The sequence below is a fragment of the Deinococcus apachensis DSM 19763 genome (assembly GCF_000381345.1).
Classification (GTDB): domain Bacteria; phylum Deinococcota; class Deinococci; order Deinococcales; family Deinococcaceae; genus Deinococcus; species Deinococcus apachensis.
On sequence record NZ_KB906401.1, the window covers coordinates 221075 to 276550 of the forward strand.

General features: G+C 68.7%; 55 protein-coding genes and 1 tRNA gene (2 of these 56 only partly in view). 11 read left to right on the plus strand and 45 right to left on the minus strand.

Translation table 11 applies throughout. The annotated features are described in order from the left end of the window. Window positions 1-511, plus strand: the final stretch of a protein-coding gene (locus F784_RS24510) for a GGDEF domain-containing protein (RefSeq protein WP_019586485.1). Its footprint begins 563 nt before the window's first position; the window shows 511 of its 1074 coding nt (coding positions 564-1074); its start codon lies beyond the left edge, outside the window; the stop codon is at window positions 509-511. A 3-nt stretch (window positions 512-514) separates the two neighbouring features. Here the strand turns inward: F784_RS24510 and F784_RS0109435 are convergent, their stop codons facing one another. From F784_RS0109435 to F784_RS0109465, 7 genes are all read right to left on the minus strand, one after another. Beyond that, a complete protein-coding gene (locus F784_RS0109435) occupies window positions 515-1207 on the minus strand; it encodes a hypothetical protein (RefSeq protein ID WP_019586486.1) in 693 nt (230 codons plus the stop codon). Between the two features lie 52 nt (window positions 1208-1259). After that, entirely contained in the window at window positions 1260-2192 is a 933-nt protein-coding gene (locus F784_RS0109440; RefSeq protein ID WP_019586487.1) for a magnesium transporter CorA family protein, read from the minus strand. Window positions 2193-2450: 258 nt separating this feature from the next. Then, on the minus strand, window positions 2451-2687 hold the full coding sequence (locus F784_RS0109445; RefSeq protein WP_019586488.1) for a ferredoxin: 237 nt from the start codon (window positions 2685-2687) through the stop codon (window positions 2451-2453). A gap of 103 nt (window positions 2688-2790) precedes the next feature. Next, window positions 2791-3585, minus strand: coding sequence for an NTP transferase domain-containing protein (locus tag F784_RS0109450; RefSeq protein WP_019586489.1), 795 nt, complete (start codon window positions 3583-3585; stop codon window positions 2791-2793). Then, a complete protein-coding gene (locus tag F784_RS0109455; RefSeq protein WP_019586490.1) occupies window positions 3582-4985 on the minus strand; it encodes a sensor histidine kinase in 1404 nt (467 codons plus the stop codon). Before F784_RS0109455 ends, F784_RS0109450 begins: the two co-directional genes overlap by 4 nt. 54 nt (window positions 4986-5039) lie before the next feature. Then, window positions 5040-5702 carry a response regulator transcription factor gene (locus tag F784_RS0109460; protein WP_019586491.1) on the minus strand — a complete coding sequence of 221 codons (663 nt, stop codon included), beginning with the start codon at window positions 5700-5702 and terminating at the stop codon, window positions 5040-5042. Window positions 5703-5736: 34 nt separating this feature from the next. Then, window positions 5737-6099 (minus strand): YkvA family protein, encoded by a 363-nt coding sequence (locus F784_RS0109465; RefSeq protein WP_019586492.1) that lies wholly within the window; start codon window positions 6097-6099, stop codon window positions 5737-5739. 358 nt (window positions 6100-6457) lie between these two features. On the opposite strand from F784_RS0109465, the gene rplU reads away from it, so the two are divergent. The 3 genes from rplU (at window position 6458) to obgE (ending at window position 8593) form a co-directional block, all read left to right on the plus strand. Continuing rightward, on the plus strand, window positions 6458-6757 hold the full coding sequence (gene rplU, locus F784_RS0109470) for a 50S ribosomal protein L21 (RefSeq protein WP_019586493.1): 300 nt from the start codon (window positions 6458-6460) through the stop codon (window positions 6755-6757). Window positions 6758-6772: 15 nt separating this feature from the next. Beyond that, the gene (gene rpmA / locus F784_RS0109475; protein ID WP_019586494.1) at window positions 6773-7057 is read left to right on the plus strand and encodes a 50S ribosomal protein L27; all 285 of its coding nucleotides are present in this window, start codon (window positions 6773-6775) and stop codon (window positions 7055-7057) included. 234 nt (window positions 7058-7291) lie between these two features. Then, window positions 7292-8593 (plus strand): GTPase ObgE, encoded by a 1302-nt coding sequence (gene obgE / locus F784_RS0109480; protein ID WP_019586495.1) that lies wholly within the window; start codon window positions 7292-7294, stop codon window positions 8591-8593. A gap of 67 nt (window positions 8594-8660) precedes the next feature. On the opposite strand, the gene F784_RS0109485 is transcribed toward obgE, so the two are convergent. Then, window positions 8661-9473 (minus strand): peptidylprolyl isomerase, encoded by an 813-nt coding sequence (locus F784_RS0109485; protein ID WP_019586496.1) that lies wholly within the window; start codon window positions 9471-9473, stop codon window positions 8661-8663. An 83-nt stretch (window positions 9474-9556) separates the two neighbouring features. Here F784_RS0109485 and cmk point away from each other — a divergent pair, with 83 nt between their 5' ends. Then, the gene (gene cmk, locus F784_RS0109490) at window positions 9557-10186 is read left to right on the plus strand and encodes a (d)CMP kinase (protein ID WP_019586497.1); all 630 of its coding nucleotides are present in this window, start codon (window positions 9557-9559) and stop codon (window positions 10184-10186) included. A gap of 89 nt (window positions 10187-10275) precedes the next feature. Here the strand turns inward: cmk and F784_RS0109495 are convergent, their stop codons facing one another. The 9 genes from F784_RS0109495 to F784_RS0109535 form a co-directional block, all read right to left on the minus strand. After that, entirely contained in the window at window positions 10276-12420 is a 2145-nt protein-coding gene (locus F784_RS0109495) for a S8 family serine peptidase (protein ID WP_019586498.1), read from the minus strand. A gap of 15 nt (window positions 12421-12435) precedes the next feature. Continuing rightward, window positions 12436-14253, minus strand: coding sequence for a DRA0282 family DNA-binding protein (locus F784_RS0109500; protein ID WP_245557806.1), 1818 nt, complete (start codon window positions 14251-14253; stop codon window positions 12436-12438). Between the two features lie 271 nt (window positions 14254-14524). Then, window positions 14525-16678, minus strand: coding sequence for a S8 family serine peptidase (locus F784_RS0109505; protein ID WP_019586500.1), 2154 nt, complete (start codon window positions 16676-16678; stop codon window positions 14525-14527). Then, on the minus strand, window positions 16678-18147 hold the full coding sequence (locus F784_RS0109510; protein ID WP_019586501.1) for a carboxypeptidase-like regulatory domain-containing protein: 1470 nt from the start codon (window positions 18145-18147) through the stop codon (window positions 16678-16680). The genes F784_RS0109505 and F784_RS0109510 overlap by 1 nt, the downstream gene beginning before the upstream one ends. A gap of 683 nt (window positions 18148-18830) precedes the next feature. Continuing rightward, entirely contained in the window at window positions 18831-19427 is a 597-nt protein-coding gene (locus F784_RS22770; RefSeq protein ID WP_019586502.1) for a hypothetical protein, read from the minus strand. Between the two features lie 141 nt (window positions 19428-19568). Further along, window positions 19569-21677 (minus strand): hypothetical protein, encoded by a 2109-nt coding sequence (locus F784_RS0109520; protein ID WP_019586503.1) that lies wholly within the window; start codon window positions 21675-21677, stop codon window positions 19569-19571. A gap of 297 nt (window positions 21678-21974) precedes the next feature. Then, complete coding sequence (locus F784_RS0109525) at window positions 21975-23213, minus strand: M16 family metallopeptidase (RefSeq protein WP_019586504.1); 1239 nt, start codon at window positions 23211-23213, stop codon at window positions 21975-21977. After that, on the minus strand, window positions 23210-24469 hold the full coding sequence (locus tag F784_RS0109530) for a M16 family metallopeptidase (protein WP_051086956.1): 1260 nt from the start codon (window positions 24467-24469) through the stop codon (window positions 23210-23212). Before F784_RS0109530 ends, F784_RS0109525 begins: the two co-directional genes overlap by 4 nt. A 43-nt stretch (window positions 24470-24512) precedes the next feature. Next, complete coding sequence (locus F784_RS0109535) at window positions 24513-25430, minus strand: pseudouridine synthase (RefSeq protein WP_019586506.1); 918 nt, start codon at window positions 25428-25430, stop codon at window positions 24513-24515. Between the two features lie 63 nt (window positions 25431-25493). Here F784_RS0109535 and F784_RS0109540 point away from each other — a divergent pair, with 63 nt between their 5' ends. Next, complete coding sequence (locus tag F784_RS0109540) at window positions 25494-26036, plus strand: M23 family metallopeptidase (RefSeq protein ID WP_019586507.1); 543 nt, start codon at window positions 25494-25496, stop codon at window positions 26034-26036. Window positions 26037-26096: 60 nt separating this feature from the next. Here the strand turns inward: F784_RS0109540 and F784_RS0109545 are convergent, their stop codons facing one another. Together F784_RS0109545 and F784_RS0109550 are read right to left on the minus strand one after the other, a co-directional pair. Beyond that, window positions 26097-26780, minus strand: coding sequence for a nucleoside deaminase (locus F784_RS0109545; RefSeq protein WP_019586508.1), 684 nt, complete (start codon window positions 26778-26780; stop codon window positions 26097-26099). Beyond that, a complete protein-coding gene (locus F784_RS0109550; protein ID WP_019586509.1) occupies window positions 26777-27382 on the minus strand; it encodes a GGDEF domain-containing protein in 606 nt (201 codons plus the stop codon). Before F784_RS0109550 ends, F784_RS0109545 begins: the two co-directional genes overlap by 4 nt. A 273-nt stretch (window positions 27383-27655) precedes the next feature. On the opposite strand from F784_RS0109550, the gene groES reads away from it, so the two are divergent. Both groES and groL read left to right on the plus strand, forming a co-directional pair. Next, the gene (gene groES, locus F784_RS0109555) at window positions 27656-27943 is read left to right on the plus strand and encodes a co-chaperone GroES (protein ID WP_019586510.1); all 288 of its coding nucleotides are present in this window, start codon (window positions 27656-27658) and stop codon (window positions 27941-27943) included. A 120-nt stretch (window positions 27944-28063) separates the two neighbouring features. Beyond that, entirely contained in the window at window positions 28064-29704 is a 1641-nt protein-coding gene (gene groL / locus F784_RS0109560) for a chaperonin GroEL (protein WP_019586511.1), read from the plus strand. A 138-nt stretch (window positions 29705-29842) separates the two neighbouring features. Here groL and F784_RS0109565 read toward each other — a convergent pair whose 3' ends face one another. Together F784_RS0109565 and F784_RS22775 are read right to left on the minus strand one after the other, a co-directional pair. Then, the gene (locus F784_RS0109565) at window positions 29843-30397 is read right to left on the minus strand and encodes a dihydrofolate reductase family protein (protein WP_019586512.1); all 555 of its coding nucleotides are present in this window, start codon (window positions 30395-30397) and stop codon (window positions 29843-29845) included. 112 nt (window positions 30398-30509) lie between these two features. Beyond that, a complete protein-coding gene (locus F784_RS22775; protein ID WP_019586513.1) occupies window positions 30510-31238 on the minus strand; it encodes a helix-turn-helix transcriptional regulator in 729 nt (242 codons plus the stop codon). A gap of 131 nt (window positions 31239-31369) precedes the next feature. On the opposite strand from F784_RS22775, the gene F784_RS0109575 reads away from it, so the two are divergent. Further along, window positions 31370-31897 (plus strand): P-loop nucleotide/nucleoside kinase family protein, encoded by a 528-nt coding sequence (locus F784_RS0109575; protein WP_019586514.1) that lies wholly within the window; start codon window positions 31370-31372, stop codon window positions 31895-31897. A gap of 53 nt (window positions 31898-31950) precedes the next feature. On the opposite strand, the gene F784_RS0109580 is transcribed toward F784_RS0109575, so the two are convergent. The 4 genes from F784_RS0109580 to trmH all read right to left on the minus strand — a co-directional run bounded on the left by F784_RS0109580 (window position 31951) and on the right by trmH (window position 35824). Then, window positions 31951-33195: a 2,3-bisphosphoglycerate-independent phosphoglycerate mutase gene (locus tag F784_RS0109580; RefSeq protein WP_019586515.1), complete on the minus strand. Its 1245-nt coding sequence runs from the start codon at window positions 33193-33195 to the stop codon at window positions 31951-31953. Between the two features lie 96 nt (window positions 33196-33291). Continuing rightward, window positions 33292-34110, minus strand: coding sequence for a TerC family protein (locus F784_RS0109585; protein ID WP_019586516.1), 819 nt, complete (start codon window positions 34108-34110; stop codon window positions 33292-33294). Between the two features lie 123 nt (window positions 34111-34233). Next, window positions 34234-35025, minus strand: coding sequence for a TerC family protein (locus F784_RS0109590; RefSeq protein ID WP_019586517.1), 792 nt, complete (start codon window positions 35023-35025; stop codon window positions 34234-34236). 148 nt (window positions 35026-35173) lie between these two features. Continuing rightward, on the minus strand, window positions 35174-35824 hold the full coding sequence (gene trmH / locus F784_RS0109595) for a tRNA (guanosine(18)-2'-O)-methyltransferase TrmH (protein ID WP_019586518.1): 651 nt from the start codon (window positions 35822-35824) through the stop codon (window positions 35174-35176). Window positions 35825-35923: 99 nt separating this feature from the next. On the opposite strand from trmH, the gene F784_RS0109600 reads away from it, so the two are divergent. Continuing rightward, a complete protein-coding gene (locus tag F784_RS0109600) occupies window positions 35924-36790 on the plus strand; it encodes a peptidoglycan-binding domain-containing protein (RefSeq protein ID WP_019586519.1) in 867 nt (288 codons plus the stop codon). A gap of 180 nt (window positions 36791-36970) precedes the next feature. Here the strand turns inward: F784_RS0109600 and F784_RS0109605 are convergent, their stop codons facing one another. From F784_RS0109605 to F784_RS0109695, 19 genes are all read right to left on the minus strand, one after another. Further along, window positions 36971-37180 carry a hypothetical protein gene (locus F784_RS0109605; protein WP_019586520.1) on the minus strand — a complete coding sequence of 70 codons (210 nt, stop codon included), beginning with the start codon at window positions 37178-37180 and terminating at the stop codon, window positions 36971-36973. A 96-nt stretch (window positions 37181-37276) separates the two neighbouring features. Continuing rightward, window positions 37277-37353, minus strand: a tRNA-Arg gene (locus F784_RS0109610). A gap of 42 nt (window positions 37354-37395) precedes the next feature. Continuing rightward, window positions 37396-38013, minus strand: a complete 618-nt coding sequence (locus F784_RS0109615; RefSeq protein ID WP_019586521.1) for a hypothetical protein — start codon at window positions 38011-38013, stop codon at window positions 37396-37398. Then, window positions 38010-38717: a hypothetical protein gene (locus tag F784_RS0109620; RefSeq protein WP_019586522.1), complete on the minus strand. Its 708-nt coding sequence runs from the start codon at window positions 38715-38717 to the stop codon at window positions 38010-38012. The genes F784_RS0109615 and F784_RS0109620 overlap by 4 nt, the downstream gene beginning before the upstream one ends. Before the next feature lie 112 nt (window positions 38718-38829). Continuing rightward, window positions 38830-40233, minus strand: coding sequence for a dihydrolipoyl dehydrogenase (gene lpdA, locus F784_RS0109625; protein ID WP_026332388.1), 1404 nt, complete (start codon window positions 40231-40233; stop codon window positions 38830-38832). Window positions 40234-40331: 98 nt separating this feature from the next. After that, the gene (hemW, locus tag F784_RS0109630; RefSeq protein WP_019586524.1) at window positions 40332-41450 is read right to left on the minus strand and encodes a radical SAM family heme chaperone HemW; all 1119 of its coding nucleotides are present in this window, start codon (window positions 41448-41450) and stop codon (window positions 40332-40334) included. 63 nt (window positions 41451-41513) lie between these two features. Then, complete coding sequence (locus tag F784_RS0109635) at window positions 41514-42002, minus strand: hypothetical protein (RefSeq protein ID WP_019586525.1); 489 nt, start codon at window positions 42000-42002, stop codon at window positions 41514-41516. A gap of 263 nt (window positions 42003-42265) precedes the next feature. Then, window positions 42266-44335, minus strand: coding sequence for a DHA2 family efflux MFS transporter permease subunit (locus tag F784_RS0109640; protein ID WP_019586526.1), 2070 nt, complete (start codon window positions 44333-44335; stop codon window positions 42266-42268). Further along, on the minus strand, window positions 44332-44790 hold the full coding sequence (locus F784_RS0109645; RefSeq protein ID WP_040382810.1) for a MarR family winged helix-turn-helix transcriptional regulator: 459 nt from the start codon (window positions 44788-44790) through the stop codon (window positions 44332-44334). The genes F784_RS0109640 and F784_RS0109645 overlap by 4 nt, the downstream gene beginning before the upstream one ends. Window positions 44791-44888: 98 nt before the next feature. Then, window positions 44889-45686, minus strand: coding sequence for an AIM24 family protein (locus F784_RS0109650; protein ID WP_019586528.1), 798 nt, complete (start codon window positions 45684-45686; stop codon window positions 44889-44891). Between the two features lie 15 nt (window positions 45687-45701). Further along, window positions 45702-46877, minus strand: a complete 1176-nt coding sequence (locus F784_RS0109655) for a DUF418 domain-containing protein (RefSeq protein ID WP_040382814.1) — start codon at window positions 46875-46877, stop codon at window positions 45702-45704. Window positions 46878-46977: 100 nt separating this feature from the next. Next, window positions 46978-47298, minus strand: a complete 321-nt coding sequence (locus F784_RS0109660; protein WP_019586530.1) for a transcriptional regulator — start codon at window positions 47296-47298, stop codon at window positions 46978-46980. Further along, entirely contained in the window at window positions 47295-47678 is a 384-nt protein-coding gene (locus F784_RS0109665; RefSeq protein WP_019586531.1) for a hypothetical protein, read from the minus strand. Before F784_RS0109665 ends, F784_RS0109660 begins: the two co-directional genes overlap by 4 nt. A 195-nt stretch (window positions 47679-47873) precedes the next feature. After that, the gene (locus F784_RS0109670) at window positions 47874-49034 is read right to left on the minus strand and encodes a cytochrome P450 (RefSeq protein ID WP_040382816.1); all 1161 of its coding nucleotides are present in this window, start codon (window positions 49032-49034) and stop codon (window positions 47874-47876) included. Next, window positions 49016-50476 carry a phytoene desaturase family protein gene (locus F784_RS0109675; RefSeq protein WP_019586533.1) on the minus strand — a complete coding sequence of 487 codons (1461 nt, stop codon included), beginning with the start codon at window positions 50474-50476 and terminating at the stop codon, window positions 49016-49018. Before F784_RS0109675 ends, F784_RS0109670 begins: the two co-directional genes overlap by 19 nt. 5 nt (window positions 50477-50481) lie before the next feature. Further along, a complete protein-coding gene (locus F784_RS0109680) occupies window positions 50482-51570 on the minus strand; it encodes a glycosyltransferase family 2 protein (RefSeq protein WP_019586534.1) in 1089 nt (362 codons plus the stop codon). Continuing rightward, complete coding sequence (locus F784_RS0109685) at window positions 51567-52226, minus strand: lysophospholipid acyltransferase family protein (protein WP_019586535.1); 660 nt, start codon at window positions 52224-52226, stop codon at window positions 51567-51569. Before F784_RS0109685 ends, F784_RS0109680 begins: the two co-directional genes overlap by 4 nt. Then, window positions 52223-53227 (minus strand): carotenoid biosynthesis protein, encoded by a 1005-nt coding sequence (locus F784_RS0109690; RefSeq protein WP_019586536.1) that lies wholly within the window; start codon window positions 53225-53227, stop codon window positions 52223-52225. Before F784_RS0109690 ends, F784_RS0109685 begins: the two co-directional genes overlap by 4 nt. 111 nt (window positions 53228-53338) lie before the next feature. Then, on the minus strand, window positions 53339-54874 hold the full coding sequence (locus F784_RS0109695) for a phytoene desaturase family protein (RefSeq protein WP_019586537.1): 1536 nt from the start codon (window positions 54872-54874) through the stop codon (window positions 53339-53341). Between the two features lie 76 nt (window positions 54875-54950). Here F784_RS0109695 and F784_RS0109700 point away from each other — a divergent pair, with 76 nt between their 5' ends. Further along, on the plus strand, window positions 54951-55139 hold the full coding sequence (locus tag F784_RS0109700) for a hypothetical protein (protein ID WP_019586538.1): 189 nt from the start codon (window positions 54951-54953) through the stop codon (window positions 55137-55139). A 10-nt stretch (window positions 55140-55149) separates the two neighbouring features. Here F784_RS0109700 and F784_RS0109705 read toward each other — a convergent pair whose 3' ends face one another. Then, window positions 55150-55476, minus strand: the 3' portion of a protein-coding gene (locus tag F784_RS0109705) for a GNAT family N-acetyltransferase (protein ID WP_019586539.1). 258 nt of this gene lie beyond the right edge of the window; 327 of the gene's 585 nt are visible here — the last part of the coding sequence; its start codon lies beyond the right edge, outside the window; the stop codon is at window positions 55150-55152.

Consider the following 55476-nt stretch of genomic DNA (forward strand, 5'->3'; position numbering starts at 1 on the left):
CCTGACCGACCCCCTGACCGGCCTCGCCAACCGCCGCGCCTTCGGGCGGGACGCGCCGCTGGCCCTGGAGACGGCCCGCCGCGAGGGGCGCGACCTGACCCTGGTGATGCTCGACGTGCATGATTTCAAGAGCGTCAACGACACCTTCGGGCACCCGGTGGGCGACGCGGTCCTGTTCACCCTGGGGCAGGTGTTCCGGGAGGCCCTGCCCGTGCCGGGAACCGTCTTCCGCCTGAGCGGCGACGAGTTCGCCCTCCTCGTCTGGGAGGCCGAGGACCGGCTGGGTGACCTGGCGCGGCGGATCGAGGAGGGATTGCGCCGCGCCCCGTGGCCGCCCGGACTCGGGCCGGTCTGCCTTCAGGGGGGCGCGGCGCAGGCCCAGCCCGGGGCGACCCTTCACGACTGGCTCTCGTTGGCCGACTCGCGCATGTACGGCGTCAAACGGCAGCGGACACGCGGTCTGCGGTTGGGCTGGGGCCTGGACTTCGGCCGGGAGGATGTCCCGGCCTGAGGCTCAGGTATCGCCCAGCGGCAGGTCCGCCCACACCCGCCACCGCTCCTCGCCCTCCCGCTTCTCGAAGAGGGTGACCGCGCGGTACGTCTGGGCGTGGTGCGGGGCCGTCGTTTCCTCCAACCGCTCGCGCAAGCCCGCCGGGTCATCTCCGCCGTAGGGCTGCACGAGCGTGAAATGCGGCTGCCAGGAGTCCAGGCCGCGCGGTGTGTGGAGGAGCCGCATCCTGGCCCCCTCGAAGGGCCGCGCGTACTTGCCCTGCGCCACCTGCTCGTCGAAGGGCGAGGCGGTCACGAAGCGCGAGAGCCGGGCGAGCAGCAGCGTGTGCAGCACGAGCAGCGGGGCATTGGCGTCGAAGCGGTGAACGTAGGTCTCGCCGTCGTCCCAGACCTCCATTCGGCCCCCCGTCAGGGTGAGGGCCGAGCCCGGCGTGAGGCAGGCGACGCAGGCCCGCGCCTCCGCCTCGATGTCAGGCCACCACGCGGGGTCGGTGGAAAAGCCCTCCACGACCGTCAGGTGCAGGCCATATGGCCCCGCGTCGGTTTGATCCCTGCGGCGCAGGAAGTCCGGCAGAGGAAGCTCACGCCCCGCCCGCACGTCGAAGCCCAGGAGTTCGCTTCCCAGGCGGTAGTACGCATCGTCCCCCTGCGGGCAGAGGTAGACGGCGAAGCGGGTGCCTGCGAGGGGATCAGTCATGGAAGAACCGTGCCTCCACCATCCGGGTTGAAAGCTGACCGCTGAGGGCTCCTCAGAACACCCGCCAGCGGTAGAATAGGAAGGCGAGCGTCGCGGCCAGCATGACGGCGATGCCCAGCACCAGCCATAGCGCCTCGGGGCTGTGCTGGAACGGCAGCGGCACGTTCATGCCGAAGATGCTCGTGACGAGCGTGGGGATCGCCACCAGAATCGTCGTGACCGTCAGCACCTTCACGACCTGGTTGACGTTGTTGCTGATAACGGAGGCGAAGGCGCCCGCCATGCTCGTCAGGATGTTGCTGGCGATATTCGCCATCTCGATGGCCTGGAGGTTCTCGATCAGCACGTCGTCGAGCAGGTCGGAATCCTCCTCGTACATCTCGAAGATGCGGTCGCGTTTGACGCGCTCCATCATCGCCTCGTTCGCCTTGAGGCCGGTGATGAAGTACACCAGGCTCTTTTCGAGCTTCAGGAGGTCCATCAGCTCCCGGTTGCGGGTGGCCGTCTCCATGCGGTCCTCGATACGGTCGACCTGCTTGTTGATCTGCCGCACGTCGATCAGGAACCGCTGGGCGTTTCGCAGGAACAGTTGCAGGGTCAGGCGGTTTTTCTTGACGGTGGAGACCCGGCGCACCAGGCCGTTCACCACGTCGTTCACGACCGGATTCTCGGTCGTGCACACGGTCACCAGGCAGTGGTCGGTGTGCAGGATGCCCAGCGGCACGGTGTCGTAGGGGATGTCGCTGTCCTCGCCCAGGCGGTAGCTCGTCTGCATGATGATCAGGAGCTGGCCGTCCTCGCGCTCGAAGCGGGAACGCTCGTCGGGGTCGAGGGGGTAACTCAGGTAATCTAGGGGGAGGCCGGTCTCGCGGCTCACCCGGGCGAGTTCCTCAGCGGTGGGGGCAGTCGCGTTGATCCAGCAGCCGTCGATGTAGCCGTCGAGGACCTGGAGTTTGCCGCCGATGCTGCGGTAGTAGGTCAGCATGGCCGCCCCGCCTGGTGTTCAGTCTTGTGCATGGTGCGTCCTCCGGGAGTGGGATGGCGTGCAGCCGGAAGGGGCAGCCAAACTGGGCGGGTCGTGCTCGGTCTGGGGTTCGGGATTCACGTCATCACCTCCTCTCCGGGCCGCGCGGGACGGCGGGCACCATCGGCCATGCTAGCGGGGGGAACGCAGCGGGGGCAAGGGGATCCTTGCCAAAGAAAAACGTCCCGGCACTGGACCGGGACGGGAGCGCGAGGGCCTTTACAGCCCGAAGAAGGCCTTGTTCTTGACGATGAACTCCTCTTCCCCGGCAGGCACGTCCTCTTCCGGGAAGATGGCGCTCACCGGGCAGGCGGGCACGCAGGCGCCGCAGTCGATGCACTCGTCGGGGTGGATCAGGTACTGGTCGCCACCGTCGTAGATGCACTCCACGGGGCACACTTCGGTGCAGGCCTGGTCCTTCACACCGATGCAGGGGCTGGTGATGATGTGCGGCATGGGGCACAGTATGCCCGCGCCCCCGGAGCGTGACAAGGCCGACCGCCTCACAAAGTGGACAAACTTTTGCCCGCCCAGGAGCGGTAAAAACCAAGTGGGCAGGTCAGGATTGGGGAGAGGAGATGCGCCCCAGGTGCGTCTCGGCAAGCCGCAGGTCGTCCTCCTTGTCCACGTCCGTGCCGATGGCGGCGTGGGGGGTGATCAGGGCGCGGGCCGGGACACCCAGGATGACGCTGACCCGCTCCTCCAGCTCCCGCACGGTGAGGCGGCGGGTCAGCAGTTTGAGCAGGACGCCCGGCCCGATCAGGCCCGCGAGTTTCAGCGGCGCCTTACGTGCGGCGAGCACCTCGCGCAGGCGGGGCAGGAACTGGCCGATCAGGCGCGGGTCGAGCAGGAACACGTTGCCGCCCGTGAAGGTGTCGTCGCGGAGCTGGGCATAGGTCCGCTTCACGCCGGGAAAAGCCCGCTCACAGTCACTTCGGCGCACGACGGGATAGACCAGTCCGGCCCCCGCCGGGGCGGTGTTCAGCACCTCCGCGAGTTGCGCCGCCGTCACGAGGGGAATGTCGGCAGTGACGACCAGAACGCGCTCGCCCGGGGCCAGGCCGGAGGCGGCCAGGGCCTCCACGCCCGCCTCCAGGTTGCTGAGCAGGGTGCCGTGATCGGTAACGCGCTCATCGATCAGGGCGTCCATGGCAGGGACGGTCGGGCCGACGTAGGCGACCCGGGCCACCCTCCCACTCTCCCGCAGGGCCCACAGGACGTGCATCGCCATAGGCTCGCCCGCCACCGGGATCAGCGCCTTGACCGGGACGCCGTGCGCCGCCGCGAAGGGGTCGCCGGGGTCACCGCCGCCCAGCACGACGGCGCTCCACTGCCCGGCGTTGCCTTGAGTCATACGGCAGAGCCTAGCACCCGCTCCGCGCGGCTGGCCTCACCTGATGGGGGCCGTTCGGGGAGATGCAGCGTGGCGGTAAACCCCCCACCCGCCGGGCTCTCCAGCATGAGGCGGCCCCCATGCAGCTCCGCCGCCCGCCGCACGAGCGCGAGGCCCAGGCCATGCCCGCCTACACCAGCGCGGCTGGCATCTGGCCGGTAAAAAGCTTCACCCAGCCGCGCGAGCACGCCCGGCGGGACCCCCGGGCCGTCGTCGCGGACCTCGACTGCTGCCCCACCCGAGCTGTCACTCCCGACCGTGACGGTGACCGTCGCGCCCGGCGCGTGCAGCACCGCGTTCGCCGTGAGGTTCCACACCGCCTGGCCCAGCAGCACGCGGTCCCCCCACACCGTGACGGGTGCCGGGGCGATCAGGTCCACATCCGCCTCGGGGCGCAGCTCGCGGGCCCGGTCCACTGCGTCCGCCGCAAGGTCGCGCAGGGGCACTTCCACCCGCGTCAGGGCCGCCGGGTCGCGGGCGAGGAGCAGCAGGTGGTTGGCGAGGTCCGAGAGCCGGGTGATGTCGATCCCGATCTCGCGCAGCTCCAGCCGGTAGCGCTCGACGTCGCGGTCGCGGGCGAGGGTGGCGTCCACCCGGGCGGTCAGGGCCGCGAGGGGGCTGCGCAGGTCGTGGGCGGCGGCCCGCACGAAGTCCTGCTCGCGCTCGCGGGCGTCGGCAAGCCGGGCGAAGGTGTCCTGAAGGGTCAGCCCCAGCCGGGAGAGTTCGTCGCCCTCCCCCGCCCCGGGGACGGGACGGCGCAGATTCCCCCCCGCCCCGATCTCCCGCGCCGCCCCCTCCAGCGCCCGCACCGGGGCGAGGAGGCGCCCAGCGACCGTCCAGCCCAGCAGCAGGGACAGCCCCATCGCGGTGGGCAGCAGCCACGCGAGCGCCTGCCCGAAGGCCCGCCGTGTCTGCGAGAGGACCGGCGCGTTCGACACCACGGTGAGCAGCGTGCCGCCTCGCAGGGGCCGCACGACCAACAAGCGGTCACCCAGCGCGTACACGTTCGGCGGCAGGTTCGCCCCCACCCCCGCCGGAAAACGCGGCGTCTGCGCGCTGCCCCCCGGCCCTGAGAGCCGCAGTTCCAGGTTGCGGGTCTGGTCATCGGCATCGGCGAGGCGTTCCAGGTCCCGGCCTGAGAGCGGCACAAAGGGCTCCGCCGCCCGGTCCACCGCCCCCTCGATCCGCTCCTGCACGGCGCTCGCCGCGCTCTGCACCCCCGCCACCTGCGCCGCCCGCAGATACCGGTTCACGACCACGAACAGCCCTCCCACCACGAGCGCGACCGCCAGCGCCGTCGCCAGCGCGGCCCAGAGGGTCAGCCGGGCGCGCAGGGTCAGGCGGGGCAACGTCAGGCCCACGTGCTGACCCCGCCGGACTCGGCCCCAATCCACCCACCACGGGCCATTACCCACTCACCCTTCCACCCGGTAGCCCCGCCCCCGCTCGCTGCTGACCGCCTCGGGCGCCAGCTTGCGGCGCAGGTAGCGCACGTACACGTCCACGATCCGAGCCTCGCCGCCGAAGTCGGGCCCCCACACGCGGTCGAGCAGTTCCTCGCGGGTGAACCAGCGGTCGGGAGAGCGGGCCAGGGCTTCGAGCAGGGCGTACTCGCGGGCCGTCACGGCGACCTCCCCCCCCTCCCAGGTGACCGTCCGGGCCACCGTGTCGAGGACGCCTCGCCCCCCTGCGAAGGAGACACGCGGCGTCCCCTGCCCCCGCTCCCGGCGCGTCAGGGCCCGCAGCGTCGCCAGCAGTTCCGGCACCGCGAAGGGCTTGACGAGGTAGGCGTCGCCCCCCAGGTCGAGGCCCTCCACCCGGTCACTCAGCTCGCCCCGGGCGGTGAGGAACAGGATGCCCGCGTCCACCCCCGCCCCGCGCAGCTCCCGCGCCACCGAAAAACCGTCCAGGCCGGGCAGCATCACGTCGAGCACGATCAGGGGGTACTCGCCCAGCAGGGCTTCTTCCAGCCCCTCCGGCCCGGTCTGGCGCCAGGTCGCCGCGAACCCGGCCTCGCGCAGGGCACCCAGGGTGGGCTGCGCGATCCGGGGGTCGTCCTCGACGAACAGCAGCCGCATGGGCCCCAGTCTAGAGGGTGCGGTTAGGGGGCGGTTAACCCGAGAGGGCCCGGAGGAGGCCCCACACCAGCAGACCGGCGCCGACGAGCGCCAGCAGACCCAGTCCCGGGAGCAGCCAGGGCAGACGCCGCTGGAGGAGCGTGCTCCTGACCCGCGCGTCGGCCAACACGGGGGCGGGCAGTCCCCTCGCGGCCAGCGCCAGGATCGTCGGCACCACCAGCAGATCATCCCCCCACCCCGCCAGAGGCACCACGTCCGGCAGCAGGTCCACCGGGCTCAGCGCGTAGGCGAGCGCGAGCAGGGCGGCCAGCCGCGCCCTCGTGGGCGTTCGCCGGTCCCCCACCGCGAAGAGCAGCGCCAGCGCGTCCCGCCAGAAGAGCCGTAAGCGAGCGATCACGCTGGGGAATACGTCCTGCTGGGAAAAAAGGTTCCGGGATGCTAGACTTCCGGGCGGCTATGGGCAGAGCGCCCGGCCCCGGAGGTCATCAGACAGGCGGCTCATCCCCGGGTGAGCAGGCGTGTACCGCGAGGACACGCGAGGAAAAGGAACGGCACATCACCGACAAAACGCCCCGACGCGTGGGGTGGGTGATGCTTTCTGCTCGTTCCGGTGCCCAGGTCCGGTTCGGGCACGTTCGTGTTTGGCCTAACCCCTGGCCCTGTGCTACCCTCTTTCACTGGTGACTCGCCCCCGGGGCGAGCTTGGCCTCTGCCCGGGCAGCGTTTCCAGGCAGGATGGCAGGAGGATTGAAGAGATGTTTGCGATCATTCAGAGCGGCGGCAAGCAGTACCGCGTGCAGGAAGGCGACGTTGTGCGCGTCGAGAGCCTCCCCGGCGAGGCGGGCGACCAGCTTCAACTCAAGCCCCTGCTGGTGGGCGGCGGGCACACGTTGCTGGGCGACGAGGCCGCGCGCTTCACGGTGACGGCCGAGGTCGTCGAGCACGGCCGGGGCCCGAAGATCTACATTCGCAAGTACAAGAGCGGCATCCAGTACCGCCGCCGCAACGGGCACCGTCAGCAGTACACGGCCATCCGCATCACGAGCATTGCCTGAGAGAGGTGAGTTGACATGGCACACAAGAAAGGCGTGGGTTCGTCCAAGAACGGACGCGACAGCAATCCTAAGTACCTGGGCGTGAAGAAGTTCGGCGGCGAGAAGGTCGTCGCGGGCAACATCCTGGTGCGCCAGCGCGGCACGAAGTTCAAGGCGGGCCCGAATGTGGGCATGGGCCGCGACCACACCCTGTTCGCCCTGGTGGACGGCAAGGTCGTCTTCACCAACCGCGGCGAGCGCGGGCGCTTCATCAGCGTCGAGACGGTGGCGGCGGCCACCACCGAAGTCGCCGCCGACTGAGCGAGGCTCTCAGGCACGCCCTGCCCGGAAGCGAGGCGGGGCGTGCTTTTTTAGGCCGGGTCAAGGTCAGCACGAGTCCCCTTTCCGGGCGAACTCGGCCAAGCAAAAGAAGAAGGTGTCATGCTGAGCGCGGCGGAGTATCCCCGAAAGGCGGGACCCTTCACTTCGTTCAGGGTGACCGGCGCCTCTCTCACCGGCTCGTGGGGGAAGCCTGGGCCAAAAGGAAGTGCATTTATGGCGTTTCGTGACGTGCTGGACATCGAGGTCGCCGCGGGCAACGGCGGCGACGGCAGCATGAGTTTCCACCGGGCCAAATACATGGAAAAGGGCGGCCCGGACGGCGGCCACGGCGGGCGTGGCGGCAGCATCGTCCTGCGAGCCATTCAGGGGGTCGAGAGCCTGGAGCGGCTGGTCGGCAAGCGCAAGTTCAAGGCCGAGAACGGGGCCTACGGTGAGGGTCGGCTGCGCCAGGGGTCCGACGGCGAGGACCTCTACATCGACGTGCCGGTGGGCACGACGGCCTTCGACCGCGACACCGGAAAGGTGATTGCCGACCTCACCCGTGTGGGGCAGGAGAAGGTCATCGCCCGGGGCGGCCTCGGTGGGCGCGGCAACTCCACCTTCGTGAGCAGCACCCGACAGGCCCCGCGCTTCGCGGAACTGGGCACCCCCGGCGAGAAGAGGCGCGTGCGGCTGGAGCTGCGCCTGATCGCGGACGTGGGCCTGGTCGGTTACCCCAACGCGGGCAAGAGCAGCCTGCTCGCGGCCCTGTCGCGCGCCAACCCCGCCATCGCCGACTACCCCTTCACGACCCTCTCCCCCATCCTGGGCGTGGTGGAGAGCGCGGACGGCGAGGAGCGGTTCACGATGGCCGACATCCCCGGCATCATCGAGGGCGCCTCCGAGGGCAAGGGGCTGGGGCTGGAGTTCCTGCGGCACATCAGCCGGACGCGGCTCCTGGTGTACGTGCTCGACGTGACCCGCGACCCGGTGGAGGAGCTGCGCCAGCTTCAGGCCGAGCTGCGCGCGTACGACCCCACCCTGCTGGAGAACGTCGCCGCCGTCGCGCTGAACAAGATTGAGCTGGTGGAGGAGGACCTCCTGGCGATGGTCGAGGATGAACTCGCCGAGTTCGGCCTGCCCGTCCTGCCCGTGAGCGCGAAGGAGGGCACCGGCCTGGACGAGCTGCGGAGCGCCCTCTTCCAGCTTCTGCCCGACCGCGAGCTGTGGGCGCAGACCCACGCACTGGAGGAGGAGACGGAGGAGGTGCGCGAGGAAGCTCTCACGATCACCTTCCGCGAGGACGCGCCCGAGAAGCCCGGCGGCGAGCCCGAGCGCGTCTGGGAGGTCCACGGCGGCGGCTTCGAGGCACGCATCAACCGCTTCTCGCGCCACATCGAGGACGCGGCGGAATATCTCTCGGGCCTGTTCAAGCGGCAGGGGCTGTACAACGCCCTGGCGAGGGTCGGGGCGCGCGAGGGCGACACGGTCGAGATCGGCAACTTCCGCTTCGAGTATTTCGCGGAAGAGGAGTAGCCCAGCCGGGCGAGGGAGGAGGCGCCGGGGGGACGTGCCCTTCCCGGCGCCTCGCTCGTTTGCCCCCTCAGCCCTTCGTCAGAATCCGCACGGTCAGGATCTTGTCGGGCGTCACACCCTCAATCGGGGTCTCCTGGCCGCTGCTGGTGTCGGCGGTGCGCGTCAGCTTGCCCATCACGTCGTCCCCGCTCACAACCTTGCCGAAGATGGTGTGCTTGCCGTTCAGGAAGTCGGTGGGCGCGAAGGTGATAAAGAACTGGGAGCCGTTCGTCGCCGGGCCGCTGTTCGCCATCGCCAGGACGCCGGAGCTGTTGAAGGTCAGGTTGGTGCGGAACTCGTCGGCGAACTGGTAGCCGGGACCGCCCGTGCCCCATTCGGCCTTCTTCGCGTCTTCCACGCTCTTGGGGTCGCCCGTCTGCGCCATGAAGTCCTGGATGACGCGGTGGAAGCGGATGCCGTCGAAGAAGTGGTTGCGGGCGAGGAACACGAAGTTGTTGACCGTAACGGGGGTTTCCTGCTCGTACAGGTCGGCGAGGATCTGGCCCTTGTCAGTGTCGATCAGCGCGTAGTAGTCCTTGCCGTCCTGCAGGCTCAGCGTGGGCTCGGACTTGAACTCGCGCACCGGCTTGTCGGTCAGGAAGGGCACCTGGGTGTAGCCCGAGGGGATGGGGCCGGGGGTGGTGACCGTCGCGGTCTTGGCCGCGTCCGTTCCACTGCTGTCCGTCTTGCTGGCATCGGCCTGGGTGTCCGTCTTGGTCGTGTCGGTCGCCGCCTGGTCAGTGCTGGTCTGCGCGTTGGCGTCGGCCTTTTTCTGGCAGGCGGTCAGGGTGAGGAGGGCGGTGAGCAGCGCGGTCAGGAGGAGGGGGGCGGGCTTGGTCACGGGGGTAGTCTAGCGGGACCGGGTGAGGGTCACCTCCGCCGAAAGAGGGGCATCTCTCCCGGCCCATCTCCTACACTGGGCGGGTGATCGTGACGATAGACGGCGTGGCCGCCAGCGGAAAATCAAGCGTCGCGTCGGGCGTCGCGCGGGCGCTCGGCGTGCCCTACGTGAGCAGCGGGCTGCTGTACCGCGCCGCGACCCTGCTCGCCTTGGAAGCCGGGCTGAACCCGGAGGACGCCCCGGCCCTCCTCGCCCAGCTGGAGGCGAACCCGCTGCGGCTCGAACCCCTGGCCGAGGGGAACCGGGTGTGGCTGGAGGAACGGGACCTGACGGACGACCTCCATTCCTCCCGGGTGGACGCGGGGGTGAGCGCCGTTGCCCGGCTTTCCCAGGTGCGCGAGTGGGTGAACGCCCAGCTTCGCGCCCTCCCCGACCCCTTCGTGGCCGAGGGGCGGGACATGGGCACGAATGTCTTCCCCCACGCGGACGCGAAGTTCTACCTGACGGCGAGTCCCCGTGTCCGCGCCCAGCGCCGGGCCCGTGAACGGGCCGAGGACGTACCCGCCATCGAGGCCGCCCTGGTCGAGCGCGACCGCCGCGACGCCGGGCAGAGCGCCCCCGCCCCGGATGCCCGGGTGATCGACACGAGCGTCCTCTCACTGGAGGGCGTGATCGGGGCGGTGCTGGCAGGGTTACCGGCGCGAACGGCGTAGGGGTCCAGTCCTTTCGCCTTCTCCCGGTCTGGTGATGCCCAAAAAAACCGCCCCACCCGGATGGGCGGAGCGGCGGGAGGAAACTCGGCTCAGGGCTTGAGCAGTTCCAGAATGTACTTGTTGAAGGGGCTGTCGTCGGGGCTGCCCTGGCTGGGGTCATCACCTTCGGACTTGCACAGGATGTTGCAGCTCGACACTTCCAGGTAGTAGGTGCCGGTGGCGGGCAGCTTGTACGTGATGGACGAATCCTGTCCGTTGGAGTCGTCGTTGAAGGTCAGCTTCTTGCCGCTGGCGTCACGCAGGACCAGGAACGAGTCCAGTCCGCCGCCGATGGTGGTGCGCGCGATCACGTTGGCGGTGATCTCGTCGCCCGCCGTGCCCTGGAAGGAGAAGAAGTCCAGGTCGCGGTCCTGACCGTAGATGTAGGCCGTCTGGGTGCGGGTGTTGTAGGCGATGGGCTTGGCGGTCGCCAGGGTATCGTTGGGCTCGTACGGGTCCACCGGATTGAGGTTCACGGCCCCCCTCGTCAGCACCACCCGGTTCTCGGCCACGGTGCTGATCGCGCTGCCCGAGGCCACCGTAAGTTTACCGACGAAGGTGTCACGCTCGCTGGTCTGCCCACCCGTTAGGCTGAGGTCGGGAGTCGCCACCCGCAGGGTGTAGGTCCCAGGCGCGATGGACACGAAGTCCGCGTAGCCGTCTGCGTCGGTCTGCACAGCATAAACGGCGCCGTCGGTCCCCTCACCCTCCAGGATGACGTCGGCCAGAATGCCGGGCACGTAGCCGCCCTGGGTCTGCACCTCGACCCTCACCCGGGCCGCCCCACCCGCCTGAGGCATGTCACCACTCTTGAGACGCTCGGCAAGCCGGTCCATGCGAATCAGGCCGTAGCCCGTCTCGCGGTCGAAGCCCGCGGCGTTGCTGCCAATGCTGCCATCGGCGGTCTCCTCTAGCAGGCGGCGCACCTGATAGGGGTCGAGGCCCGGCTTGGCGCCCAGGATCACTGCCGCCGCGCCCGAGGTATAGGGCCCGGAGAACGAGGTGCCGCTGATGAGCTGATAACCGCTGCCACCGGGAGCGGTGTACCCACTCTTGCGGCTACCGTCCTTGTTGAGAAACAGTGGAGAAGCCAGCAGCACGTCCACCCCAGGTGCAGCCACACTCACGTTGCGCCCGAAGGTGGAGAAACCCGCCTTGTTGTTGTTAATGTCCAGAGCGGCGGAGGAGATCAGGCCCGGGTACTGCGAAGGATTGCGCCACTCCTCGCGGGCCGTGTTGCCTGCCGATGCTACCACCGTGACGTTCCGCTCCAGCGCGTAGTCAAAGGCCTGCTTGACGAGAGGCGAGTACCCCAACCCGCCCCAGGAGTTGTTGAGGACCTGGCTGCCCTGGTTGACGGACCAGATCGCGGCCCGCGCTACATAGTAGTCCCCGACGAATTCAGGCTCGAAGATGGCGGCGGTGTAGAACTTCGCGCCGGGTGCCACCCCCGAGATGCCCTTGCCATCCTTGGCCGCCGCGATGGTCGAGGTGACCGCCGTACCGTGCTCAATCTCGGGGTCCACCTTCTGGTCGACCTTGCCGTCCATGCCGTCGATGGCGTCGATCCAGGCCTGGACATCGGTGTAGGTCGTGTTCGTGACGGGATCGAAGGCCTTGCCCGCCCAGTTGGCCCACAGGTCGGGATGGGACACATCGGCGGGATCGTCAATCACACCGACCTTCACGCCCTCACCGGTGAAGCCCGCGTCCCATGCAGCCTGAGCGTTCATGTGGTTGCTGTCCAGCGCGTACTGCGGCAGGGTATCAAAGACCTGATTGGCTGCCTGTGAACTCAGACCCGCGTCGCGGAACACAGGCGTCTCCCGGCGCTCGACAACCTGGGCCGCGGCGTACCGCACCTGCCCCTCGCGCATCAAACGCACGCCCACCGTGCGGGCATCCTGGCCCGCGGGCAAGCCGATCAGGGCCACGTCCAGTTCGGGAATGCGGTCGAGGACCTGGCCGCCCAACCGTGAGGCGAGGGCTTCAGCGCTCCCACCGCGCAGGTTCACCACGAGCTGGTTACGCACGTACATCTCGCCGCTCTTGGTCGTGACGACCTGAGCGGGGTCGATGGTGGCGAAGGCAGGATGGGACACCGTGCTCCCCGAGCCTGTGGGGGAGACCGCCTGCTGGCCACAGGCCGCGAGCGTCGCGGTGAGGACCACCGCAGCAAGAGAAATCTTTTTCATGGGTTACTCCTCAATTCACTCGCGGGTCGTGAAGTCGTTGACTTCGGTGTACTGCTGCCGGACGCCACCAGGCACGATCAGGGCGGCACTGTCAGGGTCGCTGTACACCGAGTAGGCGGCGACATAGTTGGTGGCCGAGGCCGGTTTGCTGGGATCAGCCAGGCGATAGGCGTAGGCCTTGTTGAGGAACCAACTGTAGCGGCGGTTGGCCTGGAGCGGCGTCACCGGCAGGTCCAGCAGGGTATTCTCGAACTGGTGCGGCACGCTCAGCACGTCGCTGGCCGCGTCGTAGATCACGGTGTCGTTGTCCGTCTTGGGGTCATTGTCGGTGGCCCAACTGTCCCGGAAGACGTAGTACAGACTGCTGGCCTGGAGGTTGCTGAGGATCTGGGTTTCCGGCTTGCCCGCCGCGTCAAAGCCCTTACGCACGACCAGGCGCTTTGCCCCATAGGCGTAGCTGTCACCGGTGAGGAAGTCACCGACCCGCAGGTCCAGGTGCGCGCCCGTGGCTCCCATCTGGAACAGATTGAGCTTGAGGGTGTAGGTGGGCGTGAGGTCCACCCCGTGAACATCCTTCCCAGGGCTGAGGAGCTTCGGCTGGAAGGCGGGAAGCGTGTGGGTGGTCGGCAGTGTGGGGTCCGCGCTGGCCGCCTCATCACTGCCTACTGCGACCACCTTGTAGAAGTAGTCCTGGTCCGTCACCAGCGTGGCCGTGTTGTCGTTCACCGAGCAGCGGCGTGTGGTGGCCTTGTCATCGGCGGGCTTGGCGCACTGAGCGCTGCCCGCAAAAGCTACCTGAGCGTAGGGGCCAGCCGCATTGGTGGCCCGCAACACCCGGAAGCCGGTGTAACCGGTCAGGTCGACGGGCGCGTCCCAGGAAGTCGTGACCCAGAGGTTGGTACCGCTGGTTGGAGCATCGGGCCGTTCCACCCGGTACAGGTAGTCAATCCGCTCGCTGAGGGTATAAGCCACCGCACGAACGTTAGTGGGCGCGGCCACGGCCATGGCTCCCGTCCGGTTGATCGTGATGGGGATGAGGTACGCTACCCGGTTATAGTTGAAGTCCAGCCCCACGACTTGCAAGTACACATCGCCGCTCAAGCCCGTGGGGTCAAGGCTGACCAGGCCACTGTCCTGCGCCTGTTCACCCACGCCGGGGGTCACGTAGCCGGGATCCTGGGTGTACAACCCAGTGCCGGGACGTACGTCCGACCAGTTACCCTTGGCGTCGATGTTCACAAGCGAGAACAGGAAGTAGCGCATCACCCGCGACGTATCGCTGTTGCCGACTGTGTAGGCCCGGACGTTGACCGTATTGTTGAAAGCGGTGCCCGGCGTGAGGGTTTTCCAGGTATCAACCTCGCCCGTGGTCTTGAAGGTCGCTGGCGTTTCGACCTTGAGCTGCGGCACGTCAGCCGTCGCATTTGGGTCAGCGGCCTCGAACTGCGCGACTTTCAGCCGGGTGTTGATGTTCGCCTTGGCGACTGCCCCGTCGAACTCCGACCCCGCCGCCCGACTCTTCAGGAACACCAGATCGTAAGTCCCCTCGGGAATCTTGGCGAACTCCACGTAACCCTTGGCATCCGTCGAGGCCTTGCCTACGGCCACACTGTGGTCTCCGGATTTGTACAGGTACACCGTGCTGTTCTCGACCGCTGTACCCCGATTTGAGCGCACCAGATCGGCGGAGAGAGTGGCGGAGCCAGTACCTACTACCGACTTAACCGGAATCTCGGAAGTGGGAGGAGGCGTGCTGCTGCCCGGAGCGCCACAGGCTCCCAGCAGCAGAGCACTCGACAGAAGGATGAGGGGCAGGGTGCGGTGTGGTTTCATGAGGGCTCCTTGAATACCGGATGGCAACCAGCATCACGGATTGCCGTGATCCTGAAGAGGAGAGATGGGTGGCCCAAGACGCCTTGGACACTTTTCCGGTGAGCGGCATAATATCGACCGTCTTTACAGAGCGCAAGAATTCCCCACCCCCTCATTAGGAAACCCTCATGGTGAGCCCCACTTTTTCAGTCGATTAGTGAGGGAGTAGGGCCCTTGCCGGATAGAAGAGGGGCGGAAGCCGCAGCCCCCGCCCCACCCGCTTGCCCCTGAATTACTGGATGGTCACGACGCTGGTGTAGAAGGCTCCCAGCCCCTCGTTCTGCGTCGCGTTGGTGAAGCGGACGGTGTAGACCCCGGCGGTGGGCGCCTTGAAGCTGGCGAGGCTGTCCACCGTGCCCGCAATCGCCTTGCCCGCCGCGACCACCACGCCGCTGGCGTTCAGGAGGTCCACCTTCACGTTGGCCTTCGACCCCAGCAGGGCGGCGTAGCCCTTCACGGTGAGCGTTTGACCTGCACCCACGTTGAACTTCAGGTAGTCCACATCGGGTCCCGTGACCGGGTCGGCATACACGAAGTTCGCACTGTCGAAGGCGCCGCCGAAGAGCAGGCCGTCCGCAAAGGCCGACGCCGGAATGCTCGTCAAGTCGGTGGCCGTCGCCTGGCTGTTGTTGCGCTGGAGCGTCTTGTTCACGACGCTGTACTCGTAGAAATCGACTTGGTGGGCGTAGCCCAGGTCCAGCGTCTTGCCGGACGCCACGGTGATCTCGCCCACGATGCTGTCGCGGGTGCCGCCCCACTCGTTCACGCTGGGTCCGGCTACGCTCACGCGGTAGCGGCCCGGCTCGACGCCGAAGAAGCGGGCCACGCCGGAGAACTCGGTTTTGGCGCTGGCCTCCAGTTGGCCATTGCCCGTGCGCCCGAAGTAGTTCAGGCCCTTGTTCTGGCCCTCCAGCGGCGTGAGGATCACGTCCGTGCCCGAGATGGGCGAGCCCTCGGAGATGTCAGCAATCCGCACCTCCACCGCGCCGCCGTCCGCCGGAACCTGCCCGGCCTGGAGGGCCGCCAGAGCCGCCTTCACGTTCACCCGCTTGAAGCCCTGGACGCAGGGGTACTGATCGGGGTTCATGGGGTCGCCCGTACTCGACAGCAGCTTCCTGACCTGGTACGGCGTGAGGTTCTTGTTCAGTTGCAGCAGCAGCGCCGCCGCGCCCGAGATCACCGGGGCCGCCATGCTCGTGCCGTTGAAGAGGCCGTAGCTCGACTCGCGGGCCGGGGACTTCAGGGCCTCGTTGATGTAGGTCGTTAGGCCCTGGTCACCAGGGGCGAAGACGTCCACCTGGGGTCCGCAGTTGCTGAAGCTGGCCCTGCGGTCGTCGCCCGCGCTCGCCCCGACGTTGATCACGCCGGTGTACGCGCTGAGACCGGTGAACTGGTTGGCGTTGTCGTTGCCTGCCGACCCGACGACGACCCGGTTCTTGCTCAGGGCGTAGTCCACTGCGTCTTTGTGGACCTGGGTGTAGCCGCCACCGCCCCAGGAGTTGTTCAGCACCTGCGCGCCGTTGTCCACCGCGAACACGAAGCCCTTCGCCACCCCGAAGTCGCTGGTGTAGCCCTCCTCGGTGAAGATGCGGATGGGCATCAGGATCGCGTCGGGGGCCACGCCCGCGCCGCCCACGCCGTTGCCCAGCCGCTCGGCGATGGTGCCCGCCGAGCCACTACCGTGCGAGCCGCTGGTCAGCGGATCGGTAGGCTTGAGTTCCTTGCCGTTGCTCGTGTCGTAGCCCGTCACGATCTTGTCCTCGGCCTTGAGGTCCTCGTGCAGGCGGTCGAAGTCGTCGTCGATCACTGCGACGGTGACGCCCGCGCCGGTCGAGATGCCGCGCACCTGATCGGCCCCGATCTGCTTGATCCACCACTGCTTGATGCTCAGGGGGTCGCTGTCCGCCTGGGGGGTGAGGCTCTGGCTCACCAGGCTCCCGCCCTTCGGCAGCTTGGGCAGCTCGCCTGCGTGGCCGTTGGCCTCGGCGTAGCGCAGGCCGCTGACGGGGCGGCCCATCAGCACCGCCGCCGCGCGCTTCACGCTGAGGTTCTCGGGCAGCACGAGCAGGGCCAGCCGGAGCTGGGGAATGTCGTCACGGACCTGCGCCCCCAGGTGGGCAGCGAGGCGGTCCACGAAGGCGCGGTCCGCGTAGCCGATCACCAGTTCCTGGGTGGTGTCGCCCTCGCTGCCGGTCTTGGCGAGGGCGGCGGCGTCCGGCAGGGTCTGGCCCAGGACCGCGCTGAGCCGGGCCTTGCCGCTCAGTTCCTGGCGGAGAGAGGCCGCGGCGTCGGGGGACGGGGCGCTTGCTTCGGGCCGCGGCGCGGTGCCGCAGGCCGCGAGCAGCAGACCGGCACTGAGACTGGCGAGGGTGAGGCGCTTGTTCATCAGTTGTCTCCCGTGGTGAAGTTGCTGACCTGACCCTCGCAGACCGGGCCGCCGAAGTTGCAGGTGTCCAGCGCGTAGAAGATCGACCAGTAGTCGTGCGCGATGCTCACGGCGTCCCCGCTCTTGCTGAAGGCTGCTGCCGACACATCCAGGGTGTAGCCGTGGCGGCTTTCGAGCTTGTCGAGCAGCGCCTTACCGTTGGCGTTGAACTCCACCGAGTAGGTGTTCCCGGTGTTCTTAAGCGCGGCCGTGCTGCCGTCGTCACTGAAGAGGTTGTCCTTCTTGTCGAGGGTACACAGCACGTTCCCCCAGAAGCAATTGGCGCTCTGCTGCGGGTAGTCGTTCACCATCACGTAGAACTGGCGGTAGTCCCCGACCTTCTTGGACACGTTCCAGGAAATCGTGGGGGTGCGCGACACGTCCTTGCTGCCGTCGGCGGGCGTCAGGTCACTCAGGGTGAAGCTGTCGAGCGGGGTGGTGCTGAACACGTCGCTGCGGATGCTCGCGGTGGAGTTGAACGCCTCAAGCTGGTAGTAAACCTTCTTGCCGACCTCTAGGCTGGCGCTGCCGTCCTTGATGGAGCGCGCGCTTCCCTGCACGGTCTTGAGCAGGCGGAAGGTGTTGCCGTCGTCACTCGTCCACACCCGCACACCCAGCGGGTTCCCCTGCACACCGCCCGCGTAATTCCAGGTCAGGTCCACAGTGAGGGTGCTCTGCTCGGCGGGCGCGCCCGTGGGCCGGATGGGACTGTAGTAGCCGATCTTCTGCGAGAGGGTGATGGCGAGCGCCTTGGGGTCCTGGATGCTGGTGAGCGCGACGTCGTTGGGCTTGTCGTCGGTGATGACAATGGGGATGCGGCGCTCGGTGCGGTTCTCGTTGCTGTCGTAGACCACAACGTACAGCTCGGTGGGGCCGCGCACCCCGCGTAGGGTGTTGCCCGCCAGCGTCGCGGTCGTCGTGACGGTGGTGTTCTTGGGATCGTTCGTGAACAGCGCCCGCGCCCCGAACACGCCGCTGCCAGGAACCCCGCCTACCGCCGTGTAGATGAGGTTGGGGCTGTTGGCAGGATCGGCGGCGGTGGCCGTCACCTGGACCGGCACGCCCGCACTCGCGGCGAACTGGGCGGCGGTGGCCGGGTCATTGCCGAAGGCCTTAGCATCGGCGCCCACCAGGTACTTCACGTCCAGCTTGGGCGCGTTCACCGGCAGCGTCGTCGCAAAGGCGTTGCGCTGAATGGCGTTCAGAGGAGCGTTCGTGCCACCGGTAACCCGCAAGCCCTCAATCCGGGAGGCCGCGTAGCCCTCCTTTTTAAAGCTGACGTTGTACACACCCGGATCGAGCTTGAGGGTGAACTTGCCGCTCGCGTCGGTCGTGCCTGTGGCAATGACGCCGCCACTCGCATTCTCGACCGTGACGGCGCTGCTCGGCACGAGCGCCCCGCCCTGGGAGTTGGCGAGGTAACCGGCCACGCTGCTGCTGCCCGTACCGACAACGCTCGTGTCACCGGCAGGAGGCGGGTTGGGACCTTCACCACCACCTCCACACGCGGAAAGGAGCAAACCCGTGAGTAGTGCGAGCGACAGACTCCGATGTGGTTTCATGTGAACTCCTTGAATACCGGATGATAGACAGCATCACGGGCTCGCCGTGAGGCTGAAAAGGAGAGATGAACGGCCCAAGGCGTCCTGGGCGCTTTTCCGGTGAGAGGCATCATATCGGCCACCTTTACGAAGCGCAAGAATTCGCCGCTTTCTCATAAGCGGATTGTCGTCGACTTCTGGGGCTTCTTTTTGGGAGCGCGGCGGTGAGGAGGTCACGTTGAAGTCACGGGACGTCAGCTCGGGGGCTTCCCACAACAATGAAAGAGCAGAGGCGGCGGCTTCTGCCCCTGCCTCCTGAGCTACTCAAGGGTCACGGTTGATCTGCTGATCGTCCCAGCCCGCCGCTTCATATCGAGAAACGGGTGGTGCGGATTCTGGCCGGGGTCGCCTCTAAGTTGGTGTCACTGTCCCCACCACCCGTGCTGAGGAGGCCCGTGACAAGCTGATCGGCTGGCCGACGTCAACCCCAGCGACCCTCGCGTCAAGCAGGAATATCAGCCATCCCGTCCAGCGCGGCTGTTCCAGGTTCTGCGGTTCCCTCTGGAGACAGCTCAGCGCCTCAACGAGAGCATTAACTTTTTCAGGGTGGCGGCGGGAGCGCCTCGCAGGAAGGGGTTGAACTCGGGGTCACGATTCACAGCAGCCACTGTGGCCTGGCCGCCAGGAACTAGCAGGGCCAGGCGGAAGGTCGCCATGTCGAGAACGTCATCTCCGCGCGCGTACCGGCTGCTGGCGAGCTGCATGTGGACCTGCGTATCCAGCCTTACCCGGGCCTCCTGGAGCTGCCGCTGCCCACTGCTCCCTAGGGCACGGGCGATGGCGTCCAGAGTAGCCTCCGCCTGAGCGGGCGTTAGGCGACGCTGCCGCTCCAGGGGTTCGAGAACGCGGGTAAGTTGGGCGGATGACGCGGCCGTGAAAACCCGCACGTCCCTCTGGGCGAGTTCAGCTAGGGCGCGCACGGTTACCAGCAACTCGAAGGTGGGCGGCTCCCAGGAGGTCGGCTCAGGCACGGCGCCTGTCCTGACCGGCTGAGACGGCACAGGACCGAGAGGTGAGCCGGGCAGAACTCGGGTCGCTGCCGCCCCTGTCAGCAGGGCCAGCAGGGTCAGCGTCATGACATGACGGGCCCGGATGCGTTTCAACAGCATAATCTTCTCCGGTCAGCGGCTTGACGAGGGGCCACACGGCAAGGATCAGCGGCAGGGGTGACGGCATTCTGACCTCCCGGTCTGCCGACAGAGCAGATGGAACCCTGATTTTCACAGGGTTCCACGGCAGGCGGGGTCCGCTCAGGGAGCCAGACGCTTGGCCCGCTGTGCAGGCGTTTCCTCGGGACGCAGGGTCGGCCCCTGAACCGGGCGCATGTGGTTGACCGCGCGAGGACGGGCGGTAGCGGCCTGGGTGGACAGCGGCCCCAAACGGTCGTACCACCGGTAACCCTCAACGCTGACCCCAGCAGCGCGTGCCGCATCCAGCACGGCTCGGTAGCCCTGATGGGCCAGGTCAGCCGCCGCGCGGTACTGCCGGGCGTTGTAGGCGTTGACCGCCGACCTGAAAGTCTGGTCGGCCCCCTGAGCGGCACTGCGGACATCCGCGACCTTTCCGGCGCTCCGAGTGAGCGCGAGAATGGCGTTGGCATTGGTCAGGTACGCCGTGGTCAGGTCACGGTACTGGGCGTCCAGGTTGAATTGGCCGAAGGTCTTGGCGAGGTTGTTGTAGCTCATGACGCTACTGACCTCGTCGCCAATGTCGGCGAATCTCGTGTCGCCGCTGGGGCCGTAATCCTCGTCGCGCTCACTGTCATAGCCGTCGTGGGGGTGCGACTGGCTGAGGTGATGCCCCGACTCGTGGACCACTGTGTCGGTGAAGCCGTAGCCCGCGGCATTCAGGGCCGGGGTCAGGAAGTTCAGGGTCATGGCCTGGGTACCGGTCACCCCTTCATTGATGGCCCGGCCGAGCAGCCCCGCGTTCGGCGTCTTGGGATCACTGTCATTGAATAGGTAGGTAGGGATGTTGTACTGGTTAGGGGTGGCCTGGGCACGCTGGCGGATTTCCTGGAGGGCCAGTTGGAAGAACCGCTCCCCGGTGGCGTCGGCGAAGTCGGGCGAGCAGGCGTCGTCGGTGGGTAGCGGGAAGAAGCAGCGGTAGGCGTCGGCCAGATCGCCCGTCAACGCGGTTTCACGCTGCGTGTGGCTCCACTGCACGAAGGGGTTCAGGGGCGTCAGCCTGTCCTGGGCCACCTGGCCCTGAATCACTTTCTCTCCCGCCACAGCGCCCGTCCCCTGCTCCAGCGCGATGTCCAGGTTGATGTGCTCGGGCATGTCGGGCGGCGTGAGGGACACGCGGTAAAGCGGGCTGGGCGTGAACAGCAGGTTGATGGCGACGTACCGCACCACCTTGCCCAGGTCCGCGCTGATCTTCTCGGCGTAGGCCACGCTGGCCTTGCGGGTGCCGTACTCCCAGATGGGTGGCATCCGCTTGTCATAAATCTTGTCGCCGTCCACATCACTGTCGGTGATGTTCCACGCGTCGCTCCAGTAGTCAGGGTTGGCCGACTGATCGTAGAACCATACGCGGCGGGCCTGGCCCTGATCGGCCCCCGGTGTGCCGCCCCAGGCGACGGTGCGCCGACTGCTGCGGGCACCGAAGTTGACCTGGGTGTCGGTTTCGATCGCCTCCGGCCGCTCATGACTGTAGCTGTGGAACTTGAAGTCGGGCCGGTTATACCAGTTGATGAGAAACACGGTGTACTCGGTGGTGTCCACACCGATCTGGCCCGCGTTGTCCGCCAGCCACTGCTCCACCTTCGCGCCGTCGATCTCGAAATTGCCGGTGACCTGCCGGGCGATGTTGCCCGCAGGCCGGGGGCAGCCGTACACGGGCGTGTCCTCACCCTCGGGGCGGAAGGATTTCAACACGTTCTGTTGGTCCGCACTCTGGCAGTTGTAGGCTGCCGAGGAAATGTTCAGGTACTTCACGCCGTCGCGTTCGACGGACTTCTCGGCGCCGTTCTGGCCCAGGAAGGTGAAGAACGCGTCCTCGAAGGCCTGCCCGGCGTCCACGTAGTTGTACTCGAACTCGAAGTCGTTCCCGCTCAGTTCCTTGTTGCCGTAGTAGCTGGGATAGCGGTTGATGGTCTGGTACGTGTCGGGCAACTCCTGGCGCATCGACTCGAAGTTCAGGTCGCGCGGTCCGGCCACCTGGCCCGGCAGGGTGGACCTGTACCCGATATTCACGATGTTAATCCGGAGTTTCTGCTTGATCGTGGCCCGCGCGCCCGGCTGGAGGGTTCCGAGCTGCCCGAATGAATCGGGGTCTTCCGTAGGGGGTGTGCCGCCGCCACAGGCAACAAGCAGGCTGGCGCTGAGCAGGGCGAGACCGACGGCTTTTGCATTCATGCTGGCTCCGGAAGGGTGAGACGAGGACGGGCAAGCGCGGACGGTGCCACAGAGTGTTTCTGTACCCCACACTGTGTACGTACAGACAGGCAGAAAAGGTGTGTTTTGGGACTAGGACACGCTTCACACGGGACTCATGGGATTCACGGCCCCCGGAGACCTGCTTCTCCTGCCTCTTGATCAACCCAGGACCCCGCCCAACCTCTTCTGGCCGCAGCCCGACCTGGTCGTTCCCTCCCCCACCGCACTTCTGACCGTTCTCCCCCAGCTCCGGCTAAAAAGGGGCTGGGGAGTGCTTCAGGTCACTTCAATGCCCGGTCCCAGTGCGACGACCGTGGGCCGGGTCAGCGGGCAGAGGTCGAGGACGGCCCGCACGTCTTCCAAGGTCACCCGCGCGGCACGGTCCACGAGTTCGTCTGTAGACAGGGGCCGCCCCAGCGCAAGGTGTTCCATGCCCAGCGCGAAGAGACGGCCCTGTGGGGTCTCGGCGCGGAGCAGGTTGCCGACCGCCAGCTTGCGCGCGGCGCGGCGCACGGTGGTTTCAGTTAGCGTCTCCGGCACGCCCGCCAGGACGGCCAGGTAGGCGTCCAGCACCGCCTGTGCCCGTTCGGTGTCGCAGGAGAAGCCGCCCTCGAAGGTGCCCACGTCGCGGAATTCCAGGTGGGCGAGGTCGGCGGAGTCGGCCAGCCCGGTGTCGAGCAGCGCCCAGTACAGCAGCCCGTTCTCACCGCCGACGAGTTCGGCCAGCACCACGGCGGCCTCGCGCAGCGGGTGGGCGGCAGGGAGGCCGGGCAGGGCGAGCGCGACCTGCACGCGGGCCAGACGGTCGTCCCGGATGGTGCGGACGGTGCCGGGCGCGGGCGGAATGGGGGCTGGCTCAGCGGGCGGACGCGGAGCCCCGGCGGGCCAACCCCGCAACTCCTCCCCCGCCCAGGCGAGCACCCATTCCGGGTCGAAGGCGCCCACGACCGCCAGCGTCACCCGGTCCGCCCCGTAGCGTTCGCGGTGATTGCGCGCCAAAGCCTCCCGGGTCAGCGCCCGCACCGTCTCGGGCGTCCCCAGGACCGAATGCCCCAGCGGATTCCCACCCCAGTAGTCGGCCCGCAGCTCGTCGGCCACACGCACGGCGGGCTGCTCGGCGTACATGGCGATTTCTTCCAGGATCACGTCGCGCTCGGGCTCGATGTCGGCGGGGCGCAGTGCGGGGCGCATAAGTTCGGTCAGCGTGTCCATCAGTTCGGGCGCTTGCTCGGGCAGGGTCGCGGCGTGGTAGACGGTCGCCTCGTCGCCCGTGAAGGCGTTGGCGTGGCCGCCGAGTTCGTCCAGCCGCTCGTTCAGCTCGGCAGCACTCAGCCGCTCCGACCCCTTGAACAGCAGGTGTTCCAGGAAGTGCGAGGCCCCCATCTCCTCCCGGCGCTCGTCGCGCGCCCCGGTCGCCACGAAGTACCCGGCGGCGACCGTCTGCGCCCCGGGGTCCGGTTCGAGGAGGAGGGTCAGGCCGTTGGGCAGGGTGCGCTTCAGGGTGGGGGACGTCACGTGGCCTCCCCGGGGCCGAGGGTCACGACGGTCACTGCCGGGGCGGGGTCGTACCCGGCCAGGAAGCCGTTCACCCGCTCCAGGGTGAGGGCCGCCAGTCCGGCACGCAATTCCGCCACTGGACGAACCCGGCCGAAGACGGCCAGATCGCGGGTCAGCCCCGCCGCGCGGGCGCGCAGGCTCTCGGCGCCGAACACGACGCTGGCGGTCAGGCCCGCCCTGGCCCGCTCGAACTCAGCGTCCGTCAGGCCCCGCGGCAGCCGGGCGAGTTCGGCGAGCACGACCTCCAGCGTCTCGGGGGCCCGCTCGGGCGTGCTCCCTGCGTAGGCCGACAGGAAGCCGCGTCCCCCCAGCAGGACGGGCGACGCGCTGACGCTGTACGCCAGCCCGCGCTCCTCCCGCACCGCGTGGAAGAGGCGGCTCGCGCTGCCGCCCGAAAGCGCGGTCAGGGCGAGCTGCCAGGCCAGCCAGTCAGGGCTGCGTGGCGAGACCCCCGGCGCCGTCACGCTGAGGTGCGTCTGCTCGGCCTCCTCGTGCGGGACGTGGGCGTGCAGGCCAGGGCGGAAGTCGGCGGGCACAACCTCGGCCTCTCCCGCACCCCACCCGGCGAAGATCCGCTCAACCAACGAGCGCACCTCCCCGGGCTCGGCGTCGGCCACCACGCCGAGGACGCTGCCCCGGGTGCCGTAACGGGCGAAAAAGGCGCACAGGCCGTCCACGCTCAGGTTTGAGAGGCCCTCCGGTGTGCCGCTCGCGGGATGCGCGTAGCCCGCGAAAGGGGACGCCGGGGGGCGGGGAAAGGCCAGCCGCCGGGCCTCCACCGCGAGCAGGTCGGGCGGGCTGTCCTCCAGCCCCTCCAGGTCCTGCCGCGCGAGGTCGGTTAGGACGGGCAGTTCCCCCGGTGGGAGGGCCGGGCGCCGCAGCAGGTCGGCGATCAGTCGCAGGGCGGCGGGGAGATCCGCCGTCAGGCCGCTGACGCCAAAGCGGGTCGCCTCGGGGCCGACGCCACCGCTGCGGCGCAGGCCCAGGTCGTCGAGCGCGTCCTGGAGGCCCCGCGCGTCCCGGTCCCCGGCCCCCTTGTAGAGCCACTCCTCCTGCACGCCCGCCGAGCCCTCCTGCCCTACCGGGTCGTGCGCGCTGCCCACCGGAACGCGCAGGTCGAGCGCGAACCCCGGCCCCGGGCGGCGCTCGAACGCCAGGGTCAGGCCCCCCTCCAGGGTCCACACATGCGCCTGGGGCGCGGCCACAATCGTCACCGGGGGATTGTAGCGCCATGTGGGGACAACACCGGGAGCCAGGTCACGGGGGAGGTTCGTCCGCAGCCAACAACTCCGGCGGGGGCGGGGCGCGCAGGGTCAAAAGCCCGCCCGTCCGGGGGTGGGGGAAGACCAGCCTCTCGGCATGGAGCAGGTACCCGCCGTCCCCCGGCAGGCCCGGCAGATCGGCCCGGGGCAACCCGCCAGACGCGTACAGCGGGTCGCCGACGAGCGGATGCCCAGCCGAGGCGAGGTGAATGCGAATCTGATGCGGGCGCCCGGTGGGAATGTCCACCCCGAACAACGTCTGGTCCTGGTCCGGGCGGCGTTCCAGCACCTGCGCCTCGCTGAGGGATGGTTTGCCCGCTGGGCTTGCCGCGAATACGTTGCCCAGCCAGGGGTGCGGCACGGGGCCGATGGGGGTGGTGATGGTGTACGAGTCCTGCTCGGCCAAGCCAGACGCGAGGGCTCGGTAGCGCTTCCGCACCTCCCCGTTGCGCCAGGCTTCCGCCAGAAAGGAGGCGGCCCCGGCGGTGCGCGCGAACAGCACCAGACCGGAGGTGCCGCGTCCCAGACGGTGCAGCGGGGTGGCCTCCGGGAAGTTACGGCGAACCACGCTCAGCAATGTGTGGTTCAAGAAGCCACCGCCCGGCAGGGTAGGGAGCCCGCTCGGCTTACTGACCGCCAGAAGTTCCGCGTCCCGGTAAATGAGTTCGTATTCCAGCGGCGCCTCCTCCTCGTGCCAGGGGGGGCGCCGCCATTCGAGCCGCTGGCCGGGGCGCAGAACCTCGCTTCCGTGCGCCACCTCGCCGTCCAGGCGGACCTCGCCCCGGTCCAGCCGGGCCTGCCACTCGCGCTCGTCCGAATGCCCGTAGCGGCGCGTCAGGTAGGCAAGGACGGTCAGGCCCCGCGCCCGGCCCCCCAGTTCCTCGCGGTAGGTATAGCCGTCGTTGAGGGCCATGTTCGTAGGCTAGCGGCTGGAGGTGGAGTCCCAGCTCTCATGGCCACGCCCCATCCTGAATAGGTGCGCCCGCGCCGCCCCGCCCGCCTGCTCCGCCGACCCGTGGTTCTCGCCGCCGTTCTGGCGCTTCTGGCGGGCGTCCTGTATCTGCTGTGGCCCTCCATTGAGAATGCCCGGCGCTACGCGGCGCTGCTCTCGGCCCCGGTTCCGGCGGCGGGAAGCCTGCCCAACCCCCTGCCCGGCCAGCGGTTCGTGGACACCTGGGGTGGGGCGCGCGAGGGGGGCCGCCGCCACGAGGGGGTGGACATCTTTGCGCCGCGCGGCACGCCGATTCGGGCTACCACCCGTGGCCTCGTTCTGAATGTAGGCGAGAACCGGTTGGGCGGGCGCACGGTGATGGTGCTCGGCCCCGGCGGGCAGCGGCACTACTACGCGCACCTCGACCGTTACGCCGACTTGAAGGAGGGGGAGTGGATCGAGGCCGGGACAGTCGTGGGCTATGTGGGGGACAGCGGCAATGCCAGGGGGACGCCGACGCACCTGCACTACGGGATTTACACCCCGACTGGGGCAATCAATCCGTACCCGCTGCTGCGGCAGGAGTGAGCCCCGTCAGGTAGGGCGTCTGGTTCATCCCGGTGATTGGGTTGGGCTGCCGCATTGACCTCACGCCAGGACCCCCAGCACCTCAGCCAGGCCAGCGCCCCGGTTCAGCAGGGCGCGCAGGGTGCCCGCCTGATGGAGTCCCGCCGCGTGCGCCAGGTCCTCGGTGTACTCCGCGAAGCTCTTCAGAAAGGGACCGTCCGGGTGGTATCCCTCTCCCACAAAGCCGACGAGGGCGAGGCGGAGCGCCAGTCGCTGCACGGGCTCCGGCGCCTGGCCCACCCGGATGCCTTTGCGCGACACGTAGGGGTCGTGCGTCAGGATGTGGGTCGAGCCCGCCCAGGGGTCGGGGGCCGCGTACTCCAGCGCCCGCAGCCCGCTCATGGCGAGCGCCCCGGCGCACTGCGGGCAGGGCTGCACGGTTGTCAGGAGCGTCCAGGTGCGGACCTCGGGGGGCTCCGTATGGGGCAGGGCGAGCAGGGCGTTGATCTCCGCGTGCGCCAACTCGTGCCCGCTGATAACGCCCGCCACTCCCCGCGGCTCCCCCAGTCGGTTACGCCCCCGCGCGATCACCTGCCCTGTCCCATCCACCACGACCGCACCGATGGGATAGGAGCCATGGCAGTAGGCGGTCCAGGCTTCGGAAAGGGCCGCGTGCCAGCCGCTCGTCAGGGGGAAGTGGCTCGTGGTCAGTGAGGTGTGTGCCCCTTCCACTACCCACTCACTTTTGTCCACTTCCCGCTTCACAACGCCTCCCGGTACCGCTCAATCAGGCTGTCGAGCGCTTCCCGCAGCAGGGACGCCTCCGTCCGGCCCAGCGCCCCCGAGAGCTTGGTCAGCCGCTCCAGTTGGCTCTTGGGGTAGTAGTTGCTCTTCAGGACCATCTTGCCCTCCACGTAGATGCACGCCCGCGAGCGGCCTTCCCGTTTGGCCCGCAGCAGCGCCTCGTCGGCGGCGCGGGACAGGTGGGCGAAGGTGTGGGCGTGGGCGGGGCGGGCTGCGAGACCCACACTCAGGCCCAGGGTGCGCGGCCAGTGCGGGTCGCGGTGGATATGGAAGTGCTTGATCACCTCGTCGAAGAGGATCAGGGCCGTCTCGGCGGCGGTCTCGGGCAGGAGGACCGCGTACTCGTCCCCCCCCAGCCGCCCCACAATGCTGCCGCTGGGCAGACTCCCCGAGAGCAGCCGCTCCACCCCGCGCAGCACCCGGTCCCCCTCGGCATGGCCCAGCGTGTCGTTGAGCTGCTTGAAATGGTCGAGGTCCAGGACGGCCAGGGTCACCGGGGCGCCGTTCAGGGCCTCAAAGGCCTCTCCGAAGGCCGGGCGGGTGAGGATGTTGGGACGGGGCATGACAGGTTCTCCTTGCTGGAATCAGAAAAAGGTCAGCTTTCCGCTCTGGTATATAGATGCATTGTATATATGTCGGAACTGTTACGGCAATACTGGGGGTGGGAAAGCGGCGTCCCAGTGCGGCTTGAGCGTCTTAGACTCAGATTCTTGTACTCCAGGTGTTGACATTTTTGAGCCTGAGGGGCTAGGATTCCGTCTGCAACGGCAAAAACTGCCGGGTAAGCCGGTGAGGTGTCCGTTCCACTTACTTCATTTCACAGGAGGTACAGATCTATGCTGAAACCATTGGGCGACCGCGTTCTCGTGGAGATCATCGAGGAAACCGAGCAGAAGACCGCCGGGGGTCTGTTTGTCCCCGACACCGCGAAGGAAAAGAGCCAGCGCGGGAAAGTCATTTCTGTGGGCAACGGCAAGCTGCTCGACAACGGGACGCGCGTCGCGCTGGACGTGAAGGAAGGCGACACCGTGTATTTCGCCAAGTACGGCGGCACGGAAGTCAACCTGGACGGCAAGAACTACTCGATCCTCAGCGAGCGCGACATCCTCGCCATCGTGGAGTGAAGCGGTCAGCCGTCAGCTTTCGGCCTTCAGTGGCAAAAGCTGACGCTCCCGCTCATGCCCTGTCCTTCTTTTCCGACTGCTGAGAGCTGATCGCTGCCAGCCCCCCTGAAGGAGAAACACATGCCCAAGCAACTCGTCTTCGAAGAAAACGCCCGCCGCAGCCTGGAACGCGGTGTCAACGCCGTGGCCAACGCCGTCAAGGTCACCCTGGGGCCGCGCGGCCGCAACGTCGTGATCGAGAAGAAGTTCGGCAGCCCCACGATCACCAAGGACGGCGTGACCGTCGCCAAGGAAGTTGAGCTGGAGGACAAGCTCGAGAACATCGGCGCCCAGCTCCTGAAGGAGATCGCCTCCAAGACGAACGACATCACGGGTGACGGCACCACCACCGCCACCGTGCTGGGCCAGGCCATCGTGAAGGAAGGCCTGCGCAACGTCGCTGCGGGCGCCAACCCCCTCGCCCTGAAGCGCGGCATCGACAAGGCCGTCGCTGTGGCGGTCGAGGAGATCAAGCAGCAGGCCGTGCCCGTCGAGGACAGCGACGCGATCAAGAAGGTCGCGGGCATCTCCGCCAACGATCCCCAGGTCGGCGAGGAAATCGCCAACGCGATGGACAAGGTCGGCAAGGAAGGCGTCATCACCATTGAGGAGTCGAAGAGCTTCGACACCGAGGTGGACGTCGTCGAGGGGATGCAGTTCGACAAGGGCTTCATCAACCCCTACTTCATCACCAACCCCGACAAGATGGAGGCCGTCCTGGAGGACGCTTACATCCTGATCAACGAGAAGAAGATCAGCGCCCTCAAGGACCTGCTCCCCGTGCTGGAGAAGGTCGCGCAGACGGGCCGTCCGCTGCTGATCATCGCCGAGGACGTGGAGGGCGAGGCCCTTGCCACGCTGGTCGTGAACAAGCTGCGCGGCACGCTGAACATCGCCGCCGTGAAGGCCCCCGGCTTCGGTGACCGCCGGAAGGAGATGCTGCGCGACATCGCCGCTGTGACCGGTGGTCAGGTCGTCTCCGAGGACCTGGGCCACCGCCTGGAGAACGTCGGCATGGACATGCTGGGCCGCGCCAACCGCATCCGCATCACCAAGGACGAGACCACGATCATCGATGGCCGGGGCAACCAGGCCGAGATCGACGCCCGCGTGAACGCGATCAAGGCCGAACTCGACACCACCGACTCCGACTACGCCCGCGAGAAGCTCCAGGAGCGCCTCGCCAAGCTGGCGGGCGGCGTGGCCGTGATCCGCGTCGGCGCGGCGACCGAGACCGAGCTCAAGGAGAAGAAGCACCGCTACGAGGATGCCCTGTCCACCGCCCGCTCGGCGGTCGAGGAAGGCATCGTCGCGGGCGGCGGCACCACGCTGCTGCGCGTGATCCCCGCTGTGCGCCGCGCTGCCGAGAGCCTGGAGGGTGACGAGGCCACTGGTGCGCGCATCCTGATCCGCGCCCTGGAGGAGCCCGCCCGCCAGATCGCCGCGAACGCCGGTGAGGAAGGCAGCGTCGTCGTGAACGCGGTCGTCAACAGCCAGGCGCCCCGCTACGGCTTCAACGCCGCGACGGGCGAGTACGTGGACGACATGATCGCCGCGGGCATCGTCGACCCCGCCAAGGTGACCCGCACCGCGCTCCAGAACGCCGCGAGCATCGGCGCCCTGATCCTGACGACGGAAGCCATCGTCAGTGACAAGCCCGAGAAGGCGGCTCCGGCCCCCGCGGGCGGCGGCTCCCCCGACATGGGCGGGATGGACTTCTAACCAAGAGCAGGGACTCCTGCGTCGCAGGCGGCAAGAATGGCGAGGGGCCGTCCCTGAGCCTGGAGCCAGCAAAAACGCAGGAACAAGCAGGCCGGAGCGTGATGCTCCGGCCTGCTTGTTCTTGTGGTTCGGGGTCGGTTAGGCGCTGGCGCCGCTCGACGGTTCGGTCCGGTAGCTCAGCACCACAACCCCGGTGGCGGTCGTCTTGACCTCAGCCAACTGAAAGGCGGCGCGGCTTTCCTGGGAGAACAGGCGCCTCCCCTCGCCCACCACGACCGGGCAGACGATCAGGCGCAGTTCGTCGATCAGGCCGTGCTCCAGCAGCGAACGCACAAGCACGCCGCTGCCATAGATCAGGATGTCGGCGCCCTCGCCCTGCTTCAATGCCCGGACTTCCCCGGCAATGTCGCCCGAGAGGGACGCGGCGTTCCAGGTCAGGTCGGTCAAGGTGCGGGTGACGACATACTTGGGCAGGGCGTTGATGCGGCCCGTGAAGCGGTCACCATCGGTGTTCGCCATCCACGCCGCGGACATGCCCTCGTAGGTCACCCGGCCGAGCAGCAGCGTGTCGCTCCCAAACAGCCACCGGTCCTGCAACTCGCCCAACTCCTCGTTGAAGTAAGGGGCGGTCCACATGGGATCGCTCATGATGCCGTCCAGACTCAGGTATTCCACCGCGATGATTTTTCGCATAATCCACGCTCCTTTGTCGTCGTACCGGGGGATATGTTCTCCAGCACCACATCAGCAGTATGGAAGGGAACGCAATTGAAGTCTTGTATCGGAACGACACCCCGTACGCGCTTCACTCAGGCGCCGGGTCCTGCCGCCCCAACTCCTGAACACTGAGTGGCGAGTGCGGCCACACCTCCTGGACGATGCGCGCGGGAGTCTGACCGGCGAGGTGCCGCAGCGCCCGGGTGAGGTGTGGCTGGTCCGTGTACCCCAGGTCGTGAACGACATCCGGGATCGCGGCCCCGGTCTGGAGCAGCGCCACCGCCCGGCGCGCCCGCTCGATGATGAGGACCGAGCGGCTCGACAGTCCGGTGGCGTGCAGAAAACGCCGTTGCAGGGTGCGGAGGGTGGTGGGCCGCTTCGGCAGCTCCTGCCCCAAGAGGAGGTCGACAGTCGGCTCGCAGCGCAGGAGCCCGAGGCGCACGAGGCGGTCGACGAAGGCGTCGGCGTCCTGACTGTCCGGGATCGGGAGGGATTCGTCGTGCAGCCAGAACGAGCCTCCCGTGGCTGACAGAACCGCGTGCCGGTCGAGGAGGTGCGCGGGCGGAAGCGCGGGGACGAAGACGCCGAGCTTGAAGGTGATGCCGAAGAATTCCGCGTCCGCAGGCACGTGCGCGGCGGTCGCCCGGCTCTCCGGCCCGCGCAGCACGACAGTCGTCATTCCCCGTTGGCGCGTGACCACCAGTTCCGACCGGGTCACCGCGAGCGAGGTGAAGGACCCGGCCCGCTCACTTTCAGCCCGCCAGACCGATTCGACCAGAGGGGACCCGGGGACCTGGCTCTCGGACGTGAATGCCATCACCACCGCCAGTATGCCCCGCGCCCCAGGCTCTGGCCGCGAGATTCCGCCCGGGTGCACGTAGGTCGCAACGCCAGGACTCCCACTTTCGGGGAATGTTCCGCAGCACCAGCCGCCCTACACTTCCGCCCATGCCGCCCACCCTGCTCGTCGTCTCCGGTCTTCCCGCCTCCGGCAAGACCCACCTCGGCTCGCGGCTGGCGCGGGAGCTGGGCTGGCCGCTGGTCACCAAGGACGAGTACAAGCAGATGCTGCACGACCATCTGCCGGACCTGACACGCGCTCAGGCTGGGCCACTGAGTTTCGAGATCCTGTACCACGTGGCGGGCATGATCCTGGCGGCGGGCGGGAGTGCCGTGCTGGAAACGCACTTCTACCGGGGCCTGAGCGAGCGGAAAATAGGAGCGCTTGCCATGACACATGGAGCGAGGGTCGTCCAAATCTTCTGCCATGCCCCGTTGGACGAACTGGGGCGGCGGCACGCGGCGCGGGTGGCCTCCGGGATGCGTCCCCATATCGACCAGCCCTTCGACCACGCCGAATTGCCGGAAAGCGCGTGTTGGACGCCGCTGGCACTCAGCGCTCCTCTGCGGGAGGTGGACACCACCTTCACCCACGACCTCGCCGAACTCGCCCAATGGGTGCGGGAACAACGTTGAGGGGGAAGGCCCACCCGGAACCCTCCCCCTCCCTTTCTGACCGCTGACCCCTCTCAGGCCCCGTACTTCTGCAACTTCAGCGCGTTCGCCATCAGGAGCGGCATTACATCGGTGCCCCGGCGCAGGCCCAGGCTGCCCTTCTGCGCCTCCTCCTCGGTGTAGCGCCCCGCGAGGTCCTTGCGGCCGTAGCGGCTGTTGATCAGGAGGGGCACCGGGTGCCACGAGTGGCTGGTGAGCTTGCTGGGGGTGGAGTGGTCGCCCACGATGCACAGCACGTCGGGCTGGAGGGCGAGAAGCGACGGCAGCAGCTCGTCGAACAGCTCAATCTTGTGGACCTTCTCGGCGAAGTCGCCATCCTCGCCAGTCGAGTCGGTCTTCTTGATGTGGAGGTAGAAGAAGTCGTACCTGGCCCAATTCTCGGTCAGGGCCTTCACCTTGCCCTCCAGCGCGTCCTCCTCACCTTCGACGGGCAGCACCTCCATGCCCACCAGGCTGGCGAGGCCCTTGTACATCGGGTAGGAGGCGATGCAGGCCGCGTTGAGCTGGTAGATGTCGGCAAAGCTGGGGAAGTGCGGCACATCGCTGTAGCCCCGGAACAGCACCCCGTTGACTTGCGGCTCGTCGGCGAGGACAACCTCGGCTCGCTGAACGAAGGTGTTCACGAGTTCGGCGGTGCGGACGCTCGTGGGGTCCTCCGCAACCGCAAGGTGGGGCGGCACACCCGTCACCTGGGGATCCACGTCGCTGATGTTGGCGCCCAGGCCCTGCCCGGCCTCGTCCACGCCCTGGGCGCGCAAGACGACCACGAAGCGGTGCTCGGACTCGGTGTAGATCTCGACCGGGGTGCCGTCGATCTCGGGGATGGCCTCCCGCAGCCGGGCGACGATCTCCGCGTTCTTCTCGTTGCTGGGGCGGCCCGCGCGGCGATCCACGATGATGCGGTTCTTGCCGAGAGACGCGAAGTTGCCCCGCACGGCCACGTCCCCTGCCCTGAGCCTCACACCGATGCCGACCGCCGAGAGGGCCCCGCGCCCCACCACGTACTTGAGGGGATCGTACCCGAAGAGGCTGAGGTGCCCCGGGCCGCTGCCCGGCGTGATCCCCGCCCCGACAAGTTCCACCTGCCCCAGTTGCGAGTCGCGGGCCAGCGCGTCGAGGTTCGGGGTGGTGGCGGTGGCGAGTTCGGTCTCGCCGTTCACCGTGAGGGGGAGGCCACCCACGCCGTCGAGCACGACCATCAGGATCTTGCTGTCGGTCTTTTTGGCGATGTGGCGAACGGTGTCGATCAGGTCGCTCATAGGGTTACTGTAACCCGCACACCAAAGTGGAAGCGGGGGTGACATAGGGAAAGGGGCCACCCAAAACTGGAGGTGACCCCGGGGGACGGCGGGACCTCAGCGCCCGTCAACCCGTCCATCGGCCGCGTCGGCGACCGTCTCATCAATCTGATGAACGATGGCTTCCGCCCGCGCCCCCGCCTCGGCCTCGCTCATGGCGGGGCGGCGGGTAGCGATGAAGGAGCCGATGATGGCGATGGCGGCCATCACCCCCCAGAAGAGCGGCGTGGGCAGGTGGAGGGTCGGGACGGCCGGGAAGACCTCGTGCGCGGCCTCCAGCGTCTCGATGCCCAGCTTGACCGCGATCCAGCCCACGAGCGCATAGGCCACGTTGTCGAAGGCGGGGTACTTGTTCAGCAGCTTCAGGAAGATCGTCGCCGCGAAGCGCATCAGGATCAGGCCGACGATCCCGCCGATCACCACGATGGTGAGGCCCTGCTCACGCGGCATCCCGGCCGGAATCAGCGCCACGCCCGCCAGGATGGAATCCACCGAAAACGCGAGGTCGGTGAGGTTGAGCAGCACCACCGTCGGCCAGAAGCCGCGGCCCCGGGCGCTTCCCTCGGCCTCCTCCTCGCTGTGGCCCTTCTTGATGAAGTGGCTGACAGCGAGGTACGCGAGGTACAGGGCCCCGAAGGCGCGCAGCCACCAGTACTCCAGCACGAAGGAGGCGAGCAGCACGCCCAGAATCCGCAGCACGACCGCGCCGCCGATGCCGTAAGCCAGCGCCTTGCGCTGCACGTTCACGGCGAGGTGCCGCACCATGACGGCCAGCACGAGCGCGTTGTCGGCCGAGAGCAGACCCTCCAGCAGCACGAGCGTGCCGAGGATGGCCCAGGTCTCGGCGGTCAGGGGGGGCATTTCGAGTCCGAACATCAGGACGCCAGTCTATCCGGGCGGGTCGTGAGCCACAGGTCAGGGTGTCCCGGCCCTGGCAGGAGGTCGAGGAATGGCAAGAGGGCCACCCCGGTTGAGGATGACCCCCGGCGCCGTCTCAGTTCAGCGGCCGTCGAGCTTGCCGTCCAGGGGATCGTTCGCCGCGCGGTCGAGTTCCCGGCGCACGGCCCGCACGTCGGCCTCCGCCACCGCTTCGCTGACAGCGGGACGGCGGGTGGCGAACAGGCCCCCCAGAACCGCGATCAGGCCCATCCCGGTCCAGAAGAGCCAGGACGGCATGCCGACGTGCCAGGTCAGGTGGTAGACCTCGCTCACCTGCTCGACCGTCTCGATGGCGAGCTTGACGGCGATCCAGCCGATCAGGATATAGGCCACGTCGTCGAGCGCGGGGAAACGGTCGAGCAGTTTCAGGAAGAGGGTGCTGGCGAAGCGCACGAGCACCAGGCCCATCAGCCCGCCAGCCACCACGATCCAGAAACCGGTGGGGGTGTCGCGCATCTCGGGCTTGAGCAGCGCGACCCCCGCCAGGATGGAGTCCACGCTGAAGGCCAAGTTCACCAGGTTCAGGCTGATGACCACGTTCCAGAAACTGCCGGTAAGTTCGCGGGGCTCGCCCTCTTCCCCCCCCTTCTTCAGGAAGTGCGCGATCACCAGATAAGCCAGGTACGCCGCCCCAAAGGCCCGCAGGAACCAGTACTTGATGATGAAGCTTGCCAGCAGCACGCCCAGCAGCCGCAGCCCCATCGCGCCCCACATGACGTACGTCAGGGCCTTTTGCTGAAGGGTGGCCGGGAGCGGGCGGACCATCACCGCCATGACCAGGGCGTTGTCGGCGGAGAGCAGCCCCTCCAGGGCGGCCAGCGTCAGCAGGATGACGAGAATTTCGGTGTTCAAAGCAGTCCTCGAAGGTTGTGGGCTCCCCGGGTCCGGGCCGCACGGGGCAGGGGGCGAAAGGCTCCGCAGTCTACCCGCCCTGCCGGAACGAAATGAGACGCACGCAATGCAAAGAACGCACCCTGGTCACCCACCGGGGAACAGGACCTCAGCGAATGATCTGCCCCCGCTCGTCGAGCACCGGGTAGGGCTCCCCGCGTTCCCGGTAGCCCGGGGCGAGGTCGGGGTACGCCCACTCGAAGGCGAGGCGGTCCAGCTTATCGGGCGGGAGTTGCGGCGCCTCGTACATCCCCGCTGCGAGCCGCTGCCGCTGCGCCTCGAAGAGGATGGTAGCGGCGGCGACCGACACATTCAGGCTCTGCACCATGCCGAACATCGGGATGACGATGTTGGCGTCGGCGAGAGCGGCGGCCTCGTCGGACACGCCCCATTTCTCAGCGCCCAGGAGGACACAGGTGGGCCGGGTGTAGTTGGGCTCGCGGTAGTCCACACTGCGCTGCGAGAGGTGGGTGGCAAGGACCTGCACGCCCCCGGCCTGCAACTCGCGCACGGCGGTCACGGCGTCGGGATGCTTCCGCACCGCCACCCACTTGTGGGCGCTGCCGCTGGTCGCGTCAAAGGTGGGCAGCGCCCCGCTTTTGGGCGGCACGGCGTGGGCGGTCAGGACGCCCACCGCGTCGCACGTCCGCAGGATCGCGCTGAAGTTGTGGGGCTTGTTGACCTCGTCCATCAGGACGCTCAGGGTGGGCTGGCGCCGACTCAGGACGCGCCGGATCTTCTCGTACCGTTCGGGCGTCACCCTGGGCAGGGTAGCGCACCCGGCCCTCAAACCGTCAGGCTGAACGCGGGGTGACCTGCCCCTCAGCCCCCGTCAGGTTGGGCGTGCTACCACTACCCTATGAAGGTCGCCGCTGCGCTGCTCGCCACCCTGCTCACCGTCCCCGCCCTCGCCGCCCCTACTGGAAAGGACGTGGAGCGGGCGGCGACACGCGCCGCGCAGGCGCTCGACGGGGTGCTGCGGAGTTGCCCGGTGAACTTCGCGAGGGTGGGCACCCCGGGCAAGAGGTGCGTCGGCGTTCAGGGCACGGTCGAGGAAGCCCGCACCCGGCTGGGCGCCGCCCTGGGGGACGACCTGTACGGGGTCTGGCGCAGCCGGGACGAGCAGCGCAGCGTGTACAACTGGGTGCGGACCCCCGGCGGCTACGTGTACCTGCGCCTGCAACCCGACCCCGAGGGCCGCGCTCAAACTCTGGTCTACCTCGACACACCGCCCGAGACCACCGCGCAGGGGAGCGGGGCGAACCGCACGGCGGCGGGCACCATGGCGCCCAGCAGCCAGGCAACCGGGAACCAGACTTCCAGTACCCGTCCGGCGACCAGCGCCCCGGCGGCCCGCCCGACCACTCCGCGCCCGGCCCCTTCCTCCCCGCAGACGGCGGCCCCCAGCCAGACAGCCCGGACCCCCGCGCCCTCCCCTTCCGCGACCCCCGCTCTGGCCCGCGTGCCGTTCACACGCCCGCTGCGGCTAACCGACCCACGCATGAACGGGGAAGACGTGCGGGCGGTGCAGGACCGCCTGATCGCCCTGACCCGCCCGAGCGGGGGTGGGCGCGGCGACGGCTGGTACGGCCCGGTCACGGTGGCGACCGTTCGCGCCTTCCAGGTCGCCAACGGGCTCCCCGTCACGGGTCAGGTGGACCGCGTGACTTGGAACGCCCTGTTCAGCCCCCAGGCCCGGACCTTCCCGGCGGGCAGCATTCGCTGAGCCTGGTCGAAAAAGCTCCCAGCCGCAGCCGGGAGCGGGAAGCCCGACTTCACCCGGTCGGGTTTTGTTGTGGAACGCCTTCAGGGTAGGGGGCGTTCCACAGCCCCAGGTTTGCCCTGGACCAATCCGCCTTTATCCAGAGAGGATAGGCCCCCTGTCCCCGCACAGGCTGTGACCCGCCTACTTGCCCAGCTTCTTGATGGCGTCCTCGGCGTCTTTCTGGCTGTCATACTCCCCCGCCAGGTAGGCCCACTCCGCGCCGCCCTCAGGTCTGGAGAGCTGGGCGTTCAGCTTCCAGAATTTCGGGTCGGTGTGCTTCTCCAGATGGATTCGCCGAATGACCGAGGGATTGACGTAGCTGCCATCTTCCAGCTTGATGAACTTCGTCATGCTTCAGCTTAGGGGCTTGCCCCCGTTGTTGTCATGGTTGACGTCTCGTCCAAAGCAAAACCCCCACCGGGGCGGCGGGAGTTCTGGTCTGGACCGTGGTGCGCTCGCCGCGATTCGAACGCGGGACCTGCCCCTTAGGAGGGGGCCGCTCTATCCAGCTGAGCTACGAGCGCAGGCCGCCCATCTGGGCCGCCGGGAGTATAGCAGGCCCGCTCCTACTGACTGGTGACCGGTGTGGGCACGTGCAGTTCGTAGCGTCCCAGGCCCTGGGTCTCCAGGCTGCGGCGGTACGTGGTGCTGTTCAGCGGCAGGTACACGTAGTGCTCGGCGCGGCTCCAGCCCTGCGCGAACTGCCAGTGCTGCACCATGTCGGGACTCGCGGTCTTGAAGTCCACCGTCACCGCCCGGTCTGCGTACACCACCCGGTCATGGGTCATCAGATCCAGCGTCTCGCCCTCGTCCCGCTGGCCGTCGCTGTCCCTGTCCTGCCACATCAGCCAGTGCAGGAACAGCACGCGCGCTTCGGGGGCACTGACCTTCACATCGGTCGCGCCCGACGGAATCCGGCCCTCGACCGCCTGGGCCAGAGTGGCCTTGCCCTGCCACGCCGCCGGGTCCACCTCGGTGCGGGTCGAACCGGCGGACACCGCCTTCTGGTACACACTCTCCCCCGCCTCGGTAACGAGGTTGAGGTAGGTGCCGGAGGGGGCTGCCGGGTGACGAACTTCCACCCCCATGGGGAGCGGGGGGCGGCCCCCGGCTCCACTCGGGGAAGCCGCCCCACAGGCGGTGAGGGCCAGGCCGAGCAGCAAGAGGGGGATGGCGCGCTTCATCGGTGGCCTCCGGTCAGGCTCTGGCTGGTGAAGTAGTCCGTCGACTCGTGCAGGCGAATGGGCAGGGCCTCGTCCGTCTGCGGCACGCTGTTCATGGTGACCAGATACCGGTTCGGCGTGGCGGAAGGTTGCAGCACCTGGTGACGCACCAGCGACCATCCTTTCGTCCGGGTGCCCGTCTCGGTGCTGTGGCCGTCCGGGCTGACGAAGCGGTAGCTGAAGGCCTCCGTCGCGTAGCTGTAGAGGTCGTGCGTCTCGTACAGCACCTCGCCCGACTCGGGCGTGCCGTTGCGGTTGGCGTCGCGGTACATCAGGAAGTAAAGGTTGCAGGTCTTCACCGTATTCGGCGTGACCGTCACCTCCTGCATCCCATCCGTCTCCCCTCCCAGGAACGGTGTGGTGCATTTGGGGTTGTCGGCCCAGGTCCTGAGCAGGTCGCCCCAGAGCCAGAGCGTCGCCGAGGTGGAGGGGAGTCCATATCCGATGGGCGTCTGGGCCACCACCCTGCGTTGGGGGTCACCGCCCGCCCCGGTCTGCTCGAAGCCCAGGGCCACCAGTTGCACATTGCTGGTATCTGCGAGGGACGGGAACGTGAACGTGAGGTTGGAGCCGGAGAGCGGAGGCGTGGGGCCGGGGCAGGCCGTCAGCAGCGCCATCCCAACCACACTGATGCCGAGCACTCGCAGGGAGAGGGGGACACTCATGTCCTCTTCACCCTACAACCTTCCTCTTCTCACCGTTGCCGCATTTGCGGCGCAACTCCAGAACAAAAAAACGGGAACCCAGCGCGGGCTCCCGTCTCCCACTTGCGGGGTCTCAGCGGTTCATGATGTGAATGGCCTGCTTGTGCGCGGCCTCGGCGGCCTCCAGCACACTTTCGCCCAGGGTGGGGTGCGCGTGGATGGTCAGGGCGATGTCGGTGGCGGTGGCGGCCATCTCCAGCGCGAGGCTGGCCTCGCCCAACATGTCCGAGGCGTGGGGGCCGACGATATGGACGCCCAGCAGCAGGTCGCTGTCCTTTTCGACCACCATCTTCACGAAGCCGTCCGTCTGCTGAAGGGTCATCGCGCGGCCCGAGGCGCTCAGGGGGAAGACGCCCGTCTTGACCTCGTAGCCCTTCTCCTTCGCCTCGGCCTCGGTCAGGCCCACCCAGGCGAGTTCGGGCGAGGTGTACACGACGCCCGGAATGGCGACGGCGTCCTGCGCGGCGGGCTTCCCGGCGATCACCTCGGCGGCGACGAGGCCCTCCTTCATCGCCTTGTGCGCGAGCATGGGGTTACTCGCCACGTCGCCGATGGAGTAGATGTGCGGCACGTTCGTGCGCTGCTGAATGTCGGCGGGGATGAAGCCGCGCTCCGTGACGTTCACGCCCGCCGCCTGCGCGTTCAGGCCGTCAGTCCGGGGGCGGCGGCCCACGGCGACGAGCACGCGGTCGAAGACTTCAATGCGCTTCTCGCCGGTCTTCACGCTCTCCAGCTCGACGTGGATGCCGTCGGGCTTCTTCTCGGCCCGGTTCGCCTTGGTCTCCGTCTCGATCTCGATGCCCTGCTTCTTCATCGACTTGCTGAATTCGCGCACGGCGTCGGCGTCGGCGCCGGGAATGATCGTCGGCAGGAATTCGATGACTTTGACCTTGGACCCTAGGTTGTTGTACACGTGCGCGAACTCGAAGCCGATCACGCCGCCGCCGACGCACAGCATCCGGGCGGGGAGGGGGTCGGGGACGATCAGGGCGCCCGTGGAGTCCACGATTCCCTGCTGGTCCACCTCCAGCCCCGGAATGCGGGCGGGCTCCGAGCCGGTGGCGATGATGATGTTCGCCGCCGTGTAGGTCTTGTCGCCCACCCTGACGGTGTGCGGGTCGACGAAACTCGCCTGCCCGACCAGGTGGGTCACCTTGTTCGCCTTGAAGAGGCTCGCCACGCCGCCGGTCAGCTTCTTGACGATGCCGTCCTTCCAGGCGTTGAGCTTGGGCACGTTCAGCGCCTGCTCGCCGAAGGTCAGGCCGAAGTCCGAGGCGTGGCGGGCGGCGGCCAGCGTCTCGCCCGCATGCAGCAGCGCCTTGGTGGGGATGCAGCCCACGTTCAGGCACACGCCGCCCACCGCGTCCCGCTCGGCGCAGGCGACCTTCAGGCCAAGCTGCGCCGCCCGGATCGCCGCGTGATAGCCGCCCGGACCAGCCCCGATCACGAGGAGGTCAAAATCCATCTGATTCGTCATGGGGGTAGTCTAACGCGCGCCCCGAACCCCACCTGTAACGCCTGCCGGAAGTCAGAAGCGGGGGATTCACCATGCCGAATGGTGGATCGGCGGAAAGCTCAGGCCTCCAGAAAGTCCGCCACCACCTGATTGAGAAGCCACCAGCCCTGCGGTGTGGCGTGGAGGCGGTCACCTTCCAGGGTCAGCAGTCCCCGGCGAATGTTGGCGGCGATAGGCTTCGCGTAGCGCCCGCGCACGTCCAGCCCGCTGCGGCACGTCAGGTCGGCGAGGTCCACGCCCTCCCGCAGCCGCAATCCCATGAAGAGCGCGTCGGTCACGTATTCCTCGGCGTCCACCGGCTGCGCCTCGCCCGACTCGCCCGTCAGCCACTCGTGGAGATGGGGATTGGTGCGGCGGGTGGTCAATACGTCGCCTCCCAGTGGATAGTGTCCCGCCGCTCCCGGCCCCAGGCCCAGATACGTGCGGTTATTCCAGTAGGCAAGGTTGTGCCGGGATTCCTGTCCCGGCCGGGCGTAGTTGCTGACCTCGTAGCGGGTGAAGCCCAGAGCGGTCAGCACTTCCTCCGTCTGCTCGAAGCCCGCGCGCTCGTCGTCCTCCCCCACGGTCACGCCCCGGCGGGCGAACTCGGTGCCGGGCTCAATGGTGAGGGTATAGGCGCTGACGTGCCCCACGCCGAGGTCCACCAGGCCCCGAATGTCGCTTTCCAGAGGCTGTCCCGGGACGGCGGTGATCAGGTCACCACTCACCCGGAAGCCCTGGCCGACGAGCGTGGTCACCGCCTCGCGGGCCTGCCGCGCGTCGTGCTGGCGCCCGAGAAAGCGCAGGGTCGCGTCGTCGAGGCTCTGCACGCCCACCGAGGCCCGGTCGAAGCCGAGGTCCCGCCACAGCGCCGCCCGGTCCGGGCCCACCGTGCCGGGATTGATCTCCAGCGTGTTCTCCAATTGTCCCCAGCCCAGGTGACGGCGAATGCTTCCCACAAGCGCCGTGATCTCGGCGTCGCGCAGAAAACTGGGCGTGCCGCCACCTATATATACGGTGTCGAGGTCCAGCGCGTACTCGCCCGCCAGCCGCGCGGCCTCCTCCTCCACCCGGTCCAGGTACCGCTCGACCAGCCCGGCCCGGCGCGTCAGCACGTGAAAGTCGCAGTACGGGCAGATCGTCGGGCAGAACGGCACGTGGACGTAGAGGTGGTGAACGGTGGGGTCGAGCGCGGGCACGGGGGCAGGGTAGCCCGGAGGCGGGGGGTGGGCAGGGGGACAAGTTGCGATTGCCCCGGAGCCTCAGCGCCCGTGGGGGGTGGCGTCCATCCACGCTTCCAGCGTGGCCTGCACCTGGTCTGGAGCGGCGATCACCACCGGCACTCCCAGCGACGCGGTGGCGCTCGCGGCGGCGTTCTCGCCCGGCCCGCCCCCCGTGCCCAGCGCACTCTTCCACTCCGGGAACGCTCCCCCCTCGCGGTACCCGGCGCCACCTCCACCGTCCACGTACCGCTCGGGCACCCTGACGGCGGGACCGCACCCCAGCACCCGCCCCGCCACGACCACCACGCCGCGCGGTTCCTGTTCGCGCAGGGCGGCCAGCAGCGGCGTCAGCCCGTCGTGGACGAGCAGCAGGGCGTACCCCTTGCCGTCCAGCGCGGCCAGTTGGGCGGGCAACCCCGCCGCGAGTTCCGGAGGTGCGGCGATCAGCCAGCGGTGCCCGCCGGGGCGGCCCTCGAAGCCCGCGCAGGCCGAGCCGTAGATGTCGGTCCAGGTCCGTGTGTGATCCACCTGGGCAGGATAAGGGGCAGGCCGCGCGAGGTGTCGCCGTGACGTGGGCAATAAAAAACCCGCCTCTCGGGCGGTGATGTTGAAAAAATAGCGTGGAATGCAGCAGGAGTCAAATTATGCAGGTTGAGAGCTCGACCGAAATCTAGACATGACTGAGCCACACGCCATCTTCTCCACCTGGGAGAGTCGTTTTCCTACACAGGGCAGAAGGGGAACGGGCCAACCCCGCGAGGTCGGCCTGTTCCGTTTCCCAGATGGACCGCTCAGTCAGCGGGGCTGGGCGTGGGTTCTTCCTCGGGGCTGGGGGCGACCGGTCGTGCCTGCCGCAGTGGGAGCGCCGGAATGAAGAGGGTGATGATGAAGCCGATCAGGATGATGAAGATGGAGGTGCTGAACATGCTCGTGACGGCGGCGGTAAAGCCCTGCTTCATGCCGCTGGTGACCTGAGCGGCGAGTTTGGTGGCCTGCTGGTCAAGAGTGGTGCGAATCTGCGCGAGGGCCTGGGTCGTCGCCTGCTGGAGGGCGGCGGGCTCCTGAGCGAGGATGCCCTGACGGAACTGCGCGGCGGTGATCTGCGCGGCCTGCGGCGTGGCGAGCGCCTGGGCGGGCAGGGCGCGGAGTTGCGTCTTGAGGGCGGCGGGGACATCGCTATTCAGGAGGGCCTGGCGGCCCGCCTCACCATTCTTCAGCACGTTGCCGATGTTCGCCGCTTCCGCCACCACCTTCTGATGCACCTGCGCCCGGAGGCCGCCGTTCGCCACCAGTGCCTTCAGCTCATTCGGCACCTGCGGGTTCTGAGTCAGGGCCTGCGCGGCGGCCTGATCGCCCCGCAACGCCTTCTCGATCTGGGCGTACTGCTGATCGAAGGTGGCCCGGATTTGCTTGCCCGTGTCGCTGTTCCCACCGCTGGCGCGCATCTCACCCAGGTTGATGTTCTGGGTCTGGGCCTCCACGCCGGGCACGTTCGGCAGGTACTTCGGCAGCTCGGAGTGCAGATTGTTGATGAGCAGCGTGCCGAAGATCGCCGTGCCGATGGTCGAGCCGATCTGGCGGAAGAACTGGCTGCTGCTCACCGCGATGCCCATCTGCCGCATGGGAACGGCGTTCTGCACGGCGATGTTGTAGAGGCTCTGGGAAGGACCCAGCCCCAGACCCACGATGAACATGCGCCAGCCCAGGTCGAGGCGGGTGGTGTCCACGCCGATCTTCGTGAGCAGGTACACGCCCAGCATCAGGACGGCGCCGCCCGCGATCATGAAGGGCTTGTACTGCCCGGTTTTCGAGACGAGCTGGCCGGACACGATGCTGGCGAGAATCAGCCCCGCCATCAGCGGCAGCATGGAGAGGCCCGAGTTGGTGGCCGACACGCCCTGCACGCTCTGCATGTACAGCGGCAGGAACATCACCACGCCCAGGAACGCCATGCCGATCACGAAGCCTGCCAGGTTCGAGAAGGTGAACACTGGGATTTTAAAGAGGCTGAGAGGCAGGATCGCGTCCGGGTTGCGCGCCTCGGCGAGGATGAAGGCGATCAGGCTGACGGCGCTGACCCCGAAGAGCGTGAGGATGCGGGCGCTGTCCCAGGGGTAGGTGATGCCTCCCCAGGTCAGGGCGAGCAGCAGCGGGATGGTCGTCGTGACGATGAGCAGCGCCCCGAGCACATCCACCTTTCCGGCGGCGCGGTGGGTCAGGCGCGGCATCTTGGCGATGATCATGAAGAGGGACAGCAGGCCGAGGGGCAGGTTCACGTAGAACACCCAACGCCAGCCCTCGATGAAGTACCCCAGCAGGTTCACGCTACCGTGGTCGGTGAGGAAGCCGCCGACCAGCGGCCCGAGGACACTGGCGAGGCCGAAGACCGCTCCGAACAGCCCGCCGAACTTCGCCCGCTCGGCCGGGGGGAACATGTCGCCCAGGATGGCGAAGGCACTCGTGAAGAGCGCCGCGCCGCCCAGCCCCTGAAGCGCGCGGAACACGATGAGCTGCATCATGCCGCCGCCGAAGAGACCGCCGAACCACGGCTCGCCCGCCATGCCGCACAGCGCCGACCCCAGCAGGAACAGCACGATGCCGGTCACCAGGATGGGTTTGCGCCCGTACAGGTCGCTGAGCTTGCCGTAGATGGGCACCATCACGGTCGAGGCGAGCAGGTACGCGGTCGTGACCCAGGCGTAGAGGTTCAGCCCTTGGAGCTGCTCGATGATGCGCGGCATGGCCGTCGAGACGATGGTCTGGTCGAGCGCCGAGAGCAGGAACACGACCATCAGGCCGGTCAATGTGATCCGCTTCTCCTGGTCGGTGAAGTTGAAGGTGGGGGCCTCTGGCGCGGTCATGCCTGTTCTCCTTCCCCTGTCAGGGCGTCCAGGGCGGTGAGGAGGCCCTGCAGGACCTGTGGGTCGAGCCGGGCGAGCTGCCCGCTGACGAGTTCGTGCAGCGTCTCGTCGGTCTCACGCACGACCTGCTCACCCCGGCCGGTCAGGGAGAGGCGGGTGCGGCGCGAGTCCTGCTCGTCAATCTGGCGCTCGATCAAGCCCGCCTTGCTCAGGCCGTCGAGATACCGGCTGATCAGGGTGGTGGGAATCTTGAGGTGGTCGGCCAGCACCTTGGGGTAGTGGTCGCCCTTCTGGATGCTCCGCAGGACGTGGTACATCCGGGGGTTGATGCCGTGCCGCTCTTCCAACAGCGGGGCGAGTTGTTGCCCGAGCATCCGGTTGAAGCGCCACATTCCGCGCAGGAAGCGGTCGACCTCCTGGCGCAATTCGGGGGGGGGTGGGACAGTCTGCGTCACCGCCCCACCCTAGCCCTTTAGTTCACTCTGGTCAAGTATTTACATGGGGTAAGCAATTAGCCCTAGTTCCCGTCCCGGGAATTGCTGATCCCCAGACCTCAGGAGGCTCCCGCCAGGGAGAGCGGCGGCGAATGGATGGGCAGGGTTGGTGCCAGCCACACCCGGCCCGTGCCCCGGTACACCTGCACGAAGCCCTCGCCCGTGCGCCCGCTGCCCAGCAGGCCACGGCTGCTCTTCTCGACGCTGAAGGCGAGCCCGCCCGAGTAGGCCACCACCAGATTGCCGTCCACCTTCAGCGTCTCGTTCTGCAACTCCAGAATCTGGAACTCGTCGGGGTGGACGGGGCTTTGCAGGGCGAAGACGCCCGTGCCGCTCAGCTTGGGCTGCACCCGGCCCTCGCCACTGCCCAGCATCGCCGCGAGGCCCTGGTTGACGTGCCGCCCCACAGTCACGTTGCCCGCGCAGGCGACGAAGGCGCCGTCATCCACAATCAGGTCCTCGCCGTGAAGTTCGCCCAGCAGGAGGTGGAGGCGGGTCGGTTCGGTGTAGATGACGCCCGCACCCCGGTAGGCGGTCTTAAAGAGGCTCTCACCGCTCGCCGCCGCCGCGACCGCCCCGCGCAAGAAGCCGCCCAGGCCGCCGCCACCCGCCCCGCCGCTGCTGGAAGCCTGCATCTCGATCTCGCCCCGCAGGTATTGGAGGGCGCCAGGTTCGAGGACCGCCAGGCCACCTTCCAGGTGCAGCGCGAGCTGCCGCCAGCGGGCCGGGCGGCTCAGGGGCTGGTGAAAGCCCTCCAGCGGGCGCTCGGTGGGCCGGGGGTCGTACTCGATGACCTCCAGGCGGATGCCCTGACTGGTGGCGGAGTGGATGACCTCGGGATGCAGTTGGAATTCCATGCCGGGGGTACGGGCTCAGGTCTCCCCCGGTTCCCGCCGGGCCGGGCGCCCGTACACGAGCAGGCGGGTGAGGCGTTCCAGCGGGCCACTCCCGAAACGGCGGAGGACCCACGCGCTGAGCGGAAGCTGGGCCAGCCCGACAAGCAGCGCCAGCCCCACCGCGGGCGCCGCCCCCCAGCGGCCGAACTGCCCGCCGCCATAGGGATAGAAGAAGGTCGTCATGAACAGGCTCTGGGCGATGTAGTTGCTCATGGCGACCCTCCCGCTGGCGGCGAAGGCCCTCAGCGATCCCAGACGGTTCCGGGAGGCCAGCAGCCCCAGCACGCCCACGTACCCCAGCGCCGTCGCCAGCCCGCCCCCCATCCGCACGGGGATGGAGAACAGGAAGGCGGGGCGCGTGCCCTGCGTGTTCAACCAGGCAAGCAGCAGGCCCAGCGGGAGGCCGACGGCGAGCCCCCACACGGCGAGGCGGCGCAGCAGCGGGCGGTGTTCCCCCGGCCGGGTCAACAGGCCGGTGCGCTGCGCGGCGGCCCCCAGGCAAAAGAGGGCGATCAGCCAGGGGCCGTTGTAGACCGTGCTCCCGAGCTGATCCTCGACGAAGTTGGCGGTTCGCCAGGCCACGAGATCGGGATAACCCGTGCCCAGTGCGAAGTTGGGAAAGAACACGGGACGGCCAGCCGGACTTCCCACCGCCGCGAGCCCGGCGAGCAGCCCGCTCAGAAGCCACCAGCCACCCAGTAATCCCGCCAGCAGGACGAGCGTCCGGGCCGTCAACCGCGCGGTGAACAGCAGCGCCACGGCGAGCAGGGCGTACATCGAGATGATGTCCCCGTGCCACACGAACACGAAGTGGGCCGTGCCGAGGACGAGCAGCACCGCCAGCCGCCGCGCGAGCGTGACCGTCCCGTGGCGCGCGAGCAGCCCGGCAGCCCCCCACCCGAACAGCATGGCGAACAGGCTGATGGAGCGCCCGTTCAGGAAGATGTCGGTGAACACCTGCACCACCCGGTCGATCCCTGTCTGCGTCCATTCGCGGAAGCCAGCGAAGTCCTGCACGTTGATGATCAGGATGCCCAGCAGCGCCAGGCCCCGCAGCACGTCCGGCAGCAGGGACCGCTCAGCCGAGCCCACCGGGCCCGGCGAGCCGGTCTCCGGGGCGGGCGCGGGAGGGGGCTCAGCGGGCAATGTCATGCCCCAGGCTAGCGCGTTGGGGAAAGGGCAAGAAAAAAACCGCCTCTCCGGGCGGTGATGAAAAGCAGGTGGCGTGGGACGCAGGGAACGTCAAATGGGTTCAGGTGGGGTCGAGTGCGGGGGCCGCGGGGGAACGGACGATGGCTTCGAGGGCGCGGACATGCGCGTCAAACACCGTTCGTCCCCGGGGAGTCAGGCGCAGGCGTGTGCGGGGCCGCTTGCCGACGAAGTCCTTGACCACCTCGACCAGGCCCGCCTGCTCCAGGGCGGAAACCTGCCTCGACAGGACCGAGTCGCTGATCTCGACCTCGTCCCGCACGAAGGCGAAGTCGGCCAGGTCGAGCTGGGCGAGCAGCGCGGCGATGCTGAAGCGCACCGGGTGGGTGAGGAGTTCGTCGAGGTTGGCGCGGGGGTGCTTCATGGCCGCTGGGCCCAGGCCATCAGCATGATGGGCGCGGCGGCACACAGACCGGCGAGGGGCCACACGTACGTCCAGTCGAAGGGGTTCCAGTTGCCGAACGTGATGCACAGCAAAACCCACAGCAGCAGGGCTATGAGAAGGAGGAGCGTGCTTCCCCAGGGCATCCGGCGAGGGGCCGCGCCCTGGTTGCCTGACTGGTAGGTTCCAAGGAGGATGGCAACGCTCAGGAATTCCGTGCGCTCGCCGAAGTGCTTGAGCGCGAGGGCGAGGAAGACGCCGAGCGCGAAGAGAAGCAGCGCCGGGCGGTTGAGGCGTCGGTGAACACGCCGCCGCAGGTGGGCGAGGGTGTCGAGTTGCTGCCTGGCATGCTCAAAGTCCATATCTACCTCCACAAGTACTTCCCGATATGGAAAGTACTTGGTCTTCCTGGAAGAGTCAAGCCGGGTTGGGGCAGGCCGTGGCTTCACGTCAGTCCAGGCCGGGGCACTCCCCCCCGCTGGAACTGAAGGTCAGGGCACCGGGATCAGGGCCACGGCAAAGCTCACATGAGTAGGAACGTCCCTCCGACCCGGTTTCTACAGGTGACGCCGCACCCTCAGTGGCCCCACCGGACCCAACGTGACTCCAGGCTGGGGGCGGGGATCGCCGGAAACGGCCTCCAGCGGGGGCAACGCGGCCAGAGTTTCCAGGATGAGGAGCTGGGCGAGGTGCATCCCCAGGCACACCCGCTCGCCCGCGCCGAAGGGGAGATAGGCCCAGGCGGGGGGAGGTTGCTGCCACCGCTCGGGCCGGAACTCCTCGGGCGCGTCCCACACCTCCGGGTCCCGGCCGCTGAGGTAGGGGCTGTAAAGGGCCAGCGTGCCGCGCGGCAGGCACACGCCGTCCCACGTCACGTCGCGGGCGAGGCGGCGGCTGCCCATCCAGCCGGGCGGGGAGAGGCGCAACGTCTCCCTGAGGACGGCGGGATGGTGTTCGGGCGTGTGCCAGGCAGGATACGTGGCGACGTGCCAGATCGCCCAGGCCAGCGCGTGCGTCGTCGTGTCGTGGGCGGCGGCGAGACTCACCCGCGTCTCCTCCAGCCCGGCGGGGAGGGGCGCGAAGTGGGCGAGGAGATCGTCGCCGCTCCCCTTCAACCGCCGCCCGGCGAGGCGGCGCAACTCGCCGTTCACGCGGTGAAACAGCAGCGGGCGGGGCAGGACCGCGAGGGGGAAGGGCTGCCGCAGCGGCGCGAGGAAGGCGTGCAGCAGCCGGGAGTCGAACTCGCCGCTGAAATATGCCGCGTTCAACAGGTGCAGGACCGCACCATCCGCCCAGGCCAGCGCGTCGAACTCTCCTTCTGGAACGGCAGGCAGAGCGGCGCGGACACAGGCACTCAACCTCTCCAAATGAGCCTTGCCGAAGCCGGGATTCACCGCCCGGCGCCGCCGCCCATGCTCCGGCGCGTCGCTCAGGATCACGCCGCCTGCCAGGTGGGGGATCACCCGGGAAAAACTTCCCGCGCTGCGAAAAGTCGCCAGGTCGCCCAGCAGGCGGCGGTTCCAGGCGGGACTGAAGCCCACCACGGCGGGCAGGCCCAGCCGCAGGTGGAAGAGGTCGCGTCCCGCCAGGCGTGCCCGCCGCGCCCCCTCCTCGATCAGCGGCAGCGGGGCCAGCGCCCAGTCCTGGAGGTGGCCGACGGGGGGCCGAACGGGGGGAGCGGGCAGGCTCTCCAGCCGCCTCACTCCAGGTCCGCCCACGTCTCCCCCTCGCCCGGAACCCGACGACCGTCCAGGTCGTCGTAGGGCAGGCCGAGCAGCCGCCCCGCACCGTTCCAGCCGCTCAGCACGGACAGCGGGACGCCGCCGCCGGGATGGACGGTGCCGCCGACCTGCACCAGATTGCGGGCAGCGGGGAGGGTCCAGCCCGGACGCAGGCTGCCCGTCAGCCCGTGGGGGGCGCGGCCATACAGGGCGCCCGCCACCGCCGTGCGCGCGTAGTCGGCGGGCGAGAGGGGCCGCCACTCGGTCACGTCGAGGGGAAGGCGCGCCTGGAGCGAGCGCAGCAGGAAGGCGCCATACCCGTGCGGGTCGCCCGCCACCCCGGGATTGGGGGGCGCGTTTACCAGCAGGAAGGCGCGGTCGCCGTCGAGGTGCAGGTAGAGGGTGGGGTCCGTCGGCAGCCGCCCCGCGCGGATGTCCCGCCACTCGCGGGCGTAGTCGGCGGGCCACAGGACGTGGTGGGCCTGCCCCCGGTCCTCCGCCAGCCACAGTTGCAGCGCGAAGCCACTGAGGCCGCGCGGGGCCGGGTCGGGGGGCAGCCCCAGCCAGCTCCGGGTCAGGGCGCGGTCGGCGGCGCTCACCCAGGCGTCGGCCGCGAAGGCGCCCCGGTCGGTGTGGGCGCCGAGCACCCGGCTGCCGTGGACGCTGAGGTGCTGCACCCGCGTTCCGAACTCGAAGCGCACGCCGAGTTCCTCCGCCCGCTCGTACAGCCGCTCCGCGAGCGCGCCCAGCCCCCCCGGCAGGTGCCACACCCCGTACCCCAGTTCCACCCAGGCGACGTTGTGCAGCACGGCGGGCGCCCGGTATGGGTTGGCCCCCAGGTAGGTGGCGAAGCGTAACCAGAAGGGCGTGAGGAAGGGGCCGCTCCGCACGAAGCGTGCCAGGCTCGACCAGGGGGCGGCCCGCAGCCCCCTCGTCAGGGCGTAGCGGGCCAGGGCGGCGCGGCCCGGCGGCGGCCGGAACAGGAAGGTGGGCGCGGCGTCCAGGTACATCCGGCGTGAGGCGGCCAGCAGCCGGGCGTAGTCGCGGCCCTCGCGGCGGGAGAGCTGCGCGAGGGTGGGCTCCAGGCTCCCGGCGACGTGCAGCGCCTCGGGGGCGAAGGTGCGCCCGTCCCGACCGTGATAGGTGGTCGTGGGCCGCGCGGCCTCCAGGTCCGGCAGGGGCAACTCGATCCGCTGATGCAGGGCGCGGAACACCTGCGGCATGGTCACGACGGTCGGCCCGCTGGAAAAATCCTCGTAGCCCAGCGCCGCCTTGCCGCCGGGGCGCTCCAGGTTGTCGAGGACCGTGACCTGCACCCCGGCCCCGACCAGCCGCAGGGCCGCCGCCAGCCCCGCGAAGCCCGCGCCGATCACGGCGACGTGGCGGGGGGCACGGTGGGGGGAAAGTGACGGCCGATCACGGCGCCCCGCGTCCCGCATCCTCTTCACTGGTCGTACTCCCGACCCTTCCAGCTCACCCGGCGGCGCATGGCGCGAAGATACACGGGCAGCGCGAGCAGCGGCGTGACCGGCCCCAGCAGCCCCTCGGTGAGGTCGGCGGGGGCGCGGCGCCCGGTGAGGAGGTTGACGAGCGTGCGCTCCAGCAGCCCCGCCGCGCGCAGGGCGGCCAGCCCCGGCAATCGTCGGGCGGGCAGCAGCCAGGGGAGTGTGTAGACGGCGAGGTGCCAGCCCAGCGAGGCCGCCATCAGCCCCCGCGAGCCCCGATGCACCGACCCCGCGCTCTTCCCGAAGCCCTCCACCGACTCGGCGTAGCCGCGGTACATCCGCACGCCCAGACACTCCTCCCCCAGCGCGAGGGCCAGCCGCCCGCCCCACGCCTTGAGGCGGCTGCCCAGGGCCACATCCTCCAGCAGCTCCGCCCGGACGAGGGCGTGCCCGCCGACCCGCTCGTAACTCTTTCTAGGGAAGGCCATGAGTTGCCCATTCGCGGCGGCGGCGCTGGGATGAGGAAAGCGCAGCAGCGGCTCGGGCAGGAAGGTGAGCAGCACGGCGTCCACCAGCGGCGTCAGCAGCCGCTCGCCCGGCGTGACGTTGTGCTGGCGGGGATAGACACTCAGCAGGTCCGCCCCCGAGCGCTCCAGCTCGTGCAGCACGGCGCCCAGGGCACCCGCGTGCCACATCACGTCCGCGTCGGTGAAGATCAGCACGTCGCCCGTCGCCGCCGCCGCGAGTTGCTGGCAGGCCCACGGTTTGCCGTGCCACCCGGGGGGTAGGGATTGGCCGGGGATCACCCGGGCGCCCAGGTCCCGCGCAATTCTTGCAGTGCCGTCCTCCGAGTGGTCGTCGAGGACCAGGACCTCGTGCGCCCCCTGCGCGATCAGTCCGGGCAGCGTGTGCGGGAGGTTATGCGCCTCGTTGCGCGCCGGGACGAGCAGGGAGACGCGCGGGCCCCCGGGCAGGATGGCCCGGGGGCGCAGCCGGGGAAAGGTCAGCGCGTTGACGAGCAGGGTCGCCCCCTTGACGGCGAAAAAGGCCCCGACCGCCAGACGATACGCGCGAAAGGGGCGGCTCACTGGTCTCCCGTGAGCCAGATCAGGGCTCGGCTGGGCAGATCCAGTCTTGCGGAGGCGCTCGCCCGACCCCCCGTGACGCGCAGATAGCCCGCCAGGGGCGCCTCCGGGTCACTGCCCACCAAGTCGGCGTCCAGGGTGGCGAGTTCCTGGGCCAGGGCGGCGGCAAGCACGTCCGCCCCCACCGCCCGCCCGAAGCGCAGGTAGGCCTCCGGATATTGCCCGCCCCGCAGCACCACGCGCAGCGCCACGGGCAAGAGGGGCACTCCGGCCGACCGGGCGATCCAGGCCGCGCCGGGGCGCACCTCCCGCAGGGGGCCCGCCGGGTGCAGGGCTCCTTCCGGGAACACGACGACCCACGCGCCAGACCGCGCCGCGCGCACGGCGGGACGCACCTCCCCCACCCCCAGCGCCCCCACGCGCCGCAGGAAGGGGAAGCGGGCAAGCTGCTCCCCCAGCATCAGCACCCGGTAGTCCAGGCCCAGGGCCCAGGTGATCTCGCGCAGCACGTAGCCGTCCCACCACGAGTGGTGGTTGGGGGCAAGGATGGCGCCTGCGGGGGGCAGCGGCCCGCGCACCCAGATGCCCCCCAGCCCCGTTCTCACGCTGCGGCGGATGCTGGCCCGCAGCAGGACCGCGGCCCAGTCGAAGGGGATCATCGTCGCCCCCGAACGGCCCACACCAGGGTGAGGGCCGCGAGCATGGCCGTGAGAGTTACTGCCGCCTCGGCGTACCGGCCCACGAGCACCAGGCCGCCCGGCAGGAAAAAGGTCTCGACCGGGTACGCGGCGGAAAAGGAGAGGCGGGAGAGGTTGAGCAGTGAGGCCCGCTCCACATCCGGCGGATAGAACAGTGTGGGGCTGTCGGCGCTCGTCTCCCTCACTCCCCAGCCCTGGCCTGGCCGCCCGAACACCTGCGGCGCCAGCCCCACGAACGCCCAGGCCAGCCCTGTCCCGACTGCCCACCAGCCCAGGAAGTTCTGCGGGGGAGCGCCCGCCCACAGCGGCACGGGGTCACTCCAGCGCCAGTAGCCCTGGGCGGTCATCAGCGGTTCCAGGCCCACATCCCACGCAACGAGGAGCAGTCCGGCCAGCCACGCCCGCCCCCCAGCCAGCAGCGCGGCGGCCAGCGGCAGGGCGAACCACCCCAGCGGCACGAGGAGCGGCACGCCGAGCAGCGTCGGCCCGGGCGCCCCCGCGTAGGAGTACCGCCCGAAGGGAAAGCCCGTCCGGCTCCCCAGCACCTCCACCCCCAGCCCCACCGCGAAGCCCAGGGCCGCCATGATCAAGGCCCGCCGCGCCCCCGCCCGTTCCCAGGCGAAGGCGAGCGCCGCCGCGAAGAGGGCACCCGTGCTCAGCAGGGCCAGGGACGGGAAGGCGTCCGGCCAGAGGGGCACGGGGATCTTGAGCACGGCGTAGAGCGTCAGGAGCCACATCCAGGGGCGCATCTGGGCCGACAGGACGGCGGCCCGCATCCGGAGCGTCCCACCAAAATCGTTCCCCAATGCGTCCCCCGCCAGCGCGAGCAGGAGGGAAAGCGGCAGTCCCAGCGCGATCAGGAGCCAGCCTAACCCTCCACCCCTCAGCACGAGCAGCGCGCCGAGGAAGGCCACCCCCAGCGCGGCGCAGGCGAGGCCGGAGCGCAGGAGGGTGGGAGTCATGGAGACTCCGGGGCGAGGGGCGGGCGGGACAGCACCTTGTTGTTCTGGACGCCAGGCCTGCTCACCCCCTCCAGTGGGAGGATCAAAAGCACGGGATCGTTCTCCATTCCCTCACCGCCACCCCCGCCGCGTCAGGTCTCGCAGCAGCACGCGGGCCGCATTTCGCCCCGACGCCCCCATGATGCCGCCGCCGGGATGAGTGCTGGCTCCGGTCAGGTACAGCCCCTTCACACCGGGCCAGCGGTACTGGCTGGCGGAGATCCACGGGCGGAAGGCGAACATCTGATCCAGGCTCATCTCCAGGTGCATCACGTTGCCCCGGTGCAGCCCGAGGTTGGTCTCCAACCACTGCGGCGTCTGCACGAGTTCCCCGACGATGGTATCGCGCGTGCCCGGCGCGTAGTGCTCGAAGGCGCGCAGGATGTTCTCCCGCGCCTCCGCCCCCCGCGTCTCCCAGGAACCGGAGGCCAGCTCATACGGGTAATACTGCGCCCAGAGCCACAGCACCTCGCCCCCCGGCGGCGCGAGGCTGTCGTCCACCGCGGAGAAGCTCATGGCGATCAGCGGCGGGTCGGTCGTCGGCTCGCCCGCGAGGTACTCGCCGTAGCCCTTCAGGAGTTGCCGCTCGTCCTTGATGAGGAGGCCCAGGCCCACCCGGCTGTCGGGTTCCGTGTGGTGGCGGTAGCGCACCCGCTCGCTCAAAGCGAGCCGCAACACCATCCCGAAGCCGTTGCCCACCCGCACCTCCCGGGCGGCGGGAGGAACGTGTTCGGTGGGGAGCGCCCCCGCTGTGGTAAGCACGTGAGCGCCGGACACGACCGCGCGGGCCGTGTAGGTGTCGCCGTTTTCCAGCTCGACGCCCTGCGCCTTGCCCCCCTTGACCAGGATGCGCTTCACAGGAGCGTTCACGAAGACCTCGCCGCCGTCCGCCTCCACGGCGCGGCGCAGGGCGCGGGTCAGGCCACCACTCCCTCCTTTGGGCCGCGCCACCCCGCCCTCGTGGTAGAGGGGGTGCCACAGCAGGAAGGGCGCACTCAGCGGGTCCGAGGGGGGCGGGCCGCTCTGCGCCGCCATCCAGACCAGGGGGGCCCGCACGCGCTCCTCGGAGAAATACTCGCGCGCCACCTCCCCGTAGGGCCGCAGGATGCGGGGGAGTTGCCTCTGCCAGTCGCGGCCCCCTCCGCTTCCCAGCACCATCTTCCCCATCTCCAGCGGCCCGGGCGCGGAGTTGAAGAGGTCCGCCACCGAACGGGCAAACGGCGTCCAGTCGTCCAGAAATCGCCCGTAAGCCTCGCCCTGACCGGGAAACAGGGCCTCCAGCTCGCGCACGGTGCGCCCCGCGTCCCGGTACACGAACCACGGCGTCTCCCCGTCTGAGGCGTGGAACATCGGGTCCACTTCCAGGTAGTGCAGACCGTGGCGGGTCAGCTCCAGCTCACGCACGACGGGCGTCATGCGGATCAGGATGTGCGCGCTGCCGCCGTAGTCGAAGCGGTAGCCGGGCACGAGTTCCTCGGTGCTCACCGCCCCGCCGACGAGGTGGCGGCGCTCGAACACACCCACCTTCAGGCCCGCCTTCGCCGCGTAGGCCGCCGTCACCAGCGCGTTATGTCCCGCGCCCATCACCAACACGTCGAAATCCGGCATTCCTGCTGATCCTGGCACAGCGGGCGGGGGCACAACGGTCAGGAATCCGCCAGACGGGGCGCGATACGCTGCCCCCATGTTCGGTCGCCGCGTGCCCCCCCGGATCGTCTTCCTGCTCAGCCTCGTGCTGGCCGTGCTGTGCGCGGTCCCCGCCGTCCGCTACGGCGCCGCCGGGAACTGGCTCCCCACCCTGCTGTGGGGGGCCGTCGCCGTGTGGTTCGCGGTGGACGCGGTGCGCGCCTACGGCTGGACGCAGCGGAAGTGAAGGGGGAAGCTCACCCCCTGACCCAGAAGCGCATCCTTTTCGCCGTCTCCCCCACCTCGCCCACGTCCTGCCAGGTGAGGGCCGTTTCGAGGTCGGGGCGTTCCACGTACCCGCGGGAGTGCCAGAAGGTGTTCAGCGGGCGGTAGTTCGCCGGGCGGGCTGGGTGCCCCTCGGGGCGCTGCACCGCGCAGAAGGCGGTGACGGGCAGCCCCAGCCGCGCGGCGTGCGCCTCCCGCTCGTCGAAGAAGCGGTGGCCCACCCCGCGCCCGCGGTACTCGGGGAGCAGCACGCTCTCCCCCAGGTACAGCACCCGCGCCGGGTCGAACCCGGAGGCGCG

Excerpts from the sequence above, each read along its gene's own strand:
- F784_RS0109550 (WP_019586509.1), bottom strand. The coding sequence starts at position 27,382 with ATGCCCCGTCCCAACATCCTCACCCGCCCGGCCTTCGGAGAGGCCTTT.
- F784_RS0109440 (WP_019586487.1), bottom strand. The coding sequence starts at position 2,192 with ATGCTGACCTACTACCGCAGCATCGGCGGCAAACTCCAGGTCCTCGAC.
- groL (WP_019586511.1), top strand. The coding sequence starts at position 28,064 with ATGCCCAAGCAACTCGTCTTCGAAGAAAACGCCCGCCGCAGCCTGGAA.
- obgE (WP_019586495.1), top strand. The coding sequence starts at position 7,292 with ATGGCGTTTCGTGACGTGCTGGACATCGAGGTCGCCGCGGGCAACGGC.
- F784_RS0109520 (WP_019586503.1), bottom strand. The coding sequence starts at position 21,677 with ATGAATGCAAAAGCCGTCGGTCTCGCCCTGCTCAGCGCCAGCCTGCTT.
- lpdA (WP_026332388.1), bottom strand. The coding sequence starts at position 40,233 with ATGACGAATCAGATGGATTTTGACCTCCTCGTGATCGGGGCTGGTCCG.
- F784_RS0109565 (WP_019586512.1), bottom strand. The coding sequence starts at position 30,397 with ATGCGAAAAATCATCGCGGTGGAATACCTGAGTCTGGACGGCATCATG.
- F784_RS0109650 (WP_019586528.1), bottom strand. The coding sequence starts at position 45,686 with ATGGAATTCCAACTGCATCCCGAGGTCATCCACTCCGCCACCAGTCAG.
- F784_RS22775 (WP_019586513.1), bottom strand. The coding sequence starts at position 31,238 with ATGGCATTCACGTCCGAGAGCCAGGTCCCCGGGTCCCCTCTGGTCGAA.
- F784_RS0109675 (WP_019586533.1), bottom strand. The coding sequence starts at position 50,476 with ATGCGGGACGCGGGGCGCCGTGATCGGCCGTCACTTTCCCCCCACCGT.
- F784_RS0109620 (WP_019586522.1), bottom strand. The coding sequence starts at position 38,717 with ATGAGTGTCCCCCTCTCCCTGCGAGTGCTCGGCATCAGTGTGGTTGGG.
- groES (WP_019586510.1), top strand. The coding sequence starts at position 27,656 with ATGCTGAAACCATTGGGCGACCGCGTTCTCGTGGAGATCATCGAGGAA.
- F784_RS22770 (WP_019586502.1), bottom strand. The coding sequence starts at position 19,427 with ATGCTGTTGAAACGCATCCGGGCCCGTCATGTCATGACGCTGACCCTG.
- F784_RS0109615 (WP_019586521.1), bottom strand. The coding sequence starts at position 38,013 with ATGAAGCGCGCCATCCCCCTCTTGCTGCTCGGCCTGGCCCTCACCGCC.
- F784_RS0109435 (WP_019586486.1), bottom strand. The coding sequence starts at position 1,207 with ATGACTGATCCCCTCGCAGGCACCCGCTTCGCCGTCTACCTCTGCCCG.
- rplU (WP_019586493.1), top strand. The coding sequence starts at position 6,458 with ATGTTTGCGATCATTCAGAGCGGCGGCAAGCAGTACCGCGTGCAGGAA.
- F784_RS0109655 (WP_040382814.1), bottom strand. The coding sequence starts at position 46,877 with ATGACATTGCCCGCTGAGCCCCCTCCCGCGCCCGCCCCGGAGACCGGC.
- F784_RS0109695 (WP_019586537.1), bottom strand. The coding sequence starts at position 54,874 with ATGCCGGATTTCGACGTGTTGGTGATGGGCGCGGGACATAACGCGCTG.
- F784_RS0109500 (WP_245557806.1), bottom strand. The coding sequence starts at position 14,253 with ATGAAACCACACCGCACCCTGCCCCTCATCCTTCTGTCGAGTGCTCTG.
- F784_RS0109535 (WP_019586506.1), bottom strand. The coding sequence starts at position 25,430 with ATGGCCCTCAACGACGGCTATACCTACCGCGAGGAACTGGGGGGCCGG.
- F784_RS0109640 (WP_019586526.1), bottom strand. The coding sequence starts at position 44,335 with ATGACCGCGCCAGAGGCCCCCACCTTCAACTTCACCGACCAGGAGAAG.
- F784_RS0109505 (WP_019586500.1), bottom strand. The coding sequence starts at position 16,678 with ATGAACAAGCGCCTCACCCTCGCCAGTCTCAGTGCCGGTCTGCTGCTC.
- F784_RS0109460 (WP_019586491.1), bottom strand. The coding sequence starts at position 5,702 with ATGCGGCTGCTGTTCGTCGAGGACGACCCCCGGATCGCGCAGCCCACC.
- F784_RS0109600 (WP_019586519.1), top strand. The coding sequence starts at position 35,924 with ATGAAGGTCGCCGCTGCGCTGCTCGCCACCCTGCTCACCGTCCCCGCC.
- F784_RS0109605 (WP_019586520.1), bottom strand. The coding sequence starts at position 37,180 with ATGACGAAGTTCATCAAGCTGGAAGATGGCAGCTACGTCAATCCCTCG.
- F784_RS0109685 (WP_019586535.1), bottom strand. The coding sequence starts at position 52,226 with ATGATCCCCTTCGACTGGGCCGCGGTCCTGCTGCGGGCCAGCATCCGC.
- F784_RS0109580 (WP_019586515.1), bottom strand. The coding sequence starts at position 33,195 with ATGAGCGACCTGATCGACACCGTTCGCCACATCGCCAAAAAGACCGAC.
- F784_RS0109445 (WP_019586488.1), bottom strand. The coding sequence starts at position 2,687 with ATGCCGCACATCATCACCAGCCCCTGCATCGGTGTGAAGGACCAGGCC.
- F784_RS0109585 (WP_019586516.1), bottom strand. The coding sequence starts at position 34,110 with ATGTTCGGACTCGAAATGCCCCCCCTGACCGCCGAGACCTGGGCCATC.
- F784_RS0109495 (WP_019586498.1), bottom strand. The coding sequence starts at position 12,420 with ATGAAAAAGATTTCTCTTGCTGCGGTGGTCCTCACCGCGACGCTCGCG.
- F784_RS0109700 (WP_019586538.1), top strand. The coding sequence starts at position 54,951 with ATGTTCGGTCGCCGCGTGCCCCCCCGGATCGTCTTCCTGCTCAGCCTC.
- F784_RS0109690 (WP_019586536.1), bottom strand. The coding sequence starts at position 53,227 with ATGACTCCCACCCTCCTGCGCTCCGGCCTCGCCTGCGCCGCGCTGGGG.
- F784_RS0109450 (WP_019586489.1), bottom strand. The coding sequence starts at position 3,585 with ATGACTCAAGGCAACGCCGGGCAGTGGAGCGCCGTCGTGCTGGGCGGC.
- F784_RS0109665 (WP_019586531.1), bottom strand. The coding sequence starts at position 47,678 with ATGGACTTTGAGCATGCCAGGCAGCAACTCGACACCCTCGCCCACCTG.
- F784_RS0109660 (WP_019586530.1), bottom strand. The coding sequence starts at position 47,298 with ATGAAGCACCCCCGCGCCAACCTCGACGAACTCCTCACCCACCCGGTG.
- F784_RS0109575 (WP_019586514.1), top strand. The coding sequence starts at position 31,370 with ATGCCGCCCACCCTGCTCGTCGTCTCCGGTCTTCCCGCCTCCGGCAAG.
- rpmA (WP_019586494.1), top strand. The coding sequence starts at position 6,773 with ATGGCACACAAGAAAGGCGTGGGTTCGTCCAAGAACGGACGCGACAGC.